At 52.2% G+C, this 57,671-nt stretch carries 56 protein-coding genes, 2 pseudogenes and 2 riboswitches (2 of these 60 cut by a window edge); of the genes and pseudogenes, 20 read left to right on the forward strand and 38 right to left on the reverse strand.

Annotated elements, in window-relative coordinates; genetic code table 11:
- From FPL14_RS11825 to FPL14_RS11840, 4 genes and pseudogenes are all read right to left on the reverse strand, one after another.
- Window positions 1–976, reverse strand: the 5' portion of a protein-coding gene (locus tag FPL14_RS11825; protein WP_182303123.1) for an NAD(P)/FAD-dependent oxidoreductase. Its footprint begins 464 nt before the window's first position; only the first 976 of its 1,440 coding nucleotides appear in the window; the start codon lies at window positions 974–976; the stop codon falls past the left edge of the window.
- A 67-nt stretch (window positions 977–1,043) separates the two neighbouring features.
- Window positions 1,044–1,143: riboswitch (purine riboswitch) on the reverse strand.
- Window positions 1,144–1,295: 152 nt separating this feature from the next.
- On the reverse strand, window positions 1,296–2,162 hold the full coding sequence (locus tag FPL14_RS11830; protein ID WP_182303124.1) for a transglutaminase family protein: 867 nt from the start codon (window positions 2,160–2,162) through the stop codon (window positions 1,296–1,298).
- Window positions 2,159–3,112, reverse strand: a complete 954-nt coding sequence (locus FPL14_RS11835; RefSeq protein WP_182303125.1) for an alpha-E domain-containing protein — start codon at window positions 3,110–3,112, stop codon at window positions 2,159–2,161. Before FPL14_RS11835 ends, FPL14_RS11830 begins: the two co-directional genes overlap by 4 nt.
- Window positions 3,113–3,152: 40 nt before the next feature.
- Window positions 3,153–4,600, reverse strand: a pseudogene (locus FPL14_RS11840) (circularly permuted type 2 ATP-grasp protein).
- A 360-nt stretch (window positions 4,601–4,960) separates the two neighbouring features.
- On the opposite strand from FPL14_RS11840, the gene FPL14_RS11845 reads away from it, so the two are divergent.
- Entirely contained in the window at window positions 4,961–5,872 is a 912-nt protein-coding gene (locus FPL14_RS11845) for a cation diffusion facilitator family transporter (RefSeq protein ID WP_229263884.1), read from the forward strand.
- A gap of 106 nt (window positions 5,873–5,978) precedes the next feature.
- On the opposite strand, the gene cyoD is transcribed toward FPL14_RS11845, so the two are convergent.
- From cyoD to FPL14_RS11875, 6 genes are all read right to left on the reverse strand, one after another.
- Window positions 5,979–6,308 carry a cytochrome o ubiquinol oxidase subunit IV gene (gene cyoD / locus FPL14_RS11850; RefSeq protein ID WP_182303126.1) on the reverse strand — a complete coding sequence of 110 codons (330 nt, stop codon included), beginning with the start codon at window positions 6,306–6,308 and terminating at the stop codon, window positions 5,979–5,981.
- Between the two features lies 1 nt (window position 6,309).
- Entirely contained in the window at window positions 6,310–6,939 is a 630-nt protein-coding gene (gene cyoC / locus FPL14_RS11855) for a cytochrome o ubiquinol oxidase subunit III (RefSeq protein WP_182303127.1), read from the reverse strand.
- A complete protein-coding gene (locus FPL14_RS11860) occupies window positions 6,939–8,909 on the reverse strand; it encodes a cbb3-type cytochrome c oxidase subunit I (protein ID WP_182303128.1) in 1,971 nt (656 codons plus the stop codon). Before FPL14_RS11860 ends, cyoC begins: the two co-directional genes overlap by 1 nt.
- A gap of 20 nt (window positions 8,910–8,929) precedes the next feature.
- Window positions 8,930–9,910 carry a ubiquinol oxidase subunit II gene (gene cyoA / locus FPL14_RS11865; protein ID WP_182303129.1) on the reverse strand — a complete coding sequence of 327 codons (981 nt, stop codon included), beginning with the start codon at window positions 9,908–9,910 and terminating at the stop codon, window positions 8,930–8,932.
- 360 nt (window positions 9,911–10,270) lie between these two features.
- Window positions 10,271–10,507: a hypothetical protein gene (locus FPL14_RS11870; RefSeq protein ID WP_182303130.1), complete on the reverse strand. Its 237-nt coding sequence runs from the start codon at window positions 10,505–10,507 to the stop codon at window positions 10,271–10,273.
- Window positions 10,508–10,645: 138 nt separating this feature from the next.
- Window positions 10,646–12,127, reverse strand: coding sequence for an ABC transporter substrate-binding protein (locus FPL14_RS11875; RefSeq protein WP_182303131.1), 1,482 nt, complete (start codon window positions 12,125–12,127; stop codon window positions 10,646–10,648).
- 305 nt (window positions 12,128–12,432) lie between these two features.
- Between FPL14_RS11875 and FPL14_RS11880 the strand changes: the two genes are divergently transcribed.
- The 4 genes from FPL14_RS11880 (at window position 12,433) to FPL14_RS11895 (ending at window position 16,584) form a co-directional block, all read left to right on the forward strand.
- A complete protein-coding gene (locus tag FPL14_RS11880) occupies window positions 12,433–12,804 on the forward strand; it encodes a PadR family transcriptional regulator (RefSeq protein WP_182303132.1) in 372 nt (123 codons plus the stop codon).
- A 73-nt stretch (window positions 12,805–12,877) separates the two neighbouring features.
- Window positions 12,878–13,426: an HAAS signaling domain-containing protein gene (locus FPL14_RS11885; protein ID WP_182303133.1), complete on the forward strand. Its 549-nt coding sequence runs from the start codon at window positions 12,878–12,880 to the stop codon at window positions 13,424–13,426.
- A 2-nt stretch (window positions 13,427–13,428) separates the two neighbouring features.
- Window positions 13,429–14,295, forward strand: a complete 867-nt coding sequence (locus FPL14_RS11890) for a DUF4097 family beta strand repeat-containing protein (RefSeq protein WP_182303134.1) — start codon at window positions 13,429–13,431, stop codon at window positions 14,293–14,295.
- 228 nt (window positions 14,296–14,523) lie between these two features.
- Window positions 14,524–16,584, forward strand: coding sequence for a multicopper oxidase family protein (locus FPL14_RS11895; protein ID WP_182303135.1), 2,061 nt, complete (start codon window positions 14,524–14,526; stop codon window positions 16,582–16,584).
- 37 nt (window positions 16,585–16,621) lie between these two features.
- Here FPL14_RS11895 and FPL14_RS11900 read toward each other — a convergent pair whose 3' ends face one another.
- Window positions 16,622–17,491, reverse strand: a complete 870-nt coding sequence (locus tag FPL14_RS11900; protein WP_182303136.1) for an SDR family oxidoreductase — start codon at window positions 17,489–17,491, stop codon at window positions 16,622–16,624.
- 141 nt (window positions 17,492–17,632) lie between these two features.
- On the opposite strand from FPL14_RS11900, the gene FPL14_RS30505 reads away from it, so the two are divergent.
- Together FPL14_RS30505 and FPL14_RS11905 are read left to right on the forward strand one after the other, a co-directional pair.
- A complete protein-coding gene (locus tag FPL14_RS30505) occupies window positions 17,633–17,848 on the forward strand; it encodes a helix-turn-helix transcriptional regulator (protein WP_324617903.1) in 216 nt (71 codons plus the stop codon).
- Entirely contained in the window at window positions 17,845–18,597 is a 753-nt protein-coding gene (locus FPL14_RS11905) for a helix-turn-helix transcriptional regulator (RefSeq protein WP_324617904.1), read from the forward strand. The genes FPL14_RS30505 and FPL14_RS11905 overlap by 4 nt, the downstream gene beginning before the upstream one ends.
- Window positions 18,598–18,655: 58 nt before the next feature.
- Here FPL14_RS11905 and FPL14_RS11910 read toward each other — a convergent pair whose 3' ends face one another.
- From FPL14_RS11910 to FPL14_RS11925, 4 genes are all read right to left on the reverse strand, one after another.
- Window positions 18,656–21,175, reverse strand: coding sequence for an EAL domain-containing protein (locus tag FPL14_RS11910; RefSeq protein WP_182303137.1), 2,520 nt, complete (start codon window positions 21,173–21,175; stop codon window positions 18,656–18,658).
- Window positions 21,115–21,666 (reverse strand): substrate-binding domain-containing protein, encoded by a 552-nt coding sequence (locus FPL14_RS11915; RefSeq protein WP_182303138.1) that lies wholly within the window; start codon window positions 21,664–21,666, stop codon window positions 21,115–21,117. Before FPL14_RS11915 ends, FPL14_RS11910 begins: the two co-directional genes overlap by 61 nt.
- Window positions 21,667–21,865: 199 nt before the next feature.
- Complete coding sequence (locus FPL14_RS11920) at window positions 21,866–22,354, reverse strand: cytochrome c biogenesis protein CcdC (RefSeq protein WP_182303139.1); 489 nt, start codon at window positions 22,352–22,354, stop codon at window positions 21,866–21,868.
- 118 nt (window positions 22,355–22,472) lie between these two features.
- Window positions 22,473–23,069, reverse strand: coding sequence for an AAA family ATPase (locus FPL14_RS11925; RefSeq protein ID WP_182303140.1), 597 nt, complete (start codon window positions 23,067–23,069; stop codon window positions 22,473–22,475).
- A 155-nt stretch (window positions 23,070–23,224) separates the two neighbouring features.
- Here FPL14_RS11925 and FPL14_RS11930 point away from each other — a divergent pair, with 155 nt between their 5' ends.
- Window positions 23,225–24,151 (forward strand): ketopantoate reductase family protein, encoded by a 927-nt coding sequence (locus FPL14_RS11930; RefSeq protein WP_182303141.1) that lies wholly within the window; start codon window positions 23,225–23,227, stop codon window positions 24,149–24,151.
- On the opposite strand, the gene FPL14_RS11935 is transcribed toward FPL14_RS11930, so the two are convergent.
- Window positions 24,148–24,504 (reverse strand): winged helix-turn-helix transcriptional regulator, encoded by a 357-nt coding sequence (locus FPL14_RS11935; protein WP_182303142.1) that lies wholly within the window; start codon window positions 24,502–24,504, stop codon window positions 24,148–24,150. The two genes, FPL14_RS11930 and FPL14_RS11935, sit on opposite strands and share 4 nt — an antisense overlap.
- Window positions 24,505–24,616: 112 nt before the next feature.
- Here FPL14_RS11935 and FPL14_RS11940 point away from each other — a divergent pair, with 112 nt between their 5' ends.
- Window positions 24,617–25,282 (forward strand): NAD(P)H-dependent oxidoreductase, encoded by a 666-nt coding sequence (locus FPL14_RS11940; protein WP_182303143.1) that lies wholly within the window; start codon window positions 24,617–24,619, stop codon window positions 25,280–25,282.
- Between the two features lie 30 nt (window positions 25,283–25,312).
- Here FPL14_RS11940 and FPL14_RS11945 read toward each other — a convergent pair whose 3' ends face one another.
- On the reverse strand, window positions 25,313–25,657 hold the full coding sequence (locus FPL14_RS11945) for a hypothetical protein (RefSeq protein ID WP_182303144.1): 345 nt from the start codon (window positions 25,655–25,657) through the stop codon (window positions 25,313–25,315).
- Window positions 25,658–25,916: 259 nt separating this feature from the next.
- Here FPL14_RS11945 and FPL14_RS11950 point away from each other — a divergent pair, with 259 nt between their 5' ends.
- A complete protein-coding gene (locus tag FPL14_RS11950; RefSeq protein WP_182303145.1) occupies window positions 25,917–26,378 on the forward strand; it encodes a GNAT family N-acetyltransferase in 462 nt (153 codons plus the stop codon).
- A gap of 52 nt (window positions 26,379–26,430) precedes the next feature.
- On the opposite strand, the gene FPL14_RS11955 is transcribed toward FPL14_RS11950, so the two are convergent.
- The 6 genes from FPL14_RS11955 to FPL14_RS11980 all read right to left on the reverse strand — a co-directional run bounded on the left by FPL14_RS11955 (window position 26,431) and on the right by FPL14_RS11980 (window position 36,607).
- On the reverse strand, window positions 26,431–27,270 hold the full coding sequence (locus FPL14_RS11955) for an O-antigen ligase family protein (protein ID WP_182303146.1): 840 nt from the start codon (window positions 27,268–27,270) through the stop codon (window positions 26,431–26,433).
- Window positions 27,260–28,177, reverse strand: a complete 918-nt coding sequence (locus tag FPL14_RS11960; protein ID WP_182303147.1) for a hypothetical protein — start codon at window positions 28,175–28,177, stop codon at window positions 27,260–27,262. The genes FPL14_RS11955 and FPL14_RS11960 overlap by 11 nt, the downstream gene beginning before the upstream one ends.
- Window positions 28,178–28,248: 71 nt before the next feature.
- A complete protein-coding gene (locus FPL14_RS11965; protein WP_182303148.1) occupies window positions 28,249–30,051 on the reverse strand; it encodes an S-layer homology domain-containing protein in 1,803 nt (600 codons plus the stop codon).
- Window positions 30,024–33,155, reverse strand: coding sequence for a hypothetical protein (locus FPL14_RS11970; protein ID WP_182303149.1), 3,132 nt, complete (start codon window positions 33,153–33,155; stop codon window positions 30,024–30,026). Before FPL14_RS11970 ends, FPL14_RS11965 begins: the two co-directional genes overlap by 28 nt.
- A 209-nt stretch (window positions 33,156–33,364) precedes the next feature.
- A complete protein-coding gene (locus FPL14_RS11975; protein ID WP_182303150.1) occupies window positions 33,365–35,686 on the reverse strand; it encodes an alpha/beta hydrolase family protein in 2,322 nt (773 codons plus the stop codon).
- An 87-nt stretch (window positions 35,687–35,773) separates the two neighbouring features.
- Complete coding sequence (locus tag FPL14_RS11980; RefSeq protein ID WP_182303151.1) at window positions 35,774–36,607, reverse strand: MurR/RpiR family transcriptional regulator; 834 nt, start codon at window positions 36,605–36,607, stop codon at window positions 35,774–35,776.
- A gap of 208 nt (window positions 36,608–36,815) precedes the next feature.
- Between FPL14_RS11980 and FPL14_RS11985 the strand changes: the two genes are divergently transcribed.
- The 6 genes from FPL14_RS11985 to FPL14_RS12010 are packed head-to-tail and all read left to right on the forward strand — an operon-like array spanning window position 36,816 to window position 40,994.
- On the forward strand, window positions 36,816–37,661 hold the full coding sequence (locus FPL14_RS11985) for a DUF8171 family membrane protein (RefSeq protein WP_220471238.1): 846 nt from the start codon (window positions 36,816–36,818) through the stop codon (window positions 37,659–37,661).
- Window positions 37,654–37,917, forward strand: coding sequence for an ATP-binding cassette domain-containing protein (locus tag FPL14_RS30310; RefSeq protein ID WP_182303152.1), 264 nt, complete (start codon window positions 37,654–37,656; stop codon window positions 37,915–37,917). Before FPL14_RS11985 ends, FPL14_RS30310 begins: the two co-directional genes overlap by 8 nt.
- Before the next feature lie 26 nt (window positions 37,918–37,943).
- Window positions 37,944–38,231, forward strand: a complete 288-nt coding sequence (locus FPL14_RS30315; protein WP_267875415.1) for an ATP-binding cassette domain-containing protein — start codon at window positions 37,944–37,946, stop codon at window positions 38,229–38,231.
- A complete protein-coding gene (locus tag FPL14_RS12000; RefSeq protein WP_182303153.1) occupies window positions 38,228–39,415 on the forward strand; it encodes an ATP-binding cassette domain-containing protein in 1,188 nt (395 codons plus the stop codon). The genes FPL14_RS30315 and FPL14_RS12000 overlap by 4 nt, the downstream gene beginning before the upstream one ends.
- Window positions 39,402–40,226, forward strand: coding sequence for an energy-coupling factor transporter transmembrane component T family protein (locus tag FPL14_RS12005; protein WP_182303154.1), 825 nt, complete (start codon window positions 39,402–39,404; stop codon window positions 40,224–40,226). Before FPL14_RS12000 ends, FPL14_RS12005 begins: the two co-directional genes overlap by 14 nt.
- Window positions 40,227–40,256: 30 nt before the next feature.
- Window positions 40,257–40,994, forward strand: a complete 738-nt coding sequence (locus FPL14_RS12010; RefSeq protein ID WP_182303155.1) for a PHP domain-containing protein — start codon at window positions 40,257–40,259, stop codon at window positions 40,992–40,994.
- Here the strand turns inward: FPL14_RS12010 and FPL14_RS12015 are convergent.
- The 3 genes from FPL14_RS12015 to FPL14_RS12025 all read right to left on the reverse strand — a co-directional run bounded on the left by FPL14_RS12015 (window position 40,972) and on the right by FPL14_RS12025 (window position 45,229).
- Entirely contained in the window at window positions 40,972–42,135 is a 1,164-nt protein-coding gene (locus FPL14_RS12015; RefSeq protein ID WP_182303156.1) for an amidohydrolase family protein, read from the reverse strand. The two genes, FPL14_RS12010 and FPL14_RS12015, sit on opposite strands and share 23 nt — an antisense overlap.
- A gap of 154 nt (window positions 42,136–42,289) precedes the next feature.
- Window positions 42,290–43,762 (reverse strand): IS66 family transposase, encoded by a 1,473-nt coding sequence (gene tnpC, locus FPL14_RS12020; RefSeq protein WP_182303157.1) that lies wholly within the window; start codon window positions 43,760–43,762, stop codon window positions 42,290–42,292.
- A 315-nt stretch (window positions 43,763–44,077) separates the two neighbouring features.
- Complete coding sequence (locus FPL14_RS12025; protein WP_182303158.1) at window positions 44,078–45,229, reverse strand: DUF3900 domain-containing protein; 1,152 nt, start codon at window positions 45,227–45,229, stop codon at window positions 44,078–44,080.
- 296 nt (window positions 45,230–45,525) lie between these two features.
- Between FPL14_RS12025 and FPL14_RS12030 the strand changes: the two genes are divergently transcribed.
- The 4 genes from FPL14_RS12030 to FPL14_RS12045 all read left to right on the forward strand — a co-directional run bounded on the left by FPL14_RS12030 (window position 45,526) and on the right by FPL14_RS12045 (window position 48,610).
- Window positions 45,526–47,364, forward strand: coding sequence for a beta/alpha barrel domain-containing protein (locus tag FPL14_RS12030; RefSeq protein WP_229263885.1), 1,839 nt, complete (start codon window positions 45,526–45,528; stop codon window positions 47,362–47,364).
- A gap of 151 nt (window positions 47,365–47,515) precedes the next feature.
- Window positions 47,516–48,181 carry a hypothetical protein gene (locus FPL14_RS12035; RefSeq protein ID WP_182303160.1) on the forward strand — a complete coding sequence of 222 codons (666 nt, stop codon included), beginning with the start codon at window positions 47,516–47,518 and terminating at the stop codon, window positions 48,179–48,181.
- Between the two features lie 64 nt (window positions 48,182–48,245).
- Window positions 48,246–48,377 carry a DUF4023 family protein gene (locus FPL14_RS12040; protein ID WP_182303161.1) on the forward strand — a complete coding sequence of 44 codons (132 nt, stop codon included), beginning with the start codon at window positions 48,246–48,248 and terminating at the stop codon, window positions 48,375–48,377.
- Window positions 48,378–48,394: 17 nt separating this feature from the next.
- Window positions 48,395–48,610, forward strand: a complete 216-nt coding sequence (locus FPL14_RS12045) for a hypothetical protein (RefSeq protein WP_182303162.1) — start codon at window positions 48,395–48,397, stop codon at window positions 48,608–48,610.
- Between the two features lie 79 nt (window positions 48,611–48,689).
- Here the strand turns inward: FPL14_RS12045 and thiD are convergent.
- The 12 genes and pseudogenes from thiD to def all read right to left on the reverse strand — a co-directional run.
- Window positions 48,690–49,549: pseudogene (gene thiD / locus FPL14_RS12050) on the reverse strand (bifunctional hydroxymethylpyrimidine kinase/phosphomethylpyrimidine kinase).
- Window positions 49,550–49,578: 29 nt separating this feature from the next.
- Window positions 49,579–50,697, reverse strand: coding sequence for a glycine oxidase ThiO (gene thiO / locus FPL14_RS12055; protein ID WP_182303163.1), 1,119 nt, complete (start codon window positions 50,695–50,697; stop codon window positions 49,579–49,581).
- Window positions 50,698–50,723: 26 nt separating this feature from the next.
- Window positions 50,724–51,503, reverse strand: a complete 780-nt coding sequence (locus FPL14_RS12060) for a thiazole synthase (RefSeq protein WP_324617905.1) — start codon at window positions 51,501–51,503, stop codon at window positions 50,724–50,726.
- Between the two features lie 5 nt (window positions 51,504–51,508).
- Complete coding sequence (gene thiS / locus FPL14_RS12065; protein WP_182303165.1) at window positions 51,509–51,706, reverse strand: sulfur carrier protein ThiS; 198 nt, start codon at window positions 51,704–51,706, stop codon at window positions 51,509–51,511.
- Between the two features lie 4 nt (window positions 51,707–51,710).
- Window positions 51,711–52,334: a thiamine phosphate synthase gene (gene thiE, locus FPL14_RS12070; RefSeq protein ID WP_182303166.1), complete on the reverse strand. Its 624-nt coding sequence runs from the start codon at window positions 52,332–52,334 to the stop codon at window positions 51,711–51,713.
- Window positions 52,335–52,352: 18 nt separating this feature from the next.
- Complete coding sequence (locus FPL14_RS12075; RefSeq protein ID WP_182303167.1) at window positions 52,353–53,366, reverse strand: ThiF family adenylyltransferase; 1,014 nt, start codon at window positions 53,364–53,366, stop codon at window positions 52,353–52,355.
- Between the two features lie 19 nt (window positions 53,367–53,385).
- Window positions 53,386–54,387, reverse strand: coding sequence for an ABC transporter substrate-binding protein (locus FPL14_RS12080; RefSeq protein ID WP_324617906.1), 1,002 nt, complete (start codon window positions 54,385–54,387; stop codon window positions 53,386–53,388).
- 21 nt (window positions 54,388–54,408) lie between these two features.
- The gene (locus FPL14_RS12085; RefSeq protein WP_182303168.1) at window positions 54,409–55,179 is read right to left on the reverse strand and encodes an ABC transporter permease; all 771 of its coding nucleotides are present in this window, start codon (window positions 55,177–55,179) and stop codon (window positions 54,409–54,411) included.
- Window positions 55,176–55,988 carry an ABC transporter ATP-binding protein gene (locus FPL14_RS12090; protein WP_229263886.1) on the reverse strand — a complete coding sequence of 271 codons (813 nt, stop codon included), beginning with the start codon at window positions 55,986–55,988 and terminating at the stop codon, window positions 55,176–55,178. The genes FPL14_RS12085 and FPL14_RS12090 overlap by 4 nt, the downstream gene beginning before the upstream one ends.
- Entirely contained in the window at window positions 55,985–56,665 is a 681-nt protein-coding gene (gene tenA / locus FPL14_RS12095; protein ID WP_182303170.1) for a thiaminase II, read from the reverse strand. The genes FPL14_RS12090 and tenA overlap by 4 nt, the downstream gene beginning before the upstream one ends.
- Window positions 56,666–56,737: 72 nt before the next feature.
- A riboswitch (TPP riboswitch) is annotated at window positions 56,738–56,847 on the reverse strand.
- 123 nt (window positions 56,848–56,970) lie between these two features.
- Complete coding sequence (locus FPL14_RS12100) at window positions 56,971–57,321, reverse strand: DUF3243 domain-containing protein (protein WP_182303171.1); 351 nt, start codon at window positions 57,319–57,321, stop codon at window positions 56,971–56,973.
- A gap of 69 nt (window positions 57,322–57,390) precedes the next feature.
- On the reverse strand, window positions 57,391–57,671 hold the 3' portion of the coding sequence (gene def, locus FPL14_RS12105; RefSeq protein WP_182303172.1) for a peptide deformylase. Its footprint extends 238 nt past the window's final position; only the last 281 of its 519 coding nucleotides appear in the window; its start codon lies off the right edge, out of view — the gene reads right to left on this strand; it ends in the stop codon at window positions 57,391–57,393.

The raw sequence follows: 57,671 nt of genomic DNA on the forward strand, positions 1-57,671 counted from the left end.
ATTTGTGAGACACAAGCAAGGCGAAGTTCGTATTGCTCGAACCTAGAGCCGGATCCTTGAAAGCATGCCCGTTCGCCGCCATGACCCCGCTGTGGTTTTCCACGACGACGTGTCCGGAGGGATTGCTGCAGAACGTCCTGACCCGCGTCCCTACGGACGTATTGTAAATGAATTTCCCCTCGTACAGGTGCTCGTTGATTTCCCGCATGACGACATCGGACGTTTCCACCCGAACGCCCACGTCAACTTGATTGTTGACCATTGCCAGCCGGCGCTTTTTCAGAACGGCGGTTAACCAGCCCGAACCGTCCCGCCCCGGCGACACGACGACCGTATCCGCCATGATCTCTTCGCCGTTCTTGAGCGTAATCCCGCATACCCGGTGCGCGCCGTTCTCCTTAACGCTCAAGAGGTCGACGACCTCCGTCTTGAAACGCATATCGATGCGGCTTTCCAAATAGGCATGGATAGACTTTAGAATCTCCAAATTTTGCTCCGTGCCGAGATGGCGGACTTGCGCCCTCAGCAGCTTCAATCCGGCCGCATACCCTCTGTGCTCGATCCCCTTAACGAACTCGGTCGTCGGATCGGTCAAGTTATCCGTCGCCCCATGCTCAAGGTTGATCTCGTCTACGTAGCGGATAAGATTCAGCACCTGCGAAGGAGCCAAGTAATCCGTCAGCCATCCGCCGAATTCCGTCGTAATGTTGAATTTACCGTCGCTGTAAGCTCCCGCTCCGCCGAACCCCGCCGTAATCGAACATGCCGGCATGCATCCGGCGAAGTCTTTTTTCCCCGCGGGAGGGGGACATAGCTCGATTTTATTTTCCAGGATCGGACAGTGCCGATGTTTAATGTCGTGCCCTTTATCCACTAGCAGCACTTTCAAGCGCGGAGAAGTTCTTGTCAACTCGTAACAAGTGAAAATACCGGCCGGACCGGCGCCAACCACGATAACGTCATAAGAACGGTTCATTCGCAAATCTCCTCCTGGTATCCCCGATAGCCGGAACAAACAAAAAAATCCCCGACTGCCGAAGGTGTGGGTGTCCCACATCCTTCGTAGTCAGGAATTTAAGGTTCCCGGTAGAGACCCCCAGCCCATATTGCCGAGGATATACGAATGGATGAATAGATTGAACAATGTCGTTTCCAATACGTAGAGTAACCGATTTTTACGTACTGGTCAAGGGACATTCGTCTCAAACATTCGTAATTAAACGCCAATATTGCACCATCCACTATATAAACCCTAGAATTCGTCCCGAATTCCCGAACAATATCTTTTTTCACCTTTATCCCGTCTCCGCCAACCGTACGTCTACCGTCACCTGAAGCTCCTGCCCCGACGTCCCCCTGTAAATCCCCTTGACCGGGACGATATCCGCATAGTCTCGTCCATGCCCCAGCTTCACGTAACGCCAATCGATCAGGTTGTTGTTCGTCGGATCGATCCCTTGCCAGCCCACGCCGGGAATGTACACCTCGACCCATGCATGCGACGCTTGCTCGAAGTCCGCATCCCGGCCCTGAAGATCGCCGACGAAATGATATCCGCTTACGTACCGCGAAGGCACCCCTCTCAGCCGGCATACCGCGATGAGCAGATGCGCGAAGTCTTGGCACACTCCGCTGCCGATGCCGATCAATTCGTCCGCCGTCGTCTGCACGCCGGTAGACAGCGGTTTATATTCGAAGTCGCCATAGATCGCGCTGCCCGCGTTCCGAATAAAACCGAATACTCCGTCCTCTTCTCCCCGAATACCCGAAGCGTAAGCTTCCACGCGGGGATGAAACGAGACGTAGGAGGAAGGAAGCAAATATTCCGCGTATCCGTCTATGAAATCTTCGCTTTTCAAGCGGTTCCAAGATTCCTCCGGTCCCCATGCCGCGCTCCACAGGACGTCCTTATCCCGCGTAACGACCGTCGAGTACGAGGTTATGACTAATTCCCGGTGCGGCGCGTGGGCGGTGAAGGAATGCACCCTGTTGCCGAAATAATCTTCATAGGACAACAATTGTACGTTAGGGTCTATGACAAGCCGATGCTGATAACAGGCTTGCCGTTCGTCCGTACGCGGAGTCAGCCGGATTTCATTGACACTGTCCGTCACCGAGGCGTCGTAACGGTATTTGGTAACGTGGCAAATCTCTAGCTTCAAGCGATAACCTCCCGTCCAGGGGAAAAAAAATACTTGGCAACCGCTTCGCCAAGCTGTTTATTCGTGTTAAGCAATTGCTGAAGCACCGACGCCAACGTATCCATCGTAATGTCGTTGCGATCGAGCCAGCCCAGCTCCGAACGCGCTTTGCCGGCTAATCGGATCATCCGTTCCAATGCCGAACTGGATTTATCCGATTGATCGCGCATCGCTTTCAAATGCCGGTCGAAGGTAGTCAACGCGAAGTGTACGGAGCGCGGAAACGATTCCTGCAGCACGAGGAAACGCGCCACCTCCTCCAAAGTAATCTCCTCCAAGTCGAGTCTTCTGAAGGCCTCATACCCTCCGACCGACTTCAATACCGCTATCGTATAGGCGTATGACCCCTTACGCTGCTCCGGAGAGACGTCCCCTACCGATTGCAGCAGTCTGACGACGTTCTCCGATCGCTCCAAATATCTGCCGCTCTCCAGCAGATTCCACGATTGATCCCTCATCGCCAAGGACGTCGCGGTACCTTGGAATGCCGCCAACCCTTCCTTCACCCGTTGGAAAAAACGATGAGGAGATGGCTGAATGACCTCTTCAGGCCGAACGCCCTTCAGCCACAAGTAAAAGCCGTTCAGCAGATTCCACAGCTCGGAGGGTAGCTGCTCGCGGATTTTCTTGAGATTGTCCCGGGCTTGCGCGACGCACGATAGAATCGAGTTAGCCTGCGTAGGGTCAAGGGTAAGGAAGAACAAAACATCGTACTCCCGATAGACTTCGTACCTCTCTTCGTACAACGCGCAATCTCCTATCGCTTCGGCTATCCGTTTCCAGATCGCCTCCGTCTCCTCGCCGCCTCCCTCGCGAAGATGATAATACACGTCCAGCAGCCGGGCATGATTCTCCGCACGTTCGGTGTACCGCCCGATCCAGAACAACGACTCCGCTATCCTATCCAACATAGGGCTCACTCCTTAAGGGCACGCACCCCGTTAATAAGCGTTATTTCGCCAATACCCAAGTATCTTTAACGCCGCCGCCCTGAGACGAATTGACGACGAGCGAACCTTCCTTCATCGCCACCCTGGTCAATCCGCCCGGAAGAACGCGTACATTCCTTCCGTCGGCCATCGCGAATACCCGCAAATCGATATGGCGATGAGCCATTTGGCCCTCCAGATTAATCGGCGACGTCGATAGCTTAATGGTCGGCTGGGCAATATAGTTAGCGGGATTCTCGCGGATTTTGGCCGCGAATCTTTCCCGTTCCCATTCGGTAGACGAAGGGCCGACGAGCATGCCGTAACCGCCGGACAAGGACGTCTCTTTCACGACCATCTCCTCGAGCCTTCCGAGAACGTGCTCCCGTTCGTCCGGGCGACTCATCAGATAGGTGGGCACATTGTTCAGAATCGGGCGTTCGTTCAAGTAATAACGGATCATCTCGGGAACGAAAGTATAGATAGCCTTATCGTCCGCGACGCCGGTCCCCGGCGCGTTAGCGATCGCAATGTTGCCGAAGCGATAGGCGTTCATCAATCCTGCGACGCCCAGCATGGAATCCGGGCGAAAAGCCAGAGGATCAAGGAAATCGTCGTCTATTCTCCGATACAGGACGTCAACCTTCCTCAAGCCGGTTAATTTGCGAATATAGATTTTGTTGTCCCTGCACACCAGATCGCGACCCTCGACGAGCTCCATCCCCATTTGTTGAGCGAGAAAAGCATGCTCGAAGTACGCGGAGTTGAAGCTTCCCGGCGTCAGGAGCACGATAACCGGCTCTGCGATGTCCGTAGGGGCTAGGTTGCGCAAGGAAGCACGGAAATCGTGAAGCGACCGCTCGATGCCTTTGACGGAATGCGAAAAGATGAGCTCCGGAAAATCATGGGTCATGATCGAACGGCTCTTATAGACGTAAGAAAATCCGGAGGGAGATCGCAAATTGTCTTCGAGGACGAAATAATCCCCTTTCTCGTCCCGGATAAGATCGATTCCGGAAGCCGTCACGTACGTGCCTCCGGGAACGGGCAGACGCATCATTCCGTACGGAAATACCGATTGCCCATCACCATGCGGCGGGGAACGAGTCCGTCCTTCAGGATGCATTGCTCATGATAAATATCGGTCAGGAACGCGTTCAAGGCGCGCACCCGCTGCCGCGTACCTTGCTCGATCGTTTCCCATTCCTCGGCAGGGATGACCCTAGGAATGAGATCGAACGGAATCGTCCGTTCCAATCCGTCGGTTTGATCTCCGCCCGATAAAGTGAACGTGATTCCTTCCTCCAGCAAACGCCCGTTCATCCGAGCCTGTCTGGCGATTCGGTCTTCCGTCGACATTCGCGATAGCACATGATGCACCTTGCGATAGTGCTCTCGAACTTGATCTCCGTCATACATTTCGTTGTAAAAACGGGAGGAAGGCGAAGTTACCGATACTTCGTTCATCATTTCCATGCAGAACGGCTCCCTCTTCCCACTGGGTTTTATTGTAATCATATTCCCGCGCTTCGTTTATGTCAATAATACTTACATAAATTTGCCGTAATTATTATATATTTAACACATATATACCATGAAAAGTCATGCATTGGTTAGAATCCGATTTATCGATATCCATAGCTTGATACGTCAGGATATGATAATATATATAAGTTGAGTTAGATCGCATTACTGGAGAGGGTGGTTGTCACCCATGAAATCGCATCGCGCATTAACCATTATATGGACTTTAACAGGCATTCAACCCCAAGGTTGAATGCCTGCTTTATTTTTTGCGCGGGGCAAACTTTCTTAGAAGGGGTAATCATTGTGGCGGATAGGCATCATTCGGGAATTGTGGCGATCTGGATTAGTCTGATAAGCAACATCGTTCTTACCATCATGAAAATCGGAGCCGGCCTTGTTCTGGCAAGCCCCGTCCTCCTCGCGGACGGAGTCCACAACGCCGGGGATATTATCGCGACCGTAGCCGCGCTCACTTCCTCCATGGTTTCCAAGAAGCCGGCCGACGAGGATCATCCCTATGGCCACGGCAAAGCGGAAGTCGTGGCGTCCGCTTTCGTGGCGATCGTCCTCGTGCTCGCCGCCTTCTGGATCGGCTTCCAGTCGATCGGAGCGTTGTTCGAGCCGCCTGGAGAAGAAAGTTGGTTAGCATTATGCGCAGCGGCGATCTCCCTGGTCTGGAAGCAAATCCTCTATCTCTATACGATCAAAATCGGCAAAGCGACGAATAGCAAAAGCGTGCTGGCCACCGCATACGATCACCTTGCCGACGTGTATGCCTCCCTTGCCGCCGTCATCGGAATCGGGCTCGGATTGCTTGGCGACTACCTTCATTGGGAGTGGGCCGCCTACGGCGATCCGATCGCCGGAATCATCGTTTCCTTGCTCGTGCTCAAACTTGCCTTCGAGATGGGCCGCGAAGCCATCGACATCTTGATGGAACACAACGTCGACGCGGAGAAGATCGCCCACTACGAAGATTTGCTCCGCACGGACGACAACGTCAAGAGAATCGATCGGGTACGCGCCCGCGAGCACGGCCACTACATCATCGTCGATATTCGCATAGGCATTCGCAACGATTTCACCATCCAACAAGGGCACGACATCAGCAAACAACTCAAAAAGCTCATCATGGACTTCGACCCCGACGTCGTCGAGGTCATGATCCATCTTAACCCTTGGGAGCCCGGCGAACACGAACTAGCCGCTAGGTAAACGACGCTCCCTTCGGCCGCGCCGAACCCTTCCGCGCCAACAAATAGAAAAAAGAGCAAGGGGTCCGGTCGGGCGGCCCCCTGCTCTTTTTTTCTATTGCAATAGACTATGCGACTTTATTATAAGTCATGATCCAAATCGAACCGGCCACGATCGTCAGCACGATAATCAACCCGAGAATTAGCACCATCAAGTTGTACCGCGGCTTGCCCTCTTCCTTCAAATGCATGAAGTAAAACAACTGCACGACGAACTGCAAGATTGCCGATCCCAGCAGGACGACGGTTGCCGCCGTCCCCTCCAGCATGTCGTTCAGAACGATGATCAGCGGAATCGCGGTCAAGACGAGCGAGAAGACGAATCCAATGACATAAGACTTAAGCGAACCATGCGATTCATGAGCCTCATGCGTGTCGTGCCCCGAATGCTGCGCCATCTTACATCACCTCCATCAGGTATACGATCGTAAAGACGAAGATCCATACGACATCGAGAAAATGCCAGTAAAGGCTAACGACATTCACTTTGCGCCGTGTGACGGAGTTAATGCCGTGACGGCTTAACTGTATCATGATAGCGATCATCCAGACGAGACCGATCGATACGTGAAGTCCATGCGTACCTACAAGCGTATAGAATGCCGACCAGAACGCGCTCGTGGAAATCGCCGCGCCTTCATGTACCAGCGTTACGAATTCCGTAATTTCAAGAGTAATAAAAGAAGCCCCGAGCAGCACGGTTACGATCAACCATCCGATCAATCCTTTGCGATCGCCTCTGTTCATCGACAGAACGGCCAATCCGCTCGTGAAGCTGCTTGTCAGCAAGATGAAAGTCTCGGCGATTACGCCGGGCATCTCGAACAAATCCGCCCCCGTAAGCCCGCCGGCCGTACTATCGCTTAGCACGACGAAAGTCGCGAACAAGGTACCGAACAGAATACAGTCCGTAATCAGGAATATCCAGAAGCCCATCATACGGAGCCCTTCAAGATCGTGATGCTCCTCATGCCCATGCTGGGCGTCATGAGACGGAGCGGAAATAATAGGTTTTCCCGAACTCGCCATTAGATAACCCTCCTTGCCGCCGCTTCCGTGCGTTTGATTTCATCGACCGGGATATAATAATCGGTCTTATAGTTGAACGAGTGAGCGAGCATGCATACGACTACGCCGATAAGTCCCGGAATGGCCATCCACAGCCAATCGAACACGAACCCGAATCCCGCGACGAAGAAGAAAGCCGACATAATGAACGGAATTCCCGAGTTTTTCGGCATATGAATCGGTTCGATCTTAGGCTGCGGTTTAGGCGCGCCCCCTTGCGCGATGCGCTGCTTCTCTTCCCAGAACGAGTCTTTCTCGTCCGCTCTAGGCAACGTAGCGAAGTTATACATCGGAGCCGGCGACGGAATGGACCATTCGAGCGTCCTGCCATCCCAAGGATCTCCCGTCGTGTCGCGTTCCATGAATTTGATGCTGTGCAAGATTTGCCATACTTGGAACAGGAAGCCGATCCCCATCAAGAAACCGCCGATCGTCGAGGTCAGGTTGAGCTCGTACCAGCCTTTGTCCCACCCATAGGTGCTTACGCGGCGAGTCATCCCCATCAAACCAAGGACGTATTGCGGCATGAAGCAAACGTAGAATCCGATGTTCCAGAACCAGAAAGCCCATTTGCCGATTTTTTCGTTCAGTTTGAATCCGAACACTTTAGGCCACCAGTAGTACAATCCGGCGAAATACCCGAACGCGACTCCGCCAATAAGTACTTGATGGAAGTGGGCGATAAGGAAGTAGCTGTTATGGAACTGGAAGTCCGCCGGCGCGACCGATAGCAATACGCCGGTCATCCCCCCGACTACGAAACAAGGAATGAATCCGATCATCCAGAGCATCGGAGTCGGGAAAGATAATCGGCCGCGATACATCGTGAACAGCCAGTTAAACACCTTGACCCCGGTCGGTATGGCGATAATCATCGTCGTGACCGCGAAGAACGCATTGACGTTCGCTCCGGATCCCATCGTGAAGAAGTGATGGGCCCAGGTAAAGAACGAAGCGATGCTTATGCTCATGAGAGCGAACACCATCGACTTATATCCGAACAGCCTTTTCTTCGAGAAAGTGGCCACGACTTCCGAGAAAATCCCGAACGCCGGCAAAATAACGATATAAACCTCCGGATGACCCCACATCCAGATCAAGTTGATGTACATCATCGGATTTCCGCCGGCATCCAACGTAAAGAAGTGAGCGCCTAGATAACGGTCGATAAATAAAAGCGCCAATGTGATGGTCAAAATCGGGAAAGCTAGAATAATCGTCAAACAGCTCGAAAGCACCGACCAAGTGAACATCGGCATTTTCATCAGCTTCATGCCGGGAGCGCGCATTTTGAGAATCGTAACGATAAAGTTGATCCCCGTCATCAAGCTCCCGATCCCCGAAATTTGAATCCCCCAAATGTAGAAATCCTGTCCTACGCCGGGGCTATGGGATAACTCGGAGAGCGGAGGATAAGCGAGCCAACCCGCGTCCGGAGAGCCTCCGATGACGAACGATACGTTGAACAGCATCGCCCCGAAGAAGAACAACCAAAAGCTAAGCGAGTTCAGGAACGGGAACGCGACGTCCCTCGCCCCGATTTGCAGCGGAATAACCAAGTTGAACAACCCGAACATAAGCGGCATCGCCATGAACAAGATCATGATGACCCCGTGCGTCGTAAAGATTTGGTTATAGTGTTCCGGAGACAGGAATTCCATATCCGGTACCGCTAGCTGCGTACGCATGAGGAGAGCATCGACTCCGCCGCGGAAAAGCATCAGCAACGAAGCGATTACGTACATGATCCCGATTTTCTTATGATCGACGGTCGTCAACCAATCTTTCCACAGCCACGTCCATTTTTTGAAATAGGTTAATGCGGCAACGACCGCAATGAGAGTGAGCGCGATGGAAACGTCGGCTCCATAGATGAGCGGATCGCCCGTTACGAAAAACTCCGAGGCGAAATCCTTAATATTGTCCCACATGCCGGCACCATCCTTTCTGCTTATTCATGGCCCATATGGCCTTCGTGATTCGACGACGCTTCGGCATTCTCGTGTTCATGCCCGGCCGCGCCCTCGTCTTTCTTGTCGCCCGCGCTATCGGAAGGTTCGGCATGACCCGAACCATGATTGTTGTGCGCACCGTATTTATTGACGATCTTCTCGAACAGCCCCTCCGGTATCGACGAGAACGTCTCTACTTCAGACACGCCCGGAATGGCCAACTGCTCATATCCCTCCGTCGTAAGCGCAGGAGACGAATCTTTGACCTGCTGCACCCACGCATCGAATTCCTCTTGCGATGTCGCCTTCGCCGTGAATTCCATCTTGCCGAAATCGCGTCCGCTGAAGTTGGCGCCCATGCCCATGTACGAACCAGGCTCTTCGGCGATAAGATGAAGCTTCATCGCCATGCCGGACATGGTATAGATCTGTCCGCCGAGCTGCGGAATCCAGAAGGAGTTCATCGGAGCATCCGAAGTAAGCTGGAATTGCACCGGCACGTCTTCGGGGAATTGAATGTAATTGACCGTTGCGATCCCCTGCTCCGGATATTGGAACAACCATTTCCAGTCGAGCGAGGTGACTTGGATGACGATCGGTTTAGCCTCATGCTCCAACGGTTTGGACGGCTCAAGCATATGCGTATATTTAATCGTTATTGCTCCAAGAATCACGATGATAATAATAGGAACGCCCCACCAGATCGTTTCCAGCTTCGTGCTATGCTCCCATTCAGGCTCGTACTTGGTCGCTTTCTTGGAATTGTGACGATATTTCCATACAATATAGAAGGTAAGAATCAATACCGGCACGATTACGACCAAACAAAGTACCGTAGAGATAATAATCAGATCCAATTGATGTTTGCCGATTTCGCCTTTCGGATTCAGCACGAGAATCTTATCCGCGCAGCCCGTCATGAGTATTGTCATCGCGATCAGCGATAGAGCTGCCGTTAGGCGCCGAAGCCCTTTCTTCATTTCCATCTCCCCCATCTTCTTGCTACTCGACATTACCCGCGAATCATGTCGGATTACCAGCCGCCCATGAATAACGAATTGCAGTATTCCTTTGATGCATTCAACATATCAGAAATCGAAGTGATGTTCCGCACAGTTAACAAAGGAGACAAATAAACGTTGAAAATTCGCAATACATTGTTCACCGTTTAGACGAATTGTGAATTTTATTACATACTGACCGGCAAAAACGACACAAAAAAAGGGAAGCCCGCCCAAGCCCCCCCCTTTTTTTTCTCTTCGCTTACTTTTCCGCACGAAAAAACCGCCTCGACAGAACAACGCGTTCTGCAAGGCGGTTATTTCATCGCAATATATGACTTAGGCCATTTCTTCCGTAGCGGTTGCCTGGGAATTCTCTTGATTCTTCTGCATCAGCGGAGCGATGACGCCGAACAGCATGATTTGGCTGCCGCCGATCAGAAATCCGATACCGACCATCAAACCGAGGTTGCGGTCGTTAAACTGCGCGATGTTCAAAAGACAGCACAGAATGCCAACTCCAAGAACGATCATAGCTACCCATTTCAACATGCGAGACATTTCTTTATTTTTCATGAGGCAAAACCCCTTCCGTGAAAGCGCTATATGTGAACATTTTATCACAGACTTGTGACAAATCAAAGACTAAATTCACATGTTCGACAAAATTAGGCACGACTTCGCTTAAAGTCGCCTGCGCTCCACGGAAAGGAGTCACTTATCCGAAGCGGCGGCCGCTGACGCCCCGGCCTCGGTTTGCTCCGCAGCTGGAGACGAGGACGGCGACGGGGATGCTTCCCCGGCAGTCGCTTTGGCTTTGGCCTCTTTCTCGCTTTCTTCCGTCAGCATCTGTTGACCTTTCGTCTGCAAACGATCAAGCGCCTCCGAGATGGTCGTCTTCCCGTCCTTAACACTCTGAAACTCTTGCTGTGTCAGCCCATCGAATTTCATGTAGAACTGTTGCGGAATCTTATCGAAATCCTTGTACATATTGTTCTGAGCCGGCTTCAAGCTATAGAAAGCTTCCATATGCAGCCCGTCTCCGTTGTCGAGATACTTCGTCCTCGTCGGGAAGCTGCCGTTCTGAAGTTTCGATGTCACCCGCGCGTAGTCGTCGCCGTTAATATAGCTTACGAATTTCCATGCCGCATCGGCGTTGGCGGTATTCGCGTCGATCGCGAAAATCTGGTTAAGCGACATATACGTGCTTTCGTCCGGAGTCTGCGGGTTAACCGGAACCGTAACGAGATCCCAATTTTGCACGCCTTTGCCTTTGTCTTTAAGTACGTTCTTCGCTTCTTTGATCTGGTTCATTAAATAACTGCCTTCCATGACCATAGCAACCTTGCCGCCGATGAACGGATCTCTCAAGAGATAGTCTTCATAGGAAGACGATCCTCCGTTCATCTGATTCGGATCTTCAACGTATAACGACCCGGATTTAAGCGCCGTGTTCGCCGTCTCGAAAGCCGTTTTCCAAGAATCGGAATTGATCATTAATTGCATGGACGACGGTTTAATGTAAGTTAACCCTTGCGACGATCCGATCATCATTCCGAGCTGGTAGAGGTCCGACTGGTAACCTACTTTCAAGCCGTAGACCCGATCGTCCTTCGAGCCGGTCGTCGGGAACCTCGCCGCGAGCTGCAACAGTTTCTCCCAACTCATTCGATCCTCGGGTAGCGTGACGCCATGCTTGGCAAACAAATCCTTGTTGTAGTAGATCGCCTGGCTGTAAAATTCCGGAACCAATCCGTACAGGATTCCATCGCTTTGCTGCTTGATGTACTCGATAACTCCCGGAGCGAAGCCCTCCAAATCATACTTATCTTTCTTGATAAAGGATTCCAGGTTGTACAGCTTGCCTTCGCTCGACATCCGGGAGTATTCGTCCGTACTGAGCATAAGAACGTCCGGCTTCTCCTGGGCAATAAACTCCTGTATCGCTTTCTGCATGTCTTTGCCTTCTTCGTAAGGAACGCTCTGCGTGGAGACCACTTCAATCTCGATATTCGGATATAGCGTGGAGAACAACATACCGTATTGTTGATAGAAACTTCTTTCATCGTAATGCATGACTTTAAGAGAGGTTTTGACGTTTTCCTTCGATTCGTTCCCGCCCGCGCTGCAACCGGCGAGCAAACCCACTAACATTACCGACACTATCATCATGTAAACAAACCTATTGGAACGCATATGTACACATCCTTAATCATTTGTTGTTGATCGATCCTGAAAAATAAGTCTCGCAAACCTCCTTTTCCCTAAAATCAGCCAAAAGGTTTACATATTGTACCATGAAAGGGAACGGAAGTTTCTTAAGATAACCTTAACAATCCATTAAGCGGAACAATTTAGGCGCCGCGCTAAGGATTAATATTTTTCAAACAGTACCTTGCATTATTCAGTACCGTGTGTTAAATTATAGCAGAAGCAGCTATTATCCATTATTCAGTACTGAGTAAACCATACAAAAACAGTTACAGATCGGAGGAAGTACCGTGGACATTAACACCCAATTCAAAAAAGGCGTGCTTGAACTGTGCGTGCTCGTGCTCATTCAAAAAAACGACCGTTACGGGTATGAGCTTGCAGAAGCGGTTTCGCAGCACATCGAAGTCGCGGAAGGCGCCCTGTACCCCCTTCTCCGCAAACTCGTCAAAGACGGCTATTGCACCACCTACCTGCAGGAGTCGAGCGAAGGCCCTCCTCGGAAGTATTACAAACTGACCCCCGAAGGGGCGTTATACTCGCAAAAATTAATCGTAGCCTGGAACGACTTCGTGCGGAACGTAGCCAACTTGATCGAACAGGCGAGTTCCAGAGCCAATCTTGACCGTTTCATGTTTGCCCCCGCCTTAAGTCGGGGTTAAACATCAACTCCCGTCGGTTATCGCGCGGATAGCACTTAAGCTAAAATGAACGAAAGGAAAGGGAGATTATTCCATGAATAAACAGGAATTTATCGCAACGCTTCAACATTACCTCTCAGCGTTGCCAGCGGAAGAACGAAACGAATTGTTGCGCGATTACGAAGCGCATTTCATTTACGGCCAGCAGCACGGCAAATCGGAAGACGAGATCGCTAGAGAGCTAGGAGATCCGCTGGCGCTGGCGAGAGAAGTCGTCGGCCCCGATTTTCTGCCGCCTCCGCCTTGGACCCCTTCACGCCGGGACACTCCACGGACTATCGCAGTGACGATTATGCTCTTCTTTACGAATCTCATATTCGCGGTTCCGGTCTTCGCCTTGCTGTGGTCCGTTTTCGCCGCTTTCTGCGCGGCCGCGATCGCGGGACTGATCTCGCCGATCGCCTTGGCGTTGGAACAAATCCTGTACAACGAATACACGAATCTTAAATTGTTTCTCGCGATCGGAATGCTCGGAATCGGCATGCTCATGGCCGCTTGGACGCGCACGATCGGCAAGTGGCTTATCCTAATCACCGCGAAATACGACCAATGGAACGTCAATACATGGAAAGGAAGATCGTAATCATGAAAAAACTGTGGTACATCGCCGCATTTTGCCTCATCCTAATAGGAGCCGCGGGAGCGCTCAGCTACGATTGGAATTCGCATGACAAAAACCTCCACGCGTTCGAGAAGACATGGACCTTCTCTCCGACGGAGCTGCGTAACCTGGACATCGAAAGCGACTATGACGTCGTTGTTACGTTCACGAAAAGCAGCGACGGCCAAAACTCCATTCAACTTAACGGCCGAGGCACGGAGAAGATGATCGAGAAAGCGAAATCAACCGAGATTACGAACCAGAGTCTTGAGCTGGATCTGACCCGCACGCCCAAAAAATACATTAACTTCTTCGACTTTAGCTTCGCCGAAGCCAAAGAGGAGCTCGTCATCTCCGTAACGGACGATACCCTTCTAGAGTCGCTGAAGATCGAGCTCGATTCCGGAAATATCGACATCACCGATGCGGCATTAGCCCGCATATCGGAAGCGGATTTGTCGGCGGACTCCGGCAACGTTTATCTTAACCGGTTCAAGAGCGACAAGCTGAATATCGACGTCGATTCCGGGAATATCAACGGCAGCGAAGTGACGGCGAGCGTATCGGCTTCCGCGGACTCCGGCAACATCAAGCTCGAGAAAATGACGGGGCCTAGCAATCTATCCGTCGATTCGGGTTCGATTAAATTGTATAAGCTGGACACGGCCAATACGGACATTACCGCGGACTCCGGCAACGTCTACGTTCAGGTTCCATCCCATTTTGCGGGATTCTACGATTTGAAGGTCGACTCCGGGAACATTAAAGCTCCGGAATCGACAAGACAAACGACGGATTACGTAAAAGTCAGGGCGGACAGCGGGAATATTAAAATCGAGCAGCAACAGTAAACGACAGAATACCATTCACGCCGTATTTTCTCTTAACCGATGAGAGATACGGCGTGTTTCGTTATGGACGAAATTCGCTATCGCGCTGCAAGGCGGGGATCGTCCTCCTACTTTAGTCGAGGCTGCATTCCAAACTTCGGACGGTTACCCGGATCTCCCTTCCGGGGTTAGGATGATAACAAGTGATTCATATCGAGAGCCGCGGACACTATCAAGGAGGTTACCCCTTTGTTCTCTATCGTTACCGGCATCATCTACGCTAGCGTATTTTTTACGATCGTTTTGTCCTGGATTGCGGGCAGCAAAGCTTCCCGTTTGCTTTACGGCGGCTCCGTCGAGAGGTTAAGCCGCAAAACCCGCAAGCAGATGGTCTGGAGCGCATACGTCACCCTGCCCGCGGCCACGGTTATTATTGCCACGCTTAGAATGACGGCATCTATGGATCCCGTATTCTGGGAAGACCGGGTCTTGCTTCATTTGCCTCTAGCTATCGTACCTTTATTAGGCTTGTGGTTGCTAACTATGCCAAGACTTTGGAAGCTGCGAAAGGTAACGCGCGGAACGACCGGCGCGCCCCTTCCCGCAGAAATCCGACGACAAGCCGCGCATCCGCTGATCATCGTTCCATTTCAGAGTTCCGCGCTCGGGGCCGCCACGATTCTCTACTACCTGCTCGTAACGCCCGTGCCGCTACAAGCGTCGAATTCGATTATCCCGATTCTCGTTTGGTTAGCCGCTTCCGCAGCCCTGTGGTACGCGCATGAGCGCCGTTTACGGAAAATCGGTCTTCCGGATGCCGTCTTTCCCTTCAATCCGCGCAGAAGATTCCTTAAAGGATTAGGTATTTTCTTCGTCGCGGCCGGAATAGCTTCCCTCGCGCTCATGGTCGAGTATCATAACAGCAAATTGCCCGGCCGACTTAACATGGCGGAAGGACCGATGGATTTCGGCGGTGGCCCGGAGCTTCGGCACGATGCTCAGGCAGATTTGTCCGTCGCCATGCTCACAGGCCCGAGGGATGGAACGCCGGATCGGAAGTTCACGTTAACCGCGGAGAAAAAAACCGTTACTTTAGGCTCCGGCGAGAAGGTCGACGCCTGGACCTTCAACGAACAAATTCCCGGTCCGGAACTCAGGATGAGGCAAGGAGAATTGGTTGAAGTCACGTTGATTAACGGCGATATCGAGGAAGGAGTTACGATTCATTGGCATGGGCTTGATGTCCCTAATGCCGAAGACGGAGTAGCCGGCGCTACGCAAGATGCGATATATCCGGGAGAACGTCACGTCTATCGGTTCGTTGCCGAGCAAACGGGAACATTCTGGTACCATTCGCACCAAGAGTCTCAAGAAGCCGTGAAGAGGGGATTGTTCGGAACGTTGATCGTGGATCCCGCAACGCCGGCTCAATCACCCGAGGAAGACATAACCGTCATTACGCACGTATGGGATGGAGCAGGAATGTCGGTCGGAGACCATAGCGGCGTGCAGCGCAAGAAAGTAACGCCCGGAACGCCGGTACGCCTTAGACTGATTAATACCCAGGATTGGATTCGGCAAAAATACGTGCTGGTCAACACGCCGTTCCAAGTTGCCGCCATCGACGGAACGAACCTGAACGAGCCGGAGGAGTTGCAGGACGCGCATATTACGCTAACGACCGGCGGAAGGGCCGATCTTACGTTCCTCATGCCCGACCGCCCCGTCTTCCTAAGCGTAGGCGGCAACAAGAACCACGGCATCCTTCTCAGTCGAGACGGATCGGGGGATATTCCCGATATTCCGGTTACCGCCCCCTTCGATCCCCTCGCGTACGGAACGCCAACCGGGACTCTTATCGATGCGAATAGCGACTTCGATCGCGAATTCGAGCTCATTTTAGACAACAAGCTCAGCTTCTACAACGGCCAGTTCAGCTCCCTGTACACGATAAACGGCGAAGTTTTTCCGAATACGCCTATGTTCATGGTTCAAGAGGGCGATCTCGTGAAAACGACCATCTACAACCGCGGAGCCGTCGATCATCCGATGCACTTGCACGGCCACCATATGCTCGTATTGTCTCGCGATGGCGAACCGTCGACGGGCAGTCCCTGGTATTCCGATACGCTGGACGTCCAACCCGGAGAAACTTACGAGGTCGCCTTCATAGCCGATAACCCCGGACTTTGGATGGACCATTGCCACAATCTGACGCATGCCGCCGCGGGCATGTCCATGCATCTCATGTACGAAGGAATCTCCACCCCTTACACGGTAGGATCGGAATCTCGCAATCATCCCGAGTAAACGATCAGCAGGAGCAAGTCAAGAAATTTACTTCATTTTAGAACCCCTGCTCCGCCGCATACCGTCCCCAGTGCGGACGGCTTCCGTCCATGTCGGAGATGCCGTATTCATCGGATAACCCCCATGAAGTGAAGGCTTTGCCGGATTTGCCCAACAAGTCCGGGTCCGCCGCCAACGCGGCCACTCCGCGCCCGAGAAAGTATGGAGTTTCCGATTGCAGGAAGTGAGGATCCTGTTTCGCGGCATCGCGCCAATTCTCCTCCGTCACGCCGAAGTGATCCAACATTTCCTCCGACCGAAGAAACCCCGGCGTTACGGATACCGCCGCAACGCCGTGCGGCCGAAGCTCCGCCGCTAGCGCCTCGGCCATATGGATGGCCGAAACTTTAGCAAGGCTATAAGGAAGGTTTCCGCGATATCGATAATCGTAGCCGTCCGTTACTTCCACGACGAGCCCCTTACCTTTAGCTACGAGAAGCGGCGCGCCATAATAACTCGTAATCATGTGGGAATGCACCGCCCGCCGCTGCATGAGCAGCGCCTTGTCCAGCGAACCTTCCCAGAACGGAGTTCCCCATTCGGATAACTTCTCCCCTCCCCACACATCGTTAACGAGGATATCCAATCCCCCTTCCCTGTCTTGCTTCACCTTATCAAAAAGCGCTTTAACCTGCGACTCCTCGGTATGATCGACCCGAACGGCGATCCCCCGGCCCCCTTGTTCGGTCACTAGCTCGGCCGTCTCTTCGATCGTTTCCGCGCGACCGATATCCGAGGGCCCCCCTCGCACGCTGCGCCCCGTTACATACACGGTTGCGCCGGCTGCGCCTAACATCATCGAGATCGCACGCCCCGCCCCTCTTGTCGCTCCTGCCACAACCGCTGCTTTTCCCTCTAACGGTTTCATGCCAACACTCCTTCTCTTTTTTTTAATAATGCCATCGGCGTTGCCAACTGCCCCTTAATCGTACATCGGATAGATGACAACCTCTGTCATATATAAATGGTATACTGGAACATGTAATCAACCATTCAAGGAGGCAACTTTATGAGAGCGGATCGGTTGCTTGCGATCTTATCCCTGCTGCAGACTCACGGCCGATTATCCTCCAAGGAGCTCGCCCTGAAACTCGAAGTTTCGGAACGGACCGTCCATCGCGACATGGAGTCCTTGGGCATGGCCGGCATTCCCGTATACGCGGAACGGGCCCCAAGGGCGGCTGGACGTTATCCGAAGGCTACCGCAGCCAAATTACGGGAATGACGATCGACGAAATCCGCTCGCTCATGCTCTTGCATTCTTCGAGCGTCGTGAGGGACTTAGGGTTGAACGACCAGGCGCAAACGGCGTTCCGCAAGCTGCTATCGGCGCTGCCGACAACCGTAAGGAACGACGCGGAATACGTCCGGGAACGCATCCACGTAGACGGAGCAGGCTGGCACTCCGCAACCCCCTCGCGCAGCTCGCATTTGCAAACGGTGCAGGAGTCCCTATGGGCGCAGCGCAAATTACGAATAACCTACCTCGGTTGGGATTCCGCGACGGCCACCGAGCGAATCGTCTGCCCGCTAGGTTTGGTAGCGAAGATGAGCGTATGGTATATGGTCGCCCAAACGGAAGAAGAAATCCGAACATTCCGGATTTCCCGCTTGCAGCACGCCGATAGGCTTGACGAGACATTCGACCGCCCCGTCCCCTTCGATCTCGCGGACTACTGGGAGCGTTCGACCGCTAGCTTCAAAGCCAACCTTCCCCGCTATCCCGCGCAAGTACGAATACGTTCCGGAAGCTGGAGCAAATTCAATCAAGCCAAATACGCGAAAGTCATAAGCCATCGCGATTTAGATCAAGACGGATGGATCGAAGCGGAAGTAAACTTCCAGACGTTGGAGTCCGCCTGCGAGATCATGCTCGGGTTAGGCAGTTCCGCCCAAGCCATCGCCCCCGAACGACTGCGGGAAGCGATATGCGAGGAGAGCAAAGCGATTGCCTCGCTATATGAGGACGGATAAGGAGGATATACTAAAAAAAGAGAAGCCTTACGGCTCCTCTCCCCTTTCAACGATTTCGCTATTCGTCCATCCAGCTGGAGATCTCCAGGAAATAGGCGATGAATTGATCCGATGTCATCGGACGGCCCGTGAAGAAACCTTGAATTCGGTCGCACTGCAGCTGCTGCAGCCTTTGCAGTTGTCCTTCCGTCTCTACTCCTTCCGCCGTAACCGACAAGCCCAAGCTGTGGGACATTTCGATGACGGCCTTGGCGATCGCATCGTCGTCGGAATCCTCTATCATATTAAGAATGAAAGATGGATCGATCTTGACGATATGGACAGGCAGCTTCTTAAGCCACAGAAGCGAGGATTGTCCGATGCCGAAATCGTCAATCGCGATTTTGACCCCGATCTTCACCAACTCGCCCAGCATTCGTATGCTGTGCTCCATGTTCTGCACGGCCGTATGCTCGGTGATCTCCAGACAGAGGTTATACGGCTCGATCCCCGTATCTTTGAGCACCCGGCGAACCAATTCGGGGAAATCGTCTTGCTGGAACTGCAGCGCTGAAATATTGACCGAAATAACCAACGACGGCATGCCCGCGTGAATCCAACGCTTGCATTCCAAACAAGCCCGCTCCAGCACCCACTGCCCGATCGGGATAATGAGCCCCGTCTCCTCCGCTAACGGAATGAATTCGCCCGGCTGTATCGTTTGGCCATCCGGGGAATTCCACCTGAGCAGCGTTTCCGCGCCGTAGACCTTCCCCGTCGCCAGCGACACCTGCGGTTGAAAATTGAGCATAAGCTCCTTGCGTTCCAACGCGTACCTTAAGCCATTTTCCATATTAAACCTTTCCGCCTGCTTCGAACTGAGAGCAGGAGTGTAGATTTCGAGGCGATTGCCGCCGCTTTCCTTCGTATGGTACATAGCCAAATCCGCGAATCGAATAAGAGAATCGACGTCGGTTCCGTCATAGGGGTACATGCAAGCCCCGATACTTGCCGACAAGTAAAACTCCCGCCCCTCCAAGAGAAACGGCTTCGTCAACAGCCGAAGCATCCGGTCGGACACTCTCTTAACGTCGTCTACCCCTTCGATCGGAGACAACAATACGATGAATTCGTCTCCGCCCAGCCGCGCGATAATGCCCATGTCCCCAACGCACTCTTTCAACGAAACAGCCGCATGCTGCAGCAGCAAATCTCCCGTCTGGTGGCCCAGCGTATCGTTGACGATCTTAAAGCGGTCAAGATCGATCATCATGACGGCAAGCTTTTTCCCGTCGCGCAACCGATCGTCCATCGCAGCTTGAAGCTGATCCTTGAACAACAGCCGGTTAGGCAATCCCGTCAAAGCGTCCTGATAAGCAAGTTGAGTGATTCTGGCTTCGTTCGCTTTTTTCTCCGTAATATCGGTTAACGATCCGATGATCCGCATCGCCTGACCGTCCGCGCTCCATACGACGTCCCCCGCCAGGAATACCCATAAGAATTGCTCTTCCAAGCCGCGAATCCGAAATTCCAGTTGAAGCGGTTGATCCTTCTTATAAGGAGGCGCGAATGCGGCGCTGACGAGCTGCTGGTCGTCCGGATGAACAAGATCCACGAACGATTTAGGATCTGCCGTTAACTTCGCCGTTGATCCGCTTAATATTTTGTGCGCGCGAATGTTCCAATCGATCTTATTCGTCGTCAGATCCCAATCCCATATGCCGTCGTTCGTCGTCCTTGACACGATTTCCAATTTCTCGGCGATCGATCTGACTTGCTGAAAGAGCAGCTCCCGTTCAAGAGCAACGGCAAGAATCGTGAAGCTATGACGGGACAGATCGTTGGCGACGAAGTTGTTCAGCGGATCGAGCGGCCCTACGAGCGCGATATATCCCCAATTCTGAAGCTCCGACTTGACGGGATGCAAGATGATGACATCCTCTCCCCCGGGTCGGGTACCCGGAGGAAGGTAATCCACTGGAGGAAAGCTGTGGAGTTGGTACTTCTCCCCTTCCGGCGGCACGGGATCTCCGTGCTTGCTGAATACTTGCCGCACGACCAGATGCCTTTGACCGTCCTCGGCCTCTTCCCACAAGGCTAAGCAGCCCCAGTGCAATAAATTCCAGAACAGATCGGAAATATGTATTTTCTCTTCTTTGGTCGCGATTATCAAACCGCGGGTCATCTTGTAATTGTTGACGGTAACATTATGCAGCGAGGCTCTCAGCTCGGATAAACTGCGCAAATAGTGGTCGAAATCGTCTGCCGTCTTGAATTGCAGCCTCTCATGGCATGCGCAAGAAGACCTGACGACGAATTCGGCCGGAATGAACTCCTCGCCCCCCGCCGTCCGCCCGTCCAACGCATCGAACACTCTGCGCACAGCATCCCGCGCCATGCCCTCGAAAGGCTGCCGTACCGTCGTCAACGACGGGTAACTCACCGCCGCTTGATGAATATCGTCAAATCCGATCACGGCGCAATCCCCCGGGACGGAATAACCCTTGGATTGCAGGTGATCGATGGCTCCGAGCGCGTTCAAGTCCGTGCCCGCGACGATAGCCGTGAAGGGAACTCCGTCATGCAGCAGATTCTCCACGGCATGAACGCGCCCTCCACCAGATTGTCGTACGATTTCACGACTCTCCGCTCATCGAACGGCAATCCCCGACGTTCCAAAGCATCGCGATACCCAAGATATCGTTCATGCAAATCATATTGATCCAAGTTACCGATGAAGGCGATTTCCCGATGGCCATGATCGATGAGATGGTCGACCGCAGCCTCCATGCTCACGCGGTTATCGACGAGAACGGATTGCCCGTGCGCGTAAGGAGATTGGAAGCCCACGCAGACGAAGGGCTTGTCGCTTTTGCCAAGCAACTCAAGAAAAGAAGCGCTTGCGGAGGGCAGTATTAATATCCACGCATCGACAAGCTCGAACGCAATCGGCTCTTCCAGCGAAGTAATCCCCAAATATTCATCCGCGACCTGCACGGCGAACAGCTGCGATTGCCTCTCCCGAACCGCCTCGTGAATGTAAGGCAAGAGCCTTCCGTAATACTCTCCGTCCAAGTGAGGTGCGATCACACCTATCCTCTTACCCTGAACCATGATGCTCCCTGCCTTCTGTATGTAGGTAACAAGCAAACCTGTGTAAAGACAATTTTCAACATTTTTCCTTGAATTCCTCTTATCGACCTTCCATAATCCGAAAAAAACATGAAACCCTCGCTAGGAGGGCTTCATGTCTCAAGAGAACACGTCATATGATATGCGTTCCGGATATTTATTTCGAGACGAAGTCGATCTTCTTCTCCCCGTCTAAATACAACTTGCGAAACTTAAGATAGGATACCGTCCTCCACGGAACGACATACCCGACCAAGACCGTCATGAATAAGGCCGCCATCGTCTCTTGATCCAACGAGCTCAAGTAATCCCGAAGCAGGAAACGGATCACCAATACCCCAAGGAACGAAACGAAAAAACCTATATTTTTCACCGCGTAAATTTGTTGGTCGTCCCGACGCTCGAAATTGGTCGTAATAATAAGAGGCACGGAGAGCAGACATCCGATCGCGAGCGCCGCACCCCATTCCCACGCAGGGGCATGCGCTTTCGAACCGAAGATAAGCAACAGGCTGGGGATCAGGAACAGCATAGGCCAGATTAAACGGGATCCGTTCCCTCGAATAGGCCGATACATTCCGCGGGCTCTGCGCCAGATAACCAGTGCCGCAACCAATATCGCAATCATATATACAGAGTAATCCATGTGGTTCACCTCTTGTTTGGAATACATTCAGCATATAGGAAATCATGTATCCCCGTTAGTGACTATCGTCATTTTCCGGCGTTAACGAAAGTCACGGAATAGCGACAAGCTTCTTCCTTTAACCGAAGAACCGGATATGCTTGATTTGCGTAATCCAGCGATCCAACGCCTTTCTCGCCATGCTTCTATTATCCGGCAACAACTCTAGGTTCGAGAGAGAGGCAATAAGCTCGGCATTGTCCGAAATCGACCGATCGTCCGTATCGATATGATGTTGAAACGCTTCGTCGGACAGCCCCTCGATGCACCTGTCCATTTGTTCGGCAGCCCACGACTTGCCCCCTTCCCCGCGGCTTCTCAACCGTTTCTTCAGCGTTTCCCTAGAAGCGCATAGAGTAAAATGATGAACGACAACCCCGCCCTTCCGCAATCTCCCCACGATTTCATCGAAATATTGCAGGCTCACTACCGTCATAGGAGCAATAATGACTCCGCCAAACTCCAGGTCAAGATGTTTCAGCATGGAATAGTTGAATTCGCGCCACATCGAATAGTCTTGAAAGTCGTTTTGGCAGATCGATTTAGGGACGTTCTTTCCGATAAAATAACCCGCATTCTCCGGATCGTATACGTAAGAACGCTCGAGTCTTCTATGTAATTCGTACGCGGTTTGCGTCTTGCCGGCACCGAACGCGCCATTAATCCAAATGATCACTGCATAGTCACCTCGGTAACGAAATAGAAAGGACGGCTCACCCAAATAACGAATTCCGACCGCAAAAGGTTTAACCCTCCAACTTGCGGGCCGGCTTTCGATTTCGTTATGATGAAGGCAAAGAATCAGTCAAGAGAACAGGAGCGAGCCGACATATGAAGGCAGTTATCGTTGGGGCGGGAGCAATCGGAGGATTTATAGCCGCGCGAATGTTAGAAGCAGGGCTGGATGTCACTTTGCTAGTGCGCGAGGGCAGAAAACGAAAGCTCGAAGAGACGGGACTTGTCGTGAGAAGCCCTGCAGGCGATTATCGCGGTCATCCTCCGCTATTAACGAGCGGTCAGCCCGGCGGACCTTTCGATCTGGCGATTATCGCCTCCAAATCGTACGGACTTCCCGAAGTCCTTATTCAACTACGTCCATATTTGCATTCGCGTACGTTTATATTGCCTTTCCTGAACGGAATGAAGCACATGGAGCAAATCATGGACGCTTACCCCGGACAACCCCTGTTAGGCGGCGTCGCGCGGATCGAAGCTACGTTAGGAGAAGACGGGGCGATCCATCACATGACTCCTCATCACTTATTTACATATGGCCGATTCCGCAACTTCGCGGATCACGAATACGAGAACGCGAGAGCCGTCTTGTCCTCCGTCCCGCTGTTCGCCGAGAAATCGGACATCGAGCGCGATCTATGGGAAAAATACGCGTTCATTAACGTCTTGTCGGGATTAACGACTTTATTCCAAGCGCCCGTCGGCGACATTCGCGAGGCGCCGCGAGGGATGGACACGTTTAAACGCGCATTCACGGAAACAGTTAACGTCATCAGGAAGGCAGGAGGAACGTTGAGCGACGATTTCATCGACAAACAGCTGCTGACGGTAAGTAAAATGTCCGCACGGAGCACATCCTCTATGTTAAGGGACCTCACCCAAGGACTTCCGACGGAAGCCGACCATATTCAAGGGTATCTCGTGGAGCTGGCTCAGCGGCATGATTGCGAGATCCCTTTAATAGAGGTCATCTATCAACGCCTTGCAATCTACGCGAAGTCCCGTTCGACGGCTTCGAGTTAAATTCGTTTAGCGTATTCGTCGCCCCACACTTTCATGCTCTGGATAATCGGGGATAGCGTCATTCCGAATTCCGTCAGCGAATACTCGACCTTGGGCGGAACCTCGCTATACACTTTCCGATGGATGATCCCGTCTGCCTCCAGCTCTCTGAGCTGGAGCGTTAGCATCCGTTGGGTAACGCCCGGCATCAGCTTGCGAAACTGATTAAACCGCTTCTTTTCTTCCAGTAAATGAAATAAAATGATTCCCTTCCACTTGCCGCCGATGACATCTAACGTCGCTCCGACGGAGCACGTATATTTCTTCCCCCTTTTCCCCTCCACAGCTTCGTAGCTACACTGATTATCGTCCATATCCGAACGCCTCCTTAAGTATAAAAACAGATACTATATCACATAAATGTGCGTACTATTCAATCCTACCCCTTAGTTATACAATGAAATCCACGAAGGAGGAATACCGAACATGGCCAAAACGAAAGAAGAAATATTAAACGCGTATTTATTCCGCCACGCCTGCAAGGAATTCGATCCGGAACGTAAAATAGCGGACGAAGACTTCGCCTTCATTCTCGAAACGGCAAGACTTTCGCCTAGCTCGTACGGCTTCGAGCCATGGAAATTCGTCGTCTTGCAAAATCCGGACATCCGCGAGAAGCTCCGCGCGCACACTTGGGGAGCGCAGCGCACGCTTCCGACAGCCAGCCATTTCATCCTTATTCTCGCAAGGAAGAAGTCGGAGCTATTAGAAGATTCGGATTACATTCAATCGATAATGAAGAACGTTCAGCAGCTGCCGCCCGATGCCGCCGCCAACAAAAGCCGCGTATTCCGTAAATTTCTGGAATCCGACTTCAAGCTGCTCGAACGCGAAGGCGCGGTGGAGGATTGGGCCGGCAAACAGACCTATATCGCGCTCGGTAACATGATGACCGCAGCCGCGTTAATCGGCATCGACTCATGCCCGATCGAAGGCTTCGAGCGAGATCCGGTAGACCGGATCTTGCGCGAAGAAGGAATCAACGACGGCGAGCGATTCCATCTCGTGTCCATGGTCGCTTTCGGCTACCGGGTTCGGGAGCCTCGCCCTAAGACGAGACGGGAGCTCGGCGAAATCGTGGAATGGAAATAAAGAAGAAGGGCGGTTATCCGCCCTTCTTCTTTATTTGACACCATGTTCGGAACTATCAACGGTGAATCCGATACGCTCGGACACTTCGATCGTAAGCTTATTCGCACCCGATTCGTACGCGATAACCGGGCAGTCCGGATCGCTTAACCACCATTTGAAGTGATGCTGCCGCTCTTCGTCATCTTCGTAATAGAAACAATGGATTTCTTGCGCCAAACCTTCTATTTGTTCGGCCAGCTCCTTCCCGACGTTCCCTATCTTCATAGTCCAACCGCGTTCCGACGGCTCCAACGCGAGTTGACAACCTTGCTTCGACGTATCTAGCAACGCCCTGCCGACTCCGCTCTTCACGACCAGTTTCTTATTTAACCCCATCTGCGCTAACCCCTTTTCTTACAACCTGAATGTTCGACCCCATTCCCCTATTCCATAACCAGATCTTAACACATTCAACTCTCCTCTTCGAAACCATTCAACAACACCGACATCATTAATCCATCATTCTATTATATGTAATAATTCATCACATAAAATCATTTTTTGATTTAAAATATGTATCATCTTTATTGGAATTTACGATAATTTGTGTTAGTTTATATTACACAAACATCGAATGGCGAAGGAGGAATGTAACATGATTAAAATCAGACGTTATTCAACAGCGGACCACGATCACGTATGGAGAATCCACCTACTAGTCATCTCCGAGGCAGGAGTGGAACCTACCCATAAACACTACCACGATATTTTTCATATCGAGGAGCAGTACATTCAGGATGGCGGGGACTTCGTCGTCGGTACGGACATTAAAGGAAACATCCTCGCCATGGGCGGGCTTAAGAGACTAAATGACAACACGGCCGAAATCAAACGCCTGCGCGTCCATCCAAGCCACCAGAAGAAAGGTTACGGCCAGTTGCTATTAAACAAGCTCGAGCTGCGCGCCAAGGATCTCGGATTCGCCCAAATCTATTTAGACGCGCTGCACAATCAGTACGGAGCGCACAAATTGTTCGAGAAGAACGGATATATCGAGAAAGGGCCGACCGTCATCGACGGATTCGACGTGGTCGTGTTCGAGAAGACTTTAGCTTAAACGCAAAGAGACTGCCTTGGCAGTCTCTTTTTACTCTATTATAAACGATTGGTTAGGACCCCCTCTTCCGTAGCTCCTCCCTCCAACGGGCCCGGTAAGGATTCTCCTCCACTAACTCTTCTAACATACTCAACGACTGCCCTCTCGAACCTTGCTCCCATAAAATATCGCTTTGAAACTTACGATACCAAATATTCGTGGGGTTGGTTTGTAACGCAAGGCGATTCTCCTCTTCAGCCACGGCAAGGTACCGTTGATCATTCCCTTGCAAGTAGCCTTTAAAATATATTTTCCCCTTCTGATCATGAGCTTGATCCGCGAACAATGCCGTTTTTATGCTTTTATCAAATAACGTCACGGCATCCGCAGGCCGGTTCTCCTGAAAGGCCTTAGAAGCAGCTTTAAAATAATAGGACGACAAAAACAATGTCCCGATGATCGCCGCTATGAGTACCGACAATATGCCCAACGGTACTTTGAACCTTTTAATCACCTGCCCGGATACAGTCGCTTCCGATTCGTTTGCCGATCTCTTTACCCCCAACACCAGGAATAAGCCCAATAGATAGGGATATGAGAACGTAAAGTCCACCAAACTATGAACGACGAGCGCAAAGCAGATGCACACCCTGCCCCACTGGAAAACTCGCTTATCTCCTTTGCCGCTTACTAGTTCATAAACGCTCCGATATAACAACAGAACAACGACGCCTACGTAAACAGCCGCCCCAATCAAACCTACGTCCGTAACGACCTGAAGGAAATGATTATGAATATAACGTACGAAATAGTCCGAGGTTTGATATCGGTACTGTAGCTGCGACCACCCTCCGCCTCCATACCCGAACCATAACGAATCCTTGGACATGGACAGCGCGTCGCTATAATACACAAGCCGAGACTGCCAATTCGGACACCGATATTCCGACCATAAGCCATCTAGACAAAAATCCGGTAGAAAGGAGCGCGCTAACGGCCGCAACCGCGGCGACTCCAATCGCACAAATGACGATTGTCAACGTTCTGCCCGATGCTCTAACGCCGATCCACAAGTATAGTCCGCTCAGTACCCAAGCCACTAGAAATAACCATACCGATTGCTCGTAGGCGATCGCACCAATCAATCCCAAGCAAGAGCAAGATAATGCGCGAATCCATGCTTCATGACGCTTCCTGCCGACAAAGACATAAAGCACGATTTGACTTCCAATCCATAGTAAAAAGGCAGTCCGAGATTGGGTCAAACACAAGGCCGTTACCGAAGCCAAGTGGTATACGAGGTAAATCCGATTAGGTTTGATGACGTACTGAACTTGACTAATGATTATCGAGACTAAGAGTAAAATAGCAAAAGCGTTCGCGTAATCAACTAGCCCCGTTAATCGCCCTTCATAGAACTGACCGGCAAAAATTCCGATAATGACCGCCACGAACACGGAACCTAGCAGTAAATGATCTATCCACCCGAAATGTTTCTCTATCAACTGCTTAAGGGCTAAATATAGCGGGATCATTAGCAATGCTTTAACGGCTTCTAGTACAGCATCATGCATGTTGACCGCATAAACGATGCTGCACAAATAAACCCCAGAGTAAGCCAAGAGCAAATAGAGCATGGGATCTCTCGAGGGAAATTCCTTGTACGCAAATAAACCTAACGCCGCAAAAGCGACGATTCCCGCAAGCAAATACTCCGTTTCAAAAAACAATCCATGCATGAGGGGACCAGATACGATAAATAAGCCTACCAGATAGAAACATAGTTGCCGATTCCATGGAAGCTTAATCCCATTGTTCATTGTACCGTCAAGTCCTATCCATATGTGTTGTGAACGAGAGACCCGATTTCTCGGGTCTCTCGTTTCTTCGTTTATTTCGATACTTCGTTTAACAAATTAGAGATGACTTGTACGGCTTCCGCACGAGTTGCTTTCGTTTTCGGAGAGAAAAGCGCTCCTTTGTGCCCTTTCATAAGACCGATCTCCGTAGCCTCCGTAACCGCGGATTGCGCCCATTTGCTAATTTGCCCGAAATCCTTGTAGTTCGACTTCTCGCCCGAGGCGTCCGGTTGTTGCACAACCTTGAATGCATTCATGACCATGATAGCCATTTCTTCTCGGGTAATTTGCTGCAAAGGAGCAAACCGATTATCGCTCACGCCTTTAATGATACCCTTCTCATAAGCTGCGGCGACCGCGCTCGCATACCAAGCGCTAGAAGATACATCCTTGAAAGTAACCGCATCATTTGACTTCAGACTTAGCGCTTTCGTTATTAGAGCTGCAAATTCGGCGCGCGTTATGTTCTTTTCAGGAGCAAATGCGGTATCCGTCACCCCGCTCACGATTTGCTTGGCCGCCATTTCCTGAACAACGTCGTACGCCCAGTGCTTCGAGCTCACGTCCGAGAAGTTCCTCCGAACTTCCAATACCCCGTATCTACTGAAATGGTTGACTTCGGCGGTTAGAAGGTTACCGTTCCACTTCCCGCCGATATATTCCAATCGTCCGTTATCGGCAATGTAGTATATTCCGGTTAGCCGACGGTTCGCATCGGCATTGACCGTAAAGCTTAACGTGATCGGAGCCTCGAATTGAGTAAGCTCTTTTGTCACTCCGTCCTTAGTCGTGATGAGCAATTTAACCTCGTAGATCGCGCCCGATGCTTCAACGCTGAGAACCGAAGACTTTGAAACGTCAAGATCGGATACCGCAACCGGTACGACCGACAGCGCAATATCGGCATCGGCTAGTTGATTAGAGCTAACCAATTTCGATAGTTGAGACAGCACCCGGGAAGGAATGGAGAAGACCGCGCTTCCGAGTTTGACTTCCAAACGATTCGTTCCGATCGATCCGACGATAGTGGCAGGCAACACTATCCTTTGCTTCCCTGCTGCCGCTTCTAGAGCTACCTTGCCGTCTATCGCGGCAGGAATATCCTTGCTCGTTAGACGTTGCGTATTCTCGTCATCGGCTTCGGCAGTTTGTACACCGCCGCCTCCGCCTCCGCCACCACCGCCTCCGCCGCCTGCACCCGGCACCAAGATCGATTGGGTCAGCACTACCTCTTTGTTCGGACCTAACGGCAGACTGAAGATTAGGGTATATGTTCCGCTCACTAGTTGTTTCTGTACCGTAAAACCTTCATTCCAATCGTTGGTTTGACCGGCGTACACCGTCTGGTTATCCCGGTTCTTAATAACCACCTTGCCTGGCGTTGAATATGCGTAGTTTCCGTCGGCGGCAACGGAAACAGAACTTAACTTCATATCCCCGCTAACGATTTCCGGTCGGATGAAGAGGACGGTTTGTCCGTTTTGCGTTGTTCGTTCCACGTTTAGCGAAGAAGTATTCCTATTCACTTCTCCATCGAAATCAAGGACCACATCGCTTTGAATGTTGATTTGTCCTCTAGTCTCCCAATAATACGACCAAGGCACTTCTTTATTCGGAACCTCGTACGTGTTAAACGCGAGCTTCTGATTCCCTGCGGATACATAAGCTTTGTTGAGCATGCGCTTGTCAAAATTGGAATATCCCGCATTCAGGGTTACCGCGTTCTCACCGTAAAGGCTGTAGAAGCTAAGAAACGGAATCGCGTTCTTGAATTGAACTTTATGCGGCTCAACATCAATATCCGTGACTACGCGCCCTGCAGAATCGACAGCCATTTTTTTATATAATTATATCCCGTTGTCGAACTGTTCGTCCCCGTAACGTTAACCATGAATTCTCCGGGAGATGTCAGCAACTCGCCGGCAACCAATTTGAGACCTTCATAACTAGGATAAGCACTGAAAATATTGAAGTCCTTACCGTAACCCCCTACCGGCATCATATACTGCGCCAAGGCTTGAGTCACGTCGCGCGGAACATTCGTGAAAGCAGGCCGAACCTTGACAAGATCCGACGGCACGCTTATCCGAGCAAGATTCAATAGCTCGCTGCCTTTAAGGCGAAGCTGATTGTAATACATGGTACGATCTGAATTCGTTCCGATTTTCTTTAATACGACCGCCATAAGAATGACGTATTCTTTGTCCGGAACGATCTCGCTTTTGCTGTATATGCTCAAATTACCCGATGAATCTATACTGATATGCTGAACTTCGATGTCCGCGCCCGTTCGCGTACGCATTTCCGCGCTCGAAGTCAATTCGCTAAGCGCGTAACCTGACGGTATCTCTAATGGAATCTTTAACACATTCGTTATCCTGTCCGGGGAGACATGAATGTTGATGTCGCTGGAAAGCTTAGCGACATTCTCAGGGAAATTTTGTTTTACAAGCTTCATGACGTAGTCTCCCGGTACATTCGGGGCGTTCCAATTATTTCGACTCCCGATATCCGTAAGCCATCTATTGCCTACCGGTTGATTACGCGTATCGTATAGCTGATATTCTAATAGAGGGGTTTGCGCACCGGCTCCACCCCCTGCACCTGTTCCGGGCGTGAAAGCAGCCCCGTTTGCAGAAATCTCGCGGTAAACGATGCCTTGGCCAGTATTTTGAACGGACATGCTTACCGTTCCTTCAGGACCGTGCACTTGAAAGGCAGGTTGTTCGGACAAACGCCGCTCATTTAAATTTTGTACGTCTCTTTCCACTTCATAAAGCATATTGTCCTGTTCGTCGTAGAAATTACTGTAAATGCTCTGATTCACATGACCTGCCCAAACATGAAAATCGTCGCTTTTGGAGGTTAGATTCTTTTGAAACGATAATTGGGTATTCTGGTTTGCCTTCAATACTTTCTCGAATGCATAGCGATACCCGTCTTTGGAAACAGAGTAATCCAACGATACGTTTGTTCCTCTCGGAACAAACCAAGATGCTCTGGCCGAGCTCCAATGAACTTTAATCGCCGGGTTATCATACCCTCCCGGAGGAGTAATTTCAACCAAATCAGCGGTTAGATCAGCCGACTGGTTTCCGGCCGCGACCATGGAACGTTCGTTTTCCAAATAATATCCTGCAGCTGTGTTGGAAGGATACAGATATCCGTAAGCAAATACGTTATCATTGGTTTGAACGTAAACAACGGCTTGATGCTGGTTATTAAAAGGTACCGCTATCGGCCAAGTCAAATATTGTTTTCCGACTTCTTTAATCGCTACATTCAAATAGTCTCCGACCTGCGCCGGCCCCGCCGCGTAAGTGATCTTCTTCAAGTTGCTGCCCGCGAAGTCCAAGCTCGTCTGCCCGGAAGTCACCGACTGATGGTAATACACCCCTCCCCCCTGCCCGTTTGAACTACTGCCCGTAACGACGACCTCGTATTCCGTACCCGGCAACAGTTGAGCGCTAGGGATGAATAACTTGCCAGGCTCCGTCGCATTCGCGTCGTATTTCTGAACCGTGTAATAATCCGTCACGCCGTTATTGGCCTCATAAAGCTGGGGAAGTTGCTTTTCATAGAGAAAGACTTGTCCATTCTGTAAAGGTTGGCCAGTCTCGTCTTGAGCTCGGATGACCAATCCATTCGTATTAGGCTCGTCCATATATCGGATTATGAAATCTCGGGAAGTTGCTAACGGAGTTGTCCGCCCTGGATAGGTCGCGGAAACCTCCAGCGAGTATTTGCCCGACTTCAAAACGGGATTCAAATTCGCGAAAACGTGAGCCCACTCATGTCCTGTTCCAGCAAACTCATGAACTTTCGTTCCCGCTTCGTTTTTAATGATAAATTTCGAAGTCATTTGAGGTTGTAATACACCGTTAACCAAATCATATACGTTGCCCAGATAGAAGTCTCCGCTCTTCGCCATTACCGAAGAACTCAGTTGCTTATCCGTGGCATACAGATTGTTGAATTCCAATTCGATCGCATCGGATAAATTCAGTCGTTTTGGCGCTGAAACATCCATGCTCGCGTTCCATTCCATGATCCTTGACGCGCTTTGTCTCGTTGAAAGATAAATTTTATAGTTCGACTTGGATAAGACCAGTTTATTAATCCCGTCGAAAGCAGGAGGATTCGAGTTCGAATACACTCGAACGTTTTCGCTACCGGAAGGCAGCGTAAGCTCGACAGCCGCGCTTAGATCCGATGCGGCAACGGCTAACCGGGCAGGACCTTGAACATCCGCCGATTTCTGGATCACGTAACCCGTATCGTTTTTCTTCCCGAAAAAGCTATAACGCAATGTACCCGGTTTCATTAAAATTTTCACGTTCGGTTGGATGGAGGGGTTATACACCACTCCAATCAGGTTAGTTTGCGGGTCTTCAAACTGAACGTTCATCGATTTATTCGTTAGATCACCAGGAGTGGATACGTCCGGCGTCACTTCAACGGAATCCGCGGCAATTGGCCAATTCCGCATGTTTAATAACTGCTCGCCGGTTAATTCCAGTTTATCGAGATAAACGATTTCATCGTTCAACAAGCTTCCTACAAAGCTTGCTTTCAAATAGATAGAGTACTGACTTGCAGGGAGGATCGATTCCGGACGCAGGGGTAGCTTACCGTTAGACAGGTAAAGATAAGTATGACCTATAGCATATGGGTCACCCTTATCTATTATCATTGCTTCTCCTCGCGATAATTGATATCCATCGATACTCCCTATCGTTATTTCGCCATATGTTGCCGCGGTTACGCTTGTCCTTTGTTGCGGCAAAGGCAATTGTTGATCATCCGCCGGCGGGACCACTAGATTTCCCGATAAATCGACCGCTCCCGGAGCTAAGATTGCTTCCGCACCCGCTTGCGGAGACACCACGCCAATCAATAAGCTAATAAGCATGATGATGGCTAACAGCTTCTTCCTCATCGATACATCCCCCAAGTCCTTGTCCATGATTAGCATAATATCAAATCCCATAATTACCCAATAGAACCAGTCCACATTGTACCATAATTGTTTCCAGTTAAAACACTAAATTTATCGAATTTGCGTACATTTTGAAAAAACCATTATTTTGACCAGTAAAAAGACAGCCGATTTCGGCTGCCCTTTAAACCCATTTCTACAACTTTAAATTACCCCGCCATCAAGCCCAGATCGTCCAACATAATCTTCCCCGGGCCTTCGTTGAAGTAAAAAGTAATTTGCGCCCATTCCTCCGGATCAAAGTCCGGATTCGCCTTGAGGAAAGCCTCGATCGGAAGCTCGTAGGTTTGGTATACCGGCTCCTCGGCATCCTTGAACTTCCCTTCGCTTAGCACGGACTCCATTCCCGGCAACCAAGTGAACTCGGTCGCTACTTGAGGCTCCGTTTCCATGAAATCGTCCAAGGACAGCCTCACGGCTTCGCCGGAACGATCCTCTAATTCAACTTCTATCGATAACCTGGAATCTATCGCTTCCTCCAATGCCTCCCATTGCGCAGGCTCCTCGGCTTCCTCTTTCGTTTCTTCTTCCAAATCCAGCCCCATATTGGCTAGAGAGAACATTAAGATGTCTTCGTTGTCCATTTCGCTAGCTGCAACGGAGCTCAGACGGATCGTATAAGAGCCTTCTTCCTCCCACGCAAGCTCGACTCCGCGATCCCCTTTGCCCTTCCCTTGCCGGTTCATGGCATTCGCGTGCCGCCAATCGGTCAGATCGGCCGCTTCCGCGCTTAAACCGGGCGACAGATTCGTCCGGTCATCCCCCGCGAAATCGGCGATGCGCCGAAAACTTCCGCTCTCGTACTGGTTGAAATACCGCGTATCCGGCAGGAAGCTTAACCCGTTGCGATAATCGCGAAACAAAGCCTCATAACGTTCGTCATCGTTCAGAACCGTCTCCAGAAAGGCCGATACGTAGGCTTTAGCAATCCGACGTTGTTCATCCGGCTCGATCAATTCCTTCGGACGAATGAATAAACCGGCCGGCCATGCGTTATCCGATTCTCCCCACTCCGTATTAAATTGGCTGTGGTTGGCATCCTCTATATAGAGCGAGGCTTTGAAAGCCTCCGATTCCGCATCTTCGGCAAAGGTAATTCGCCCATATTGACGATCGCCGTAGAAATTGACCAGATCGGCATCCTTCGCTCCTTGAAGAGTTAGATAAGAAACGTCTCTCAACTCCGTCCACTTGTCCTCCACGGCAGTATCCGTAGGCGCAAGCGCGACGACCGCCCGAATGGAATAACTGCCCGTTTCCGGCAAGCCGCGGTCATCATCGGCAAACCACTGGTTTCTTCCCGCAGCCATTGCCGCCGCCTGGCCGCCGCGGGAGTGCCCAAGCAGAGCAATCCGTTCGAAATCAACCCGACCGAAAAACGGAGATTCGGACTGCTCGCTGAACCGTTGAATTTGATCGATATGCTTCAGCAGCATCCACGCGCGCAGCTTCATGTCTTGCTTGGGAATGCCCGACCATACGGAATAGTTAAGGAAATTCTCGTCGACCGAAATCGCGATAATCCCTCTGCTGGCAAGCAGCTCGCCCAAGTATTCGTAACCGCCGTCCGAAAATTTCTCCATCAGATGGTTGCCATGGACCATGAGAACGAGAGGAAACGGCCCTTTTCCATCAGGCATCCACACTCTTCCGTTGAGCGGCAGCCGCGTCTCGTCGAATCCCCAGAATCGACTCCTTAGCCATGGCCAATTTTCTATATAAGCCGATGCATCGACAGATGACGATAATTCGTCCGTTTTCCGTCCGAACTCGGAGCGATGACGATCTTCCCCGCTGGCATATGTGAAAAACCGATAAGGATAATCGCCGGCAAGCGATGGGTCTTGGAGAATCACGCCCGACGCGCGCACCTCGTTGCTTTTCGCATAGTCTGCTCCGTCGGCCCTGTCCTCATCCGCTTGAGAATTCGACATCGATGGCAGCAGTCGCGGAAAACCCGCCAATGCATATCCCGCGACGACAATAAGCGCCGCAAGCGAGACGAGCGCCGCTTTTCTATTTGTTGGCCTCAGTCGCCCAATCGCTCCCGTCAGCGCACCTAGAGCAGCCACCACAAACGTACAGGCTGTCGAGTAAATAAGCGCGCCTTTCCAACCAAACTCGGAAAAGTATAGAACGAAATAGACAAGCACGCCCGTATAGATGAAGCTTCCTGCCGTGAACCGAGGGATTCCGAGCCCGAGAAGGGCCAAGACGCCTCCTATTCCTGCAGAAGCTATGGCAAGCGCGACCGTGTTCAAAGCCATTCCCGTTACGACGTCGAACGTTACGCCGAAGCCGGTAGGCATCCCGACTGCGGCAACGGCGACCGCCAAACAGCTGAACAACCACATGGAAACGACGATAAATCTGCTTACCCCCGTATCCAACGCATACGTCCCCGTCAGTCTTTGCCTCAGCCATGACGCTATTCTCTTGCTCTTGCTTATTTCGATATATTCAAGGTTCATAGCTTTCGCCTCAAATGAATTCTGTATTTCCGTTCATGTAGATTATAAACCTTTTCGCGGATGCCCACGAACTCCAAAGTCTAGCAATCACTTCGGCAGCAGATGACGATATTGTTTGCGCAGTTCGTACAGATCGTTTAACCGACGGACGGATGCCGGCTCGTCCTTCATGGACAGCGCTACGAACAAGGCGTCTACCAAAGCGGCAGGCGCCGAGACCGAATGGAACTGCTTCGTCTCGCCCCGACAAGCGTACAGGACGCAGCTCGCCCGATCGATCATCTCCGAAACGGTCAAGTCCGTGAACAGAATGACCGGGTTCCCCCGATCGCTTGCGAACCGTTGAATGACCTCGATCTCGGGGGAAGATTGGAAAAATCCGAATACGATAAAAGGCTCGCCCGCTTGGACGTGCACCAAGCTTTCGAACAACTCCGAACCGCTTCTCGGCAGCACGGCCGCTTGTTTGCCGTGCCGATTCAGCCGGAATCTCAACAACTCGACCAGGCTCGCCGACGGTCCGGCCCCGTGAATATGCACCCGCGGCGCATCATCTATCCATTGAACCGCGCGATCGAACTGTCCGCGATCCAATAGCTGAAAAGTCGTCCGGATATATTCGATTTCACGAGACAGGATCATTCCCGCGATATCTTGTTCCCCGACCTGCGTAAGCAGGTTTTTCATTTTATCGGCAGGCGTGACCTCTCTTAAATCCGCAAGCTCCATTTTATAGCTTTTAAAATTTTTGTACCCGATTTTACGCCAGAACCGCGATACCGTCGCAACGCTTACCTGCAACTGATCTCCGATCTCCGTTTCGGTCAGAAAAGACAGCTTCTCTTCGTTCTTCACGATGAAGTCCGCGATTTTCCTGTCGCTCTGCGTAAAATGATCTTTCTGGTTCAACCACTCTCTCATCGTTGCGGCTCCGTTTCCCCGAATGCAGGCTGATCTCTCCCCATCATAACACCTCGTAATTTCGGCGCACAACTGATCTGTAAATAAATTTACATCGTAAAATAAAATGAAATATTTTTTACAATTTTGTTTTTTCCATTAATCCTCCGCTAACATTCGCCCCGTATAACTGAAATCAGGAAGGCCAAATTCAAAGGAGGCAATCGTCTTGAAGCAAACCCACAATATTATGGTGTTCGTCCTGTCTATGGCCGTATTCGGCTTATCGGATCTGGTAACGGAGCTTATCCCGGACGTCTCGGTCGGGTCGGTCGAGATCGGCATCCCGTACTTCGGATTCGTCGGGCTTATCCTCGTCATGTTATTCAATCCTTTGTATGCGGCGCTTGGGGCTTCGTTCGGCGAACTAGTGTTCGGCGACCTGCTAATGGGCGATTTCGGAGGAATCGGCGAGCTTGACGGCTTCCTCGTCTTGTTCGTTGGACTATGGGTTGCCGGGCTGCTCGTGAAGGATCCATCCAATCGGAAAATGGTCGCCATAGCCGGCATGATCGGCATCGGAATCGATCAGTTCATGAGCGGCGCGTTAGACGTCATGAAGGTCTGGTTCGGAGTCGCGGAGCTGGAGGCGATCGAGGGCTTGCCGCAGAGCATCGTCGTACTCGAACTGATCGAGAACGGCGTGGAATGGCTCGTCGCAGGCATTCTGTTCGGCATTATTCCCGCTCTTTACATGGTCCCCCGAATGTTCGGCAAGATCGAACCGCTTATGGGCATTCGTCCTCGCGAGCCTCGCGACGTTACAGTCGGAGCCGCGGCCGGACGATTAGCGTTAGTCTCGGTCATCGTCCTCGGTATTTCCGCGGCTTTCGCCATGTTGAGCGAGATGACGGACGGCACGGGCGAGTGGAAGCCGGACTTCGTCGACCGATTCGGCACAAGCTTCATCTGGCTTGGAATCGGAATTGCCGCATTCGTCGCTCTCGTCGTGTTCCTGCTCTCCCGCAGAAATAGAACGGCGGGCGGCGCAAGAACCCCTTCCCGCCATGCTTAATCGTCAGTTGCGAACTGCCGAGTTAGCCGTAGAGATCCAAGGGGCGAGCTTCCGCTATCCCGGCGCTAACCGCCCATCCTTGAACGGGCTTGATCTTCAAGTAGGCAAGGGGCAGTTCACGGCCGTCATCGGGAGCAACGGAAGCGGCAAGTCCTCCCTCTGCAAAGCGCTGACCGGCCTGATTCCCCATTATTACTCCGGAGAGCTGGAGGGTATCGTTAAGGTTGAAGGGTCGACACCCAACAGACGTCGGTAGCCGAGCTCGCTTACCGGATCGGATACGTGTGCCAGGATTTCGAGAACCAGCTCGTGCGGCCGACCGTATGGGAAGAGACGATATTCGCGCCGATGAATTTCGGACATGCCGATTACGAGCAACGCGCGACCCGCATTTTGGAACGGCTAGGCATCTCCCACCTGAAGGATCGCTTTATTTGGCAGCTTAGCGGCGGGCAGAAACACATTACGGCGATCGCCGCGGCCTGTCTTTGGATCCCGACATCATTATCGTCGACGAACCCGCCGCGGAGCTGGATCCGTTTCATGCGGAGAGTATCTATGCTTTATTGAAACAACTCAATGAGCGCGAGGGCAAAACCGTCATCGTCATCGAGCATCACACGGAATGGATCGCCAAATACTGCAGCGACGTCGTGCTTTTATCCGAAGGCAGGGTCGTCTGGCATAAGCCGGTCGAAGATGCATTATCCAGCGTAGAAGAATTGCGGGCGCATCAGATTTTCCCGCCGCAGATTACGCAAATCGCCTATTCTCTAGATGTTAGACGCGAACAATCCCGTTATCCGATTACTCTGGAAGAAGGGGCGGCTTCCTTTGCCGCCTTGGGCATTCAAGAGCGTAGGCCTTCTCCCGTACCTAAACCGGACTCGCCGTCTTTTAGAGAGCCCATCATTCGTTACGACAACGTGACGTACGTCTATCCGACTTTGGATAAAAAGGGCCATACCGTATTCGAGAAGCTTAGCTTGTCCATCCGCCCGGGCGAACGGGTGGCGATCGTCGGAGGCAACGGAGCGGGCAAAACGACGCTGCTGCGAATGATGACCGGGCTCGTGAAACCTCAGCAAGGAGAACTGTATCTCTATGAACAATCCTTGCGCAAGCTCTCTCCGGAACAGACGGCAGGACAAGTCGCTTATATTTATCAGAAGCCGGAGAACATGTTCATCTGCGACAACATTCGCGACGATATCGCCTACTTCCCGAAGGCGCGCAAGCGCGATTTCACCGAGCGGCTTACCGAACAGCTCCTGTCGCAGTTGCATTTGAATGAGCTTCAAAAGCGCGACGGAAGGCTTCTCAGCGGAGGACAGCAACGTAGGGCTTCCCTTGCGATCGGACTATCGATGCAGCCCAAGCTGCTCTTGCTGGACGAACCGACCGCCAGCCTGGACGTCGTTAGCCGCAAAGAGACGATCGGAACGCTCGAAAGGATAGGGGATACGATTCAAGCGGTCGTTATCGCAACCCACGACATGCAGTTGGTAGCCGAATGGGCCAATCGAGTGCTCGTCATGCATCACGGCAAACTCGTCGCCGACTTTTCACCCGAACAGCTATTCTCCCAAGAAGCTTATTGGAGCAAGTGGGGGCTGATGGCGCCTCAAGTCGTCGAGCTATCCGCTCGGCTTGGATGGACGCAGCCCGCGCTTAGCCCGGAACAATTCCTTGAACGCGCCGCTTGGCCTATTAAAGATGAGGATGCGGAGGTGAGACAAGTTGTCTCTTATTGAAAGGTGGATGTCGCGGTTTACGCTGGAGCAATTGAAGATGACGTTGTTGCGCACCGCATACGGGAATAAGAACACTTTTTTAAGCCGAATCGATCCAAGGGTGCTCCTAATCTGGTACGCCTTCTTTACGATCAGCCCTTGGTTCTTCTATGACAGGACCGTCTTAGTCGCCTTATTCGCCGTTTCCCTGACGCTTGCCCTAACCTCTAGAGTCAGCGGCTTGATTCTATTCCTCATGGCGTTCAGCACTTTTATGAACTTGGTGTATATAGGCGTACTGGCATTGTTTCTGGGAGGGAACGGAGAGGCCTTCCTAGCTTTGATCACTTTAACCTTGAAGCTGCTAATCATGGGCTTGGCGAGCGTGGCCGTGTTCACGAGCATCGATCCCGAGAAACTAAGCGACGCGTTGCTTGCCATGAAGGTCCCGGCCCCGTTCAGCTTCGGAATTTCGTACGGTTACCGCATGATCCCGATTCTAGTCGAACAGTACCAGGACGTATTCGCCTCCTATCGCATGCGAGGCGCTCCCCCGACCCGAAAGGGCTGGCTGTCTTGGAGAATCGGTTACTACTTCTGTAAAATATGCGTCCTCGCCTTCTATCCTACGTTGCTCAATACGGCCAAACGGGTCCGAACTACGGTCGAAGCGCTGGAAATGCGAGGATTCACGTATACGCTGGTCAGCGGAGACGCCCGCAGGCTGAAGCTGTCCCGGATGTCGGTGCGTCCCATCGACGGTCTCTTCTGCCTGTTGACGATCTTCTACATCGCAGCCGCCGTTTGGGCCAGTAAGATCTATTCCCTATAAATAACTCTTCACGCGAAAGGATGCTCCTACATGTATATCGATTTTCATACCCATACGAAATTGAGCAAAAAAACCGATTTCTCCCTCAGCTACTTCTACCGAATGATCGGCGCGGCACGAAAAGCGGGGTTGCACGCAACGGCGTTAACCGAGCATTTCAACACCCGCAACTTTCACGAAATATACGACACCTTGGATCGCGAGCTTCCTTATCGGGATCACTATTACGACGTGGACGGCTTCCGCGTATTCTGCGGCATCGAGATGGACATTCGGGAGAAAGGCCACATCCTGCTCATCGGAGAACGGTCGGAAATACGCGCCATCCAGCAGAAGTTCGCCCATAACAAAGACAAGGATACGTTCCCGCACGGCCAAGACTTGTTCGACTTTGCGGATCGATATAACGTATTGAAGATCGGAGCGCACCCTACCCGCCGCTCTACGCCTTTGACGCATCTGGACCCTTCCCTCTTGAACCGCCTCGAGTTTCTGGATCTGAACGGAAGGGAAACGCGCACTCGCGCGGAACTCGAAGCATTCGCGCAGCAGCTGGGCAAGCCGATCGTAGCCGGCAGCGATTCCCACCACCCGATTCAATTCGGCTCCGTCCGCAACAACTTCCATCGCGATTGCAGGACGATCGACGACATTCGCTGCTGCGTGCACGAAGGTCTTTATAGTATCGAGGTTTCGCCGATCATCGGATTGAAGGTATCCGCCGCGAAGATGATCAAGAGAACGATCAAGCTGATGGGTCGAGCTTAAACAGCAGCTTATTCATTTCATGGCGGCTCAACGTTGCGGGATCGATGCCCGCTTCCTTGCTGCCGCCAAGCTTCTCTAACCGCTCCAACTGCGTCTTGGTCGGGCGCTGGGCGTCAATGATTCGCTGGAAGTTGTCGCTCGCGACCTTCTTCCTCGTTTCGGGCTTCAACAGATCGATCGTCTCGTACATCGCCGGAATCGCTTCGTCGTAGGTCATGTCGAATGCTCCGTCGGTGCTCAGGAAGAAGCGGTCCGGGTACTGCTCGATAAGATCGATATAAGATTCCGTTTTGTACGGACTGCTAGCATTATAGGACGTAAAACCCGCAAAAAAATCGATATAGAGGTTCGGATGAGCTTTCAGCAGTTTCCCGATCGAATCAGCGTCCTGATAAACGTTGGCATGCCCGAATATAAACAGAGTGTCCGGATATTGCTCCAACGCCTCTTCCAGCTTCTGAACCGGCAACCCGTTGGGCGGATCGATATGGAGCAGGATCGGAGCGTCGTATTCGGCGCACAGCTCGTAAACCTTAGGCAGATTGCCGTCCATTGGGTCGTTCGCTTTCCAAATCACCTTAGAAACTACGGGCGAGTGAGTCGAAGCCGCGACCGTTTCGCCCACTCCCAAATAGCCGTTCTCCAATTGATTGCGTACGGTTTCCAGCCCTTCGGGCTCGTTCATGTCAAACCCGGAGAAGAACGGATAAATCCGATCCGGATAAGCGCGATATGCTCCCCAAGCAAGCGCATCGGTGATCTTCGCCGATGGCTCCGATACATTTCCGAAAAGAACGATTTTGTTCACGTGATAACGGTCCCATGCAGAGAAACTCAGCAAGTATTTGTTGGCATCGTGATTATGTACGTCGATCACCCCAAGATCGGCATATTTGTCGGCCAGGGCTTGTTTCTCTAATCTCGCTTGTTTCTTCGGATCTTTCGACTCGACCGGCTCCGATACGTCCGCGGATGCCGTCTGCGACTCGGTCGGGCGCTCGCTCTCCATCGCCTGAGTCGCCGCAGGACCCGGATCCTTACTTTGATCGTACAATCGAATGCCGTATACCAATAACCTCACTGTTATAAGCAGGATCACAACCGCTAGCACCTTTCCCCGCCAGTTCGAATGTTCCGCCATCGCGTCGATTCCCCGTTTCTTCCTTGGATATATACATGCCAATTATACCTTTTAGTGGAAAAGTAGGCGATGGTTATCTACGTACCGTTCTCATGCCGCTATTCCACGTTCTCTCACCCAAATACCGGAAATAACGGCACCGCGTGGTTACTACTTAGGTAGTCCTAAACCGAAACTGTCCACGAAGAACGGATATGAGTGAATCATGCAAAGGAAGAGATTGTTTCAGAAGTGTGGAAATAAACCCGCGAATACTGGCAAACTGCTTTCCGCCAAGAGCCGTCCGAAAGCATCCGGATATTTTCTGTTTCACTTTGGACATGCGAATATCGCGTTCTGCCTGGTTGTTATCGAAAGGAATACGCACATCATAAAGAAAGCGAAGAATCGCCCCTTTGTGTTTTATGAACCGATGTCCAAGATTTGCCGCTTTGCTCTTGCATTTTCGTCCGCGAGGCCCTGTTTTCTCAGGCACCAGATCTTTGGCCCATTCCGTTTTCCCTAACGCCAAAATGTCGTCGTATTGCTGGTCGATCTCGGCGAGGACTTTATCCGACAAAGGGATACCAGCAATTCGTGCCTCTTTGGCCAACCCCCAGCTTCGACGAAGCAGCTCTTTCATGTCGACGGGCCACTGGTGCTTATCGTGATCAGCAATCCCCTGGCATTCCCGCATGAGATGCGCGTTACACAAAGCGTGGGAATACTTGAAGTCTGATTTGAAATAGGCCGTGCAACAGTCATGAACCACAATTCCGGTGTAAGTGGGCAATACACCCATTTCTACGATTGCTGGCCCGCATCGCTTCTCGTTCATATGCAGCAACGTCCATTTGGCGCTCGAATGCGTATGAAGATGCTGCTGTTTCCCATTCAAACGCATGGGCGTTTCATCGCAATGGATGAAAGGCTCGTTGCGAAGATGCGCTTGAATCAACGGCTCCTGTTCTGCTATACAGTTTGCCATGCTCTTCAGTTGTTCAAGCAAGGTCTTTTGGCTAGGGCGATACCCGGTCAGATCGAAAAAGAATTGTGTAATGCGTTGCAAGGGCAGCAATTGATAGCCGCTCAAATAAGCCGTCCATGCTGCGAAGCTATCCCCATACTGTACAGGTGCCTTCACCGCAGCAGGAAACTCGGCCCGTTGCAACGTGTGGCAGCACGGGCAGCGCTTTTCTTCTACGCGATGTTCGGTGGTAACAAGCGGAGTGAGAGGTAAGTCAAGTACTTGTCTTTTGATCCAGCCTTGCACAGGCACATCCGCTAAGGAGAGCTTGCAGTTCTTGCAAGCAGGCAAAGCATGAACGATGACTTCGTCAGGCACCAGGCTAAAACGAAGCGTGTGGCCTTCGTGCCCCTTGGGCGCTCCTTTGTTACCCCCAGGCTGACGCAGATTGTTCTTTTTTCGCAGTCCGTCACTCGATGGCGGTTTGCTGCTGTTATTGCTATTTTGACCAAGCTGTCGTTCTAACTCGTGCACACGCTTCTCTAATTTATTAATTTGAACAGCTTGTGTTTCTACCATTTCGGTCAGTTTCTCATTTTGTGCCAGAAGCGCAGAGATGAAGCCTGCAATCTCGGTATCCCCTTTACTCACATGTAATACCTGTTGCGGAGTTAGCTTCATTGTTCTTGCTCCCTTCACAGATTCTATATAAGAAATACTTCTACATGCAGCACCAAAAATCCTTTAAAACAGAAAAAAAGTCTCCTTTGGATTAAGGAGACCTAAGTAGTAACCACCGCGTGCCGCTATTCCACGTTCATCCACCCAAAACCCTGAAATAACGGCACCGCGTGCCGCTATTCCACGTTCCCCCACCCAAAACCCTGAAATAACGGCACCGCGTGCCTCTATTCCTCGATGCTGGCTTCCTCAGTTCGCAACAAAAAAAGACCATCCCAAGAGCCGCCGCGGCTCCATGAGACAGTCTCTATCCTTTTAATCCAGTGCCGGCGCTTCGCCGCTCGCCCGTCTGCGAACTCCGTTGCCTAACCGGCGCATCACTTCCTGCATCTCTTCCGGATGCAGCAGCTCGATCGGCGACACTCCCTTATCGAACTGAAAGTTATCCCCTTCGATCAGGACGATATATCGCCCGTTCATTCGCGCGATATGAATGTTGTTGCCGTAATCGTCCATATGCCCCTTGATCAGCACGTCGTCCAACTTGAATTTGAGCTCAAGATCGGGCTGCAGCTCCACGATTTGCTTCGTGGCCTCCACGACGTGCTCATGGGTCCACTTTTCCTGCAGCTCGCGTTTCTCCCCTGCCGCCCACACGTCGAACTGCTGCTTCTCTTGCCTCATCGCGACGACTTCTTCCGTCTCCGCGACTTCTTCCGCATCTTCGGTGTGATAATACGGAATATCCGCGCCCTGCCATTTGGTCTCCATATACTGATTGACCATCTCCATCACCTGATCGGCGACGATTTCCGGCTTCGACTTCTCGTAACTGACGTATTTCAAAAAATCCTCGAAATACCTGGCATGGGAGGCTTGATGGATTTTCAGTTCCCACTCCTCCAGCATCCCCTCTTCCGGCATGTGCGGGTACTGGATCGATTTGATGTTTTTCGCGTTAATCGCCATCTCCACTTGAGAGATCAAGCTTTTCTCGTCGGATACCCGCGCGATCTTCGTTTCGAAATCGCATTTGAACAAGAAGAGAAACGGATCATCGTACAACTCGTTCAGCTTGGCCGTCGCCAAGACGAACGCCCCTCCCCTTACCGAGTTCGTATCCATGTAGATCCGCAAAAGATCATCGCCGCAGTTATGAAACTCCGCCTTATCCGCCGCGGTCCTCAACCGTTGGAACAAATTATAGTTGGGATTGCTCGTCAAATCGTGGCCGGGCTCGACGATGAATCGCCCGATCTTCGTCGGCACCTGTTCGGATACGGCGTTGATCTCGGCTTTTCTTTTGGCGATTCGCTTGAACTCTCCGTCCAAGAAAACCTTCAATTCGCTATCTTGGTACTCCTCATGCGTAAGCGTCTGATAATGCTTGTATTTCTTAGGGCCATCCGGATCGGAGCCCTCATTCTGAATAACGAAGAACGATAAATATTGAACGGCAAATTTCATAATAAGCTCCCATTCGACGAGTAGGTTATCGTAGATCTATCGTAAATCCTAACCGAATATTATCAGGTTAATTCCGGCGCGACAACCCTTGAAAAAGTGTTCCCTATTCTATCGAAAGCCCCCTAAGCAGATATGATATACTCTTTCTGAAAATATTCGTGGGAGTTGAGCCCGTGCCCGATTGGTCCTACCAAACGTTATTCCGCCCTCTATTATTTCGGTTGCCCTCAAGGGCAGCGCGAAGCCTGACCCTCCATGCGATGAGAAGGGTTAGCCGAGTTCCCGGCGGAACGTTGTTGATTAAAACATTAGGCCATATGGAGCCATCGCCGTTGCTTGAAGGACGAGTTGCGGGAATTCCCGTGCCTACGCCCGTCGGATTGTCCGGAAACGCGGATCCGCAAGGAATCGCCCCCAAAGCCCTTTCCCAGTTCGGCTTCGGTTTCATCGAGATCGGACCGGTTACCCTGCAACCCGTTCGCAATTCGGATCCCATAGACAATCAATGGCGACGGGAAACGATCGTTTATCCCTGCGAGTACGAGAACGACGGATTGGAGAACATGCAATCGCGCATCGATAATCCCGACCACCGGTTGCCCCAATTCGTACGAATTGCGCCGATGCCGGGCAGCACTGTCGAACAAGCGGTCAATCAAATTCAACGCCTTCTGACGTCCTTATCCTCGTCGCAAGTCGCGGGTTTCTATATCGACGTCTTAACGAATTCCAGAACGCTTGAACATAATCTCTACTTGCTTCAACAAATTTCCGAAGCGGCCCGAACCTATTGCGAGCTCAAGCGGAAGCCATTATTTCTTTACGTTCCTCTGGATTATCCGGAACCTTGGCTCGAACAAGCGCTAACCGGGACGGATTTGTCTCCATGGTCAGGTTACTTGATCGGGAATGCCCTGCATGATAATAACGATGACAACTGTGGTGTTAGGGTAGGACGAACTAGTTCCGCCACCGCCTGCGCGTTATCCAAAATCGGGCTGCTGAAAGCCCATGCGCCCAAGGAAAGCTTCATTAAAGCATCCGCCGCCATCCATGAACCGCAAGACGCGTTGGATATGCTTCATGCCGGGGCCGACAATATACTTTTGAACAGCGGTCTTGTATATGCCGGACCAGGACTGCCCAAGCGGGTCAACGAAGCGATTATTTATGACCGAATTAAAGAAGCCACGTTACCGGAACCCCCTTCGTTCTGGAAACACTGGGGTTGGATGACGTTGCTCGGAATCGGCATGATCATCGGCGGAATCATCGCTTGGCTAATCGCGGAATCGTCGGTCGTGCTGCCCTACGATGAAGCTTATTTAGGTATGTCGCGCCTTGAGCTGCAACGGATTAACGAGCATCTTCTGCACTTTATGTCCCATGACAGGATCACTTTGGCGGGGACGATGATCTCGATCGGCATCCTGTATTATCATCTGGCCAAGAACGGGCTGAAATTCGGCCTGCACTGGGCGCGAACCGCTCTAATGGTTTCCGGCATCGTCGGTTTCCCCAGCTTTTTTCTCTATTTAGGGTACGGATTTTTCGATCCGATCCACGCCGCGGCCGCAGCCATCCTATTCCCGATGTTCCTGCTCGCGATGCGCGGAAATCCGGATCGACCGTCCCGCGCCCCCGTTAATTTGCGCAATAGCCGCGAGTGGCGGCTGGCCATGTGGGGACAGCTATGTTTCGTTTCCTTAGGCATCGCTCTTAGCATAGGCGGAATCGTCATAGCTACCGTCGGGGTAACTAACGTATTCGTCCCGCAGGATCTGGCTTTCATGAACGTCACTCGGGAGCAACTAGACGCAGCCAACCCGAAGCTGATTTCGCTCATCGCCCATGATCGCGCAGGATTCGGAGGAGCCTTGTTCTCCAATGCCGTCATGCTGCTCGTACTTGCGTTATGGGGACTGCAACAATATCAACGTTGGCTTTGGTGGACGTTGCTCGCAGGCGGTTCCCCCGCATTCATAGCCGGCTTGAGCGTTCATTATCATATCCGTTATACGGATTTCCTCCACTTGTTGCCCGCCTATTTCGCGTTCGCCCTCTATATTGCGGGCTTGATCTTGCTCTACCCTTATTTGATGAAAAATGACAAACCAATTACAAACGTAGCATGACTGTAATATGACCAAAACGATGACGACGGTAACTTACTGGGGTTACTAAGATTGCCATATAATAACTCTCGACGGATCTGATAGAAGCCTTCGCAGTGCACGGCAGGGCTTCCCCAAATCGAACGTATAAAAAAAGGAGTTATTCCCCATTATGAAAAAGCCAGCTCGTTTACTTACCGCTACTGCCTTAATATGCGCCCTAATGGTTCCTTCCCTTGCTTCCGCTGCGGAAGCAAGCAAAGAAGCCGCCCCGCCGGAAGTTAAACCTATCCAAGCATCGTTGACCAAAGAAGGCGGCTTTGCCGCTCTTCAAGTCGGCAAACAAGTATTCGTGTACAACAACGACGGGCAATTGTTCCAAACGAAAGGCAAAGAACGCGTCGGCGATCTGCAGGACCTGTTCGTCATTCCTTATGGCCCTATGCAAATCCCGATGATCCTGATCAAGAACGACAAGAACGGATACATGGTATTCAGCGATCTATGGCCTAAAATTGTACCGGGCAAGGAACAGGACACGACCGATGCCTACTACAGCGGCCGCATCCATACTTCCGCGCGCGATAAAGTCGTTACGAGAACCGGCCATCACTACGCCGAGAAAATCGGGGATGAAGTCGCCGTATTTACCGCGAACGATTTCGACGATCTGAAAAAAGGGTTCCACGAATCCTTCCGCGTGAAAGGCGAGCTTAGAGGCCTGATCCTGTACGATTGCTGCCCTTACTTGGTCGTAGACGACGGCAAAGAAACGCTCTCCGTCTATCACGCCGGCGAGAACGGCGCGGAACTGGCTAGCTCCATCGAATTCAAGTAATGGTATTTCGTCCATTCGGGAATAGTATGCAGGTGAACTCAACTTAGGAGGGACCTACACCTGCATGGACGATACGCACGAATTTGTCGAGAAGCTTCACGATACGCAGAACAAAGCTAAACGGAACAAAAAACGGCAAAACGAGGAAGACCCCGGCAACAAGCTGCCGGGCAAGCAACATAGCACCAATAAGTAGGCCAGGGAGGTGAAGGTATGCGCAAACTGATCTTAGCAGCGGTTATGGCGGCAAGTCTGTTCGTGGCTGTGCAGGGTGCTTCTGCCAAAAGCGCTGCGGATGATGCGAGTATTGCGAACGGAGGACACAACGAGCCTCCGGTCGGAATTAGTAACGGCGGGCATAACGAACCTCCTACTGGCGGCATTGTAAATGGAGGACATAACGAACCTCCCGTTGGCGGATTACGCTAGACGTAAGCTAAAGCATTCTCGCAACAAGAACAGAAGAACCTTCAAACCCGCCGTTACGGTGGGGCTGAAGGTTCTTTTTCTACGCCATCGACAAGCTTCTCCGGTAAGCCCAATGATTCGTAGGCCCCCGGCCGTTGCCGATGTTTATTCCGTCTTCGATCGCGGCTTGAATGAACGCTTTGGCTTGACGCGCCGCCGCTTCCATTTCCATCCCCCGGGCGAGCCGGCCGCCAAAGCCGCGGAGAAAGTGCAGCCGGTGCCATGCGTATGCGCCGTATCTACTCTCCTACCCGCGATCTCGGTAAAACTATGGCCATCGAACAGCAAGTCCACGGCTTCCGCTCCGGAATCGTGGCCGCCTTTGACGATGACATATTTAACGCCGTAGCCGGCGAGTCTCTTCGCCGCCTCTCGCTTATCCAATGGAGTGACGATGGCCATCCCCGTCAACTTCTCCGCTTCGGGAATGTTCGGCGTAACGACTTCGGTTAACGGCAATAGCGATCCGGTAAGGGCTTGTATCGCCTCTTCCTGCAGAAGCACGGAGCCCCCTTTGGCGACCATCACCGGATCTACGACTACCTTCTTCCAACCGAACTCTTGAATCGCTCCCGCCACCGCACGGATGATCTCCCCGCTAAACAGCATCCCCGTCTTGAGCGCGTCGACCCTGATATCGCTGCCTACCGAACGGATTTGCTGGATCACCGCCTCCGGGCTCAGCGGATATACGGCCTGCACTCCGTTCGTATTCTGCGCGGTTACTGCCGTGAGCGCGGACATTCCGTACACGTCAAGCTCTTGGAAGGTTTTTAAGTCCGCTTGGATGCCCGCCCCTCCGCCGCTGTCTGAACCCGCTATGGTTAACGCCCGGCTCACTTTGCAATCAAGCTTTATGTCCACGGCTACCCTCAACTCCTCTCTCTTATGATTTATCATGCAACTATGTATGGAAGGAGTCGGCAGCTTCAATCGCTTCTTCCGAATCGATCCGGATCGAAAGCCCGATGATAATCCGGGACCCGTTTTCCCTCGACATAGTCGGCTACAAGCTTGGCCGTTGCCGGACTCAGAAGAATGCCGTTGCGATAATGGCCGACCGCCATTACGACTCGGTTCGAAGCGCTCAAAGGTCCGATCAACGGCAAACCGTCCTGCGTCGATGGACGCAACCCGGCCCAACGATGGAAAGGCACCCGGTTCGCAAGAAAAGGAAAAGCCTGTTTGTTCCATCTCCTCAATCGCTCGATGCCTTTGTCCGTTACGGACGTGTCGAAGCCCGCGACATCCTCGGACGCCCCGCACACCAACGTCGAGTTTTCTTTCCCTACCAGATAGCCCTGATTGCCGAAAACCATATGTCGAACGGGTTTCGTTTCCGTCTCGTACGCGCATATCTGTCCGCGAATCGGGTACACGGGAATGGCGATGCCGAACGTATCCGCAAGCTCCCGGGCCCACGCCCCGGAACAGACAACGAGCCGGTCTCCGCCGAACGTGCGTTGATCCGCAGTTTGGACAACGATTTCGCTATGCCACTCGGCTATCGTCAGCTTTTCCAAGTTCTCGTAGATCCGCACGCCCAATAACCGGCAGGCTTGCTCAAGCGCGCGTACGTAATCCGGGGAATAGAGATGGCTTTCTTCCGGCGTGCGCAACGCCGCTCGTACGTTCCGGGACAGCATAGGTTCGATCTGGAACAATTCTTCTCCCTCCAGGATGGTACCCGAGGAACCGTGTTCCCTCTGCCATAGAATCCTTCCTTCGAGCGCCAGCCTATCCGCTTCATGGTAAGCGATATAGAGGCTTCCCGAATGGGTGTATTCGAAGGCCATACCCGAAACCCGTTTGACATGCGACTGCCACTCGGGATAGACGCGCAGGCTTTCCAAGCCTAATCGAAAAAATTCGTCCGGCCCCTCCGCGTTTTCGGAGTATGGCGCCAGCATGCCGGCGGCGGCGCCGGAAGCTTGTCCTCCGCAGCGGTTGATTTCCAATACGGCGACCTCGTGCCCCCGATTCCGCAGCTCGAACGCGCAGGATAGTCCGATTACCCCTCCGCCCATTACCAGAATCGTTTCTGTCATGCCGAAACCTTCTCTCCACTATGGCCTTATTTCAATTTAAACTCGTCGAAACCGCTGCTCGCGGATGCATATTTCTTCTTCGAGATTCGTCCGGACAAATAGGCAAGCCTGCCCGCTTCGATCCCCAATCTCATCGCGCGCGCCATCCCGATGGGGTCCCTCGCCTTGGCTACCGGCGTATTCATCAGCACGCCGGATACGCCGAGCTCCATCGCCTGGGTCACGTCGCTTACGGAGCCAAGTCCGGCATCTATGATAACGGGAACTTTCGCTTCTTCGACGATCAGGCCGATATTATAGGGATTGAGGATCCCCAATCCCGTTCCGATAGGAGCTCCTCCCGGCATGACCGCCGCCGCGCCCGCTTCTTCGAGACGTTTGCACATGACGGGATCATCCGGCAAGTAAGGCAAAACCGTGAAGCCTTCCTTAACGAGAATTTCCGTCGCTTTTAATGTCTCGAGCGGATCCGGCAGCAGCGTACGCTCGTTCGCGCTAATCTCGACCTTGATCCAATCGCTCAAGCCGGATGCGCGCGCCAGCCTGGCGATCCTAACGGCTTCCTCGGCCGTGCTCGCGCCGGAAGTGTTCGGCAGATACCGATATTGCCCCTCCTGCAGATGTTGCAGGATGGAATCGTCCTCGGTCGCTTCCAGGTTGATTCGCCGGATGGCGAAGGTCAGCACCTCCGCTCCCGATGCTTTGATCGCTTCCATCTGAACATAAGGATTCGGAAACAAGCCCGTCCCGATAAAAAAACGGGAAGTTAATTCATGGCTGCCAATGCGCCAAACATCGTTCTTCACTTGTCTCATCCCCCTCCCACAAAATGAACCAGCTCAAGCCGCATGCCGGGGCGAACCTCCGCGGTCGCCCATTGCTCCTTGGTCAGAACCGCTCCGTCCGCTTCCACGACGACCGGCTTGCCCTCCAATCCGAAGTGCGCGATCACCTCTTGGACCGTATGAACGTTCAACTCTTGCCGCAATCCGTTGATTACGAGCTCCACGCTATCACCTCGTCTTATTCAGCTTGCTTAGAAAAGCTTCGCAAGTTCCCTTCACGTCCGTACTGCCTACGATTTCGCTAACCGCGCAAATCCGTGTCGCTCCCGCTTCGATTACCTCGTCGACATTACGCAATTTAATGCCCCCAATGGCCACGAACGGGATTTTGATCGTTCGGGCCACTTCCCGCACGTACGATACGGTCACCGGATCGACAACGTCCGCTTTCGTTGCGGTGCGGTAAACGGGACCGACTCCGATATAATCCGCGCCCTGACGCTCCGCTAGCAGCGCCTCTCCGATTGCATGGGTTGAGATCCCGATGATTTTGCCGCCGACGATTTTCCGCGCTTCCGCCAGCGGCAGATCCTCTTGGCCGAGGTGAATGCCGTCCGCGTCGACTTCCATCGCGATATCGATGTGATCGTTGACGATAAAGGTCACGCCATGCTTGAGTGTCAACTCCCGCAGCTCTTTCGCTTTTCGTAGCAGCTCCGGCTTTTCGCTTGTTTTATCCCTGAGCTGGATGATATCCACTCCCCCGAGAATGGCCTCTTCCATCACCTCGATAATGTCACGTCCCGGATGAAATTGTTCGCCTGTTATCGCATATAAACGAAAATCCCTCATATCCCACGGCTCCTCCAATCAATTCCCGATATAACGGGCATATAAAATTTTGGCCCTAATCAAATCATCCGTGCCCTGCACCAATACGCGCCCGTCCGGAAACAACACAAGCCGTTCGCCCTCGGGAAGCTCCGCCCTTAGCAAGTAGGCGTTCGCGGCAACCTTCGCGGCCGCGGGCTCTAGCCTTAGGCGCCACGACGCCAGATCCAACGGCCCGTTGCCAGCGATTTGCACCGTCCCCCGGCCGCACAAGGTAACCATCTCCTCGCGCTCGGCATAATCAAGAGCGGGATATTGCTTCAACTGACAGCAAGGGCAATCGTTCAGAGGTTCCCCGAGCTTCATCTCGTAGTAGCGGTTTTCCCACACATCGAACGTAAGCAAGCTGTTTCTCCTTTTCTCTCCGGCTTCGACCAGAAACTTCAAAGCCTCGACCGCTTGATAGGAAGCGACGATATCGACGACCGGAGCGATTACGCCGATCGTATCGCAAGTTTGCCCGCCGGCATCCGCCGACTGAATGAAGCAGCGCAAGCACGGAGTCGCGCCCGGCACGAGTATCGCGCTCATTCCCCTCGAGCTGACGGCTCCGCCATAGGTAAAGGGAATTCCCTTGCGGAAACAAGCGTCATTGAGCAGGAACCTCGTTTGAAAATTATCCGTGCCGTCCAACACAAGATCTATGTCCTCAATCAGCGACTCGATATTATGAACGGTAACGTCGGCCACGATCGGCTCCAGCCGGACGTCGGAATTGAATTTACGGAGCTTCTTCTCGGCCGCGATCGCCTTCGGATAGCCGTTCTCCACATCCTCTTCGTCGTATAGCATTTGCCGCTGCAAATTGCTCGTCTCCACGTAATCCCGATCGACGATACGCACCAAACCCACTCCGGCTCTCACCATGTGGTTGGCCAGCACGGTGCCAAGAGCTCCCATTCCTATAATGCACACCGCGCTATCCTTCAGTTTTCGCTGCCCCTCTTCGCCGATCGGCGCAAACAGCATCTGCCTGGAATATCGTTCATTCATACGCCGGTCTTCCTTCCCGTCACAAATTGACGAATGCCTGCTCCGCCTTGATCTCCTTCTTCAGTTGACCGTGCTCCGTCAGCCATCCGATAACCGAGTTCCATGACTGCTCCGATTGGATGCCGAACGGCTCCGAACCCGCGTCCATCAGCGGGAGCAAAATTGCCAAGCTCATTTTCTCTATATCCGCATCCAACGGGAAGTCCGCGCTTTGCTTGTCGAGCAACAGCTGCAAGGCTTGTTCGGGGTGGCTTGCGGTATATTCCTGTCCTTTGGCAGCGGCGGCCATGAATTTCTTATACGCCTCGCCATTGTTCTTGACGCCGTCCTCGCTGGCCGTCAGCACGAGCTCGTAATAATCCGGAACCCCGTACTTGGAAGGGTCGAACGTCGCAAGCTTCTCTCCTTCCTTCTCCAGCAACAGCTTCTCGTGATTTACGTAACCCCCGATAATGGCGTCTACTTTTTCAGTCGTCATCGCGGGAATGAGATCCCATCCGATATCTACGTAATTCAGCTTGGACGGATCTCCGCCGTCCGATTTCACCATCGTATTCACGACGGCTTCATCGAGAGGAAGGGAAGGATAGCCGATTTTCTTGCCTTCCAAATCCTTAGGGCTTTGCACCCCCGCCGATTCCAGCACGAACAATTGGTTAAGCGGATGCCGGACGATCGCGGCTACGGATACGATCGGAATATCCTCGGAGCGCGATACCGCCACCTGCATTTGATAACTAAGCGCAAGATCCGCTTTTCCCGTCGCTACCAGCTTGAGGGCATCGTTCGTGTCCGCCGGCGTCTGAAGCTTGACCTTCAATCCCGCGTCCTTGAAATATCCTTGTTCTTCGGCGGCATATAGAAAGGTATGCACCGCGTTCGGATACCAGTCCAGCAGCACGGTGAGCTCAGTCAGCCCGGACTCGGCTTGCTTATTCGAGGCGCATCCCGCTACCCCGACCATTGCTAGCGAAAGCGCGATAGACCACCAACTTCTTTTAATCCAATGACGATACTTCACTGTAAAACTCCCCTCTTCAACTTAAAATCTTTTATTTTTTTGCGATCGACGATGGGCCAGAACCGCCCTTTCCGCCCACTGAACGGCTAAGAACAAGGCGATTCCCATGACCGACAGCAGCAGAACTCCCGAGAAAACCGCTTCGCCGCGCAACATATTCGATGATCTCTTCGTGTACATGCCAAGGCCCGATTCCCCTCCCAACCATTCTCCGAGCGTCGCCCCTCCGACGCTGATCGCGGCGGCCATCTTCAAACCGGTAAAAAAACCGGGCAGAGCCGATGGAATTTTCCATTTGAGGAACAATTGGCGTTTGTTAGCCCCCACCGTTCTCATCCATTCCCCGATATCCGGGTCGGCGGAGCGGAACCCGTCCGCCGTATTCACGGCTATGGGAAAGAAAGTGAACAGGATGACAACGGCCACCTTGCTACCTAATTCATAACCGAACCACATGACCATGATGGGCGACAAGGCGATGATCGGTATGGTCTGGGACGCGACGATCAACGGATAAATCGTCTTTTTGGCCAAACCGGAGCTCTCGATCCACACCGCGGCCAACGTACCGACTACGGCGGAAATTCCGAGCCCGAGCAGCGCCTCCCCCAAGGTGATGGCAAAGTGCTTGCCGAGCAGCCGTCCGTTGTCCCCTATGGAAACCATGACGTCGGAGAGCTTAGGGATGATGTAATGCGGGATATCGAAAATCGTCGTTCCGATTTCCCATCCGGCAGCCGATAAGAACAGAAAGACTAGCACCGGCAAACTATCCGCGAAGCTGCGTCTCATAACCTTCTTCCTTTCGATTCGCCGGAATCCCGTTCATACAGCCCGAGCAGCCGGCGCTTCAAACCGATGAATTCCTCGTCCATCACGGTTTCATAAGTTCGGGGCCGGGGCAAATGAACCTCAAGCTCTTTAAAAACCCTAACGGGCGATTCCGCCGCAACGAGCACCCGGTCGGACAGGAGCAGCGCCTCATCCGCATCATGGGTTATGAACAAGATCGTCTTGCGGCGCTGCTCCCAAACCCGCATGAGCCATTCCTGCATGCTAACGCGCGTCATGGCGTCCAAAGCGCTGAAAGGCTCGTCCAGGAGGAGCAGTTCGCCCCCTCCCAGAAGGGAGCGCAGAAACGAGACCCTCTGACGCATCCCGCCCGACAGTTCGTCGGGGTATTTGTTTTCCGTTCCTTCCAGTCCCATCTCCGGGAGCAACTCCAACACCCGGCGACGGGCCTCCCGCTTCGCCGTTCCTCCAAGCTCCAGTCCCAACGCGGCATTATCGAGCACGGTTTTCCATGGCATCAGGGCATCCTTCTGGGGCATATACCCGATTTTCCCCAGCTTGGAGGCCTCGGCGGCGGAGGCTTTCGCCTCTCCGATGGCAATCGTACCGGATTGGGGGAGCAGCAGACCCGCGAGCAGCCGGAATAAAGTCGTCTTTCCCATGCCGCTTGCCGCAAGAATGCTAACGAATTCCCCTTGTTTAATCTCGAAGTCCAACCCCCGGAATAAAGCAGGCTCTCCGGGGAAGGAATAGGCAAGTCCTTGAACCGACAGCGCTACCTGCCGACCATTCCGATTCTTTTCGCTCAAATCGGCCACTCCTCTTGCCGATAAGCCATATCCCAGAACAGATATTCCAGCTTCGAGGTCGTCGCGAAGTGCTCCTCCAATCGGATGAGCTCACGTTCGGGCAACCCTTCCGCCAACCGGTCCATCAGGCCGATGCACCAATCGGTTAGCGCGCCGAATTCCTCGGAACTGTACATCAGGATCCACTCTTTGAACAACGGATGGTCCAGCGCGCCGGGAAACTTCGCGAACGCGGTGCCGATCTCCCGGTAACTCCACATGCAAGGGAGCAAGGAGGCAACCACCTCGGCGAGCGAGCCTTGCGCAGCGTCCAGCATGTACTTCGTATAAGCGACGGTTGTCGGAGATGGCCGGGTCTTCTCCAGCTCTTCCCGCGTCACGCCGAATCGCTCGGCATATTGCCGGTGAAGCTCCATCTCCACGTTTAACGTGGAATGGAACAGCTCCGCGAACTTGACCATCGTCTCCAGATCCGGCGACTTCAAGCCGCCGATGGCGAACATCTTGGCATAATCTATCAGATACACGTAGTCCTGCTTGAGGTAATAAATGAACCTACCCGGATCCAGCGTCCCTTCCCTCATCTCGATCAAGAACGGATGCCGATGGCTTCTCTCCCATACTTCATGGGTCGAACGATACAGCCTGTCGCTAAATCGGCCCTCTGAATGAATCATTGCTTCTGTTCCTCCTTCTCTCAGGAAGCAGGCGCGGACAATACAAAAAAACCATTCGAGAATACACGAATGGTTACGATTCGATATGTTCTCTACGCCAGCATTACCTGGTTCAGATTAACGGTCAGGAAAACGAGTTTCCTATCTCAGCCGGACTTCATCCAGCACCCGTACTTGAATATTCAATTAAACCAACTATAGCTTACAGGATTTTCATAGGCAAGAATAACTTTTCATTTCAATGCTGCAGCGAAGACAAAAGAAGCCCCTTCAAGTACTGAAGGAGGCTTCTCGTAACAAACGGCTTAATGCTTGATTTCCGACTGAGCCAGCCGCACGAGCATGTGCGCGAGGTTGTGTTGTTCGTCTTTCGTGCCGACTTTCCACAATTCTTGAAGCAGATGCTCCTCGCTATTGCGGGGTTCTTCATGGCTAGCCAAGTAGTCGGCCACTTTCTGAGCGATCTTAGCGATCTGTTCCTCGCCCATGCCCATGTTCTCGGCCATTTTAATACGCTTGCCTAAGTACCCTTTGAACTCTTCGAAGTTCTTAAGAATACGTTCCTTCTCCGAGGAGTCGATTCGGGAAATCGCGCCCGCTACCTGGCTCGGATTAACATCGCCGTCTTTGCCGACGACATGGTTGTGCTCTGTCATCTGATTGCCTCCCAGCGTGGATTGATCGTGCCTATTTCATTTTGTCCAATCCGCCGCCGTTTAAATCCCCTACAACCCTTTGTTCGTTAGTTTGACAATCTCTAGAAGGCTTGTTCTGCGCTGCGTCTGATCCTCGTACAACCACGGGCCCTCCACGCGGTCGACGAACAATACGCCGTTGAGATGATCGATTTCGTGCTGGATGCAACGGGCCAAAAATCCTTCGCCCTCTATCTCGACGCGCTCTCCTTGCCGATTAAGCGTCGTAATCTTCACGTAATTGGCGCGTTTGACGAATCCATGATATCCGGGAAACGACAAACATGCTTCTGCGCCCTCTTGCTCCCCGC

It is taken from the genome of Cohnella cholangitidis (assembly GCF_014107495.1).
GTDB lineage: Bacteria > Bacillota > Bacilli > Paenibacillales > Paenibacillaceae > Cohnella > Cohnella cholangitidis.

Excerpts from the sequence above, each read along its gene's own strand:
- thiO (WP_182303163.1), bottom strand. The coding sequence starts at position 50,697 with ATGACAGAAACGATTCTGGTAATGGGCGGAGGGGTAATCGGACTATCC.
- thiE (WP_182303166.1), bottom strand. The coding sequence starts at position 52,334 with ATGAGGGATTTTCGTTTATATGCGATAACAGGCGAACAATTTCATCCG.
- FPL14_RS11975 (WP_182303150.1), bottom strand. The coding sequence starts at position 35,686 with ATGAACCTTGAATATATCGAAATAAGCAAGAGCAAGAGAATAGCGTCA.
- FPL14_RS11930 (WP_182303141.1), top strand. The coding sequence starts at position 23,225 with ATGAAGGCAGTTATCGTTGGGGCGGGAGCAATCGGAGGATTTATAGCC.
- FPL14_RS11920 (WP_182303139.1), bottom strand. The coding sequence starts at position 22,354 with ATGGATTACTCTGTATATATGATTGCGATATTGGTTGCGGCACTGGTT.
- FPL14_RS11885 (WP_182303133.1), top strand. The coding sequence starts at position 12,878 with ATGAATAAACAGGAATTTATCGCAACGCTTCAACATTACCTCTCAGCG.
- FPL14_RS11935 (WP_182303142.1), bottom strand. The coding sequence starts at position 24,504 with ATGGACGATAATCAGTGTAGCTACGAAGCTGTGGAGGGGAAAAGGGGG.
- FPL14_RS30310 (WP_182303152.1), top strand. The coding sequence starts at position 37,654 with ATGCTTAATCGTCAGTTGCGAACTGCCGAGTTAGCCGTAGAGATCCAA.
- FPL14_RS11940 (WP_182303143.1), top strand. The coding sequence starts at position 24,617 with ATGGCCAAAACGAAAGAAGAAATATTAAACGCGTATTTATTCCGCCAC.
- FPL14_RS12045 (WP_182303162.1), top strand. The coding sequence starts at position 48,395 with ATGCGCAAACTGATCTTAGCAGCGGTTATGGCGGCAAGTCTGTTCGTG.
- cyoA (WP_182303129.1), bottom strand. The coding sequence starts at position 9,910 with ATGAAGAAAGGGCTTCGGCGCCTAACGGCAGCTCTATCGCTGATCGCG.
- FPL14_RS11860 (WP_182303128.1), bottom strand. The coding sequence starts at position 8,909 with ATGTGGGACAATATTAAGGATTTCGCCTCGGAGTTTTTCGTAACGGGC.
- FPL14_RS12035 (WP_182303160.1), top strand. The coding sequence starts at position 47,516 with ATGAAAAAGCCAGCTCGTTTACTTACCGCTACTGCCTTAATATGCGCC.
- FPL14_RS11835 (WP_182303125.1), bottom strand. The coding sequence starts at position 3,112 with ATGTTGGATAGGATAGCGGAGTCGTTGTTCTGGATCGGGCGGTACACC.
- FPL14_RS11980 (WP_182303151.1), bottom strand. The coding sequence starts at position 36,607 with ATGAGAGAGTGGTTGAACCAGAAAGATCATTTTACGCAGAGCGACAGG.
- FPL14_RS12075 (WP_182303167.1), bottom strand. The coding sequence starts at position 53,366 with ATGAATGAACGATATTCCAGGCAGATGCTGTTTGCGCCGATCGGCGAA.
- FPL14_RS12025 (WP_182303158.1), bottom strand. The coding sequence starts at position 45,229 with ATGAAATTTGCCGTTCAATATTTATCGTTCTTCGTTATTCAGAATGAG.
- FPL14_RS11905 (WP_324617904.1), top strand. The coding sequence starts at position 17,845 with ATGACGATCGACGAAATCCGCTCGCTCATGCTCTTGCATTCTTCGAGC.
- FPL14_RS11890 (WP_182303134.1), top strand. The coding sequence starts at position 13,429 with ATGAAAAAACTGTGGTACATCGCCGCATTTTGCCTCATCCTAATAGGA.
- FPL14_RS12010 (WP_182303155.1), top strand. The coding sequence starts at position 40,257 with ATGTATATCGATTTTCATACCCATACGAAATTGAGCAAAAAAACCGAT.
- cyoC (WP_182303127.1), bottom strand. The coding sequence starts at position 6,939 with ATGGCGAGTTCGGGAAAACCTATTATTTCCGCTCCGTCTCATGACGCC.
- tenA (WP_182303170.1), bottom strand. The coding sequence starts at position 56,665 with ATGATTCATTCAGAGGGCCGATTTAGCGACAGGCTGTATCGTTCGACC.
- FPL14_RS11870 (WP_182303130.1), bottom strand. The coding sequence starts at position 10,507 with ATGAAAAATAAAGAAATGTCTCGCATGTTGAAATGGGTAGCTATGATC.
- FPL14_RS12040 (WP_182303161.1), top strand. The coding sequence starts at position 48,246 with ATGGACGATACGCACGAATTTGTCGAGAAGCTTCACGATACGCAGAAC.
- FPL14_RS11950 (WP_182303145.1), top strand. The coding sequence starts at position 25,917 with ATGATTAAAATCAGACGTTATTCAACAGCGGACCACGATCACGTATGG.
- cyoD (WP_182303126.1), bottom strand. The coding sequence starts at position 6,308 with ATGGCGCAGCATTCGGGGCACGACACGCATGAGGCTCATGAATCGCAT.
- FPL14_RS11945 (WP_182303144.1), bottom strand. The coding sequence starts at position 25,657 with ATGGGGTTAAATAAGAAACTGGTCGTGAAGAGCGGAGTCGGCAGGGCG.
- FPL14_RS12100 (WP_182303171.1), bottom strand. The coding sequence starts at position 57,321 with ATGACAGAGCACAACCATGTCGTCGGCAAAGACGGCGATGTTAATCCG.
- FPL14_RS11875 (WP_182303131.1), bottom strand. The coding sequence starts at position 12,127 with ATGCGTTCCAATAGGTTTGTTTACATGATGATAGTGTCGGTAATGTTA.
- FPL14_RS11970 (WP_182303149.1), bottom strand. The coding sequence starts at position 33,155 with ATGAGGAAGAAGCTGTTAGCCATCATCATGCTTATTAGCTTATTGATT.
- tnpC (WP_182303157.1), bottom strand. The coding sequence starts at position 43,762 with ATGAAGCTAACTCCGCAACAGGTATTACATGTGAGTAAAGGGGATACC.
- FPL14_RS12085 (WP_182303168.1), bottom strand. The coding sequence starts at position 55,179 with ATGAGACGCAGCTTCGCGGATAGTTTGCCGGTGCTAGTCTTTCTGTTC.
- FPL14_RS11960 (WP_182303147.1), bottom strand. The coding sequence starts at position 28,177 with ATGAACAATGGGATTAAGCTTCCATGGAATCGGCAACTATGTTTCTAT.
- FPL14_RS11965 (WP_182303148.1), bottom strand. The coding sequence starts at position 30,051 with ATGGCTGTCGATTCTGCAGGGCGCGTAGTCACGGATATTGATGTTGAG.
- FPL14_RS12015 (WP_182303156.1), bottom strand. The coding sequence starts at position 42,135 with ATGGCGGAACATTCGAACTGGCGGGGAAAGGTGCTAGCGGTTGTGATC.
- FPL14_RS30505 (WP_324617903.1), top strand. The coding sequence starts at position 17,633 with ATGAGAGCGGATCGGTTGCTTGCGATCTTATCCCTGCTGCAGACTCAC.
- FPL14_RS11900 (WP_182303136.1), bottom strand. The coding sequence starts at position 17,491 with ATGAAACCGTTAGAGGGAAAAGCAGCGGTTGTGGCAGGAGCGACAAGA.